The sequence below is a fragment of the Flavobacterium chungangensis genome (genome assembly GCF_042654045.1).
Lineage (GTDB): Bacteria > Bacteroidota > Bacteroidia > Flavobacteriales > Flavobacteriaceae > Flavobacterium > Flavobacterium chungangensis.
The window spans coordinates 1-57,671 of the sequence record NZ_JBHSFY010000019.1 but is presented as its reverse complement, the minus strand read 5'-3'; the positions used below and the strand labels follow the sequence as shown (position 1 = coordinate 57,671).

The window sequence follows — 57,671 nt, the reverse complement described above, 5'->3', positions numbered from 1 at the left end:
AGTTTTCCCGGATTTAAACAATCAATATTATACTCTTTAATATCATATTTTTTGATATTTCCCGTACTGTCAATCATTCCATCAACATATTCTTTGATGTAATTCAGGTATTTTTTATTGTTTGTTTTTTGATATAATTTTTCAAATCCCGACAATACAAAACCCATTTTATAATCCCATTTTGGCTTTTCATTTCCGTCAAGCTGCCAAGCATTGGGATATTTATTTAAAATAGAAAGTGCTGTTCGTTCCGACCATTTTAGATCGTACGGAATTACTGTTTCAGACTGATTTTGTGCAATTGCAAAAACATTGAAAAGCAGAAATAATAATAGGACTGTTTTTCTATACTTCATATTTATGTTTCTTTTTGCCACAGATTAATGGATTATTTGGATTATTCTTTGGTTGCTTTTTTTTTAACTGATAACTATCAGGATAAAACTTAATAAAAGGCGCTTCACTTACATCAACACACATAAAATTCTATGTTACTATTTGTTAAATTAATCTCACGCAGAGTCGGCAGATTGAGCAGATTTTTTAAAATCATTTTAATCTTTTAATCTGTGGCAAAAAACAATTTACATTTTTTTTTAAAACAGTTCCGCCTTTATACTTTCTTCCTTACTATTTTCCATCTGTTTTTACAGATATTTCGGCGTAAGTTTTGTTCTTTTTAATATCGTATTTCTGCGCGTTTATAGCAGTTAAACCCGAGAAAAATAAAATTTCTGACGTGATTTTTGCTTTTATTTCTGTATTCTAAATTATTTTAAAATTTTATCTAAAAATCCTACGCTGTACGTGATCGTTTGCGTAAACCAAGGATCGTAAAACCAAAATGAATGTGGAGAATCTGGAATCGTCTGCACTTCATTATAGATTTTATAATTGTTCAAAATCTTGATCATATCATCTCTTCCTGCATGAAATCTCGGAATACTGCTGCAGATGTATAATACGGGTGGTGTATTTTTGTCTGTATGACTTAGTGCAGAAGCATTTTTCCAATTTTCTGGTATTTCATCTGATTTTCCTCCTAACCAAAATGCTGCCATATCCCCTTCTGATGATTCTGGATGCTTGAATGCCAAAACGCCGTCAACATCTATTATGGCGTGGACTTTTGAAGAAGAACGGCTTTTAAAATTTTTATCTTCAAAAAGCGGATAATTATTTGTTGTACCAATCAAAGCTGCCATTTGCCCTCCCGAAGAACAGCCTAAAACCGCAATTTTGTTTGGATCTACATTAAATTTCGCCGCATTATCTTTAATAAATTTTATCGCATTCTTGATATCAATAACACCTTCAGGATATTTTGCTTCTAATGATAATCTGTATTCGATTGCAAAACAAGAATAGCCTTTTGCTGCAATTTCTTTTCCTATAAACTGCATTTGGCTTTTGTTTCCCGATCTCCAACCTCCGCCGTGAATCATGATCACTGCCGGATTTTTTTTCTTTTTAATATTTATGAAAGCATCAAAATGCAAAACACGATCTTGCTCTTGATTGTAAACCAGATCGAACATTTCTTTGACATCTGGATTTGCTTTTATTTCTGGAATTGTAATAAACGGATGCTTCTTAATTAACTTAGCGTAAGTGCTTTTTATGGTATACGACGTATCTACCTGGTACTGCTGACTTTGCATTAAAAGGAAATTAAAAAACAACACTAAGATTAATTTAAATTTTTGCATTTTTAATCTTTACTTTTTAGTTAAGAAAGGAGTTCGACTATAGTCAAACTCCTTTTTAACTACTTCAAAAAACATAGTTCTCAAAAAACTAACAAATTACTAATAACCAGGATTTTGAGGAAAATCTTTATTCTGATTCAAATCTAAAGCTGATTGTGGAATTGGTCTTAAAATTTTAAGTTTTCCGTCTATACCAACAAAATTTGCTTCTTTAATTTTATAATTATGAGCTGAAGCTCTTGCCACTAAAGTTCCTGTACGTTTTAAGTCAAACCAGCGTTTGTATTCTCCTAATAGTTCACGTCCTCTTTCGTCTAAGATATAGTCGATATTAAACTGAGCTGCAGTTGCATTGGCAACGCCTGCTCTTCTTCTTACTTCATTTAAACGAGCTAATCCTGTTCCTGGATTTCCTGCTTTTAAATAAGCTTCTGCTGCAACTAAGTACGTTTCTCCAAGTCTAGAAACAATAATATCTCTTGTACTTACAGGCCCTGTACTTGATGGAGTAGTTGGATCTGGATCGTCAAATTTCTTAACTGGAATAGTATAACAGTCTAAGTTTTTAATTAGCGTATGAGCTGCAGAATATTCTCCCCAAGGGTGATATACAAATGTCGAAGCTAATCTAGAAGCATTAGTTGTCATATAAGCCGCTTTATCTGCCGCTGTAAACCATTTTGGCTCGTAAAAATGTCTAATTTTTAAAGAAGATGGATTTGAACTTCTGTAGTACGGATAGTATAAAATAGTTTTTGTAACCCCATTTGTTGTTTCTGGTCCTTCTAAAATTTCGGTCATGAAAGTAGCATTCCATCTAGCATCCCCCTTTTCATATAAGCCTAAAGCATAATCTGTAGGACATAAATTGTAACTTCTTAATGGAGCTCCTGTTTCTGCTCCTCCTAAATAAGAACTGAAATAGTAAAACTGGTTGTTACCCAATTTTGTCGGATCTGTACTTGTAGAGGCTTTATCGTATTGTACAGAAAAAATCGTTTCTGCATTTAGATCATTTCCTGGTTTAAATAGCTGGTCGAATGCAATTGCTAAAGTTTGACCTGCAATTGCTGCATCGGCGTAAGCTGCTGCTTTAGAGAAATCATCTGCTTTTCCGAAAGTTTCATATCCTCTTGTTAAATACACTTTTGCCAACAAATCGTTTACTGCTCTTTTATTTACTCTTCCTGTAGTACCATAAGCCGTAGTTCCAACATTCGCCAAAGCAAAATCTAAATCTGCAATAATTTGTGTGTACACTTCCTCAGCAGTATTTCTTGTAAAAGATAAAACTGGAGTGGTAATATTATCCAAAACAATTGGCACACCACCATAAGTCTGCACTAATAAGAAATAAGCATTTGCTCTTAAATAACGTGCCTCACCAACAAGTGTATTTAAATTTGGTGTCTGTTCTGTAATTGTAGAATAATATACAGTCTTATTTACCGCTTGAATCTGCTGATAACAAGAAGTATATAAATCGGCTACGTTGTCTGACGAAGGAATTAAAAGTGTATACTGGCTTAATCCTGCTGGTTCTGGAGTTCTTCCTTCAGCATACATATCGGTTCCTGCTTCAAAAAGCCATGGGTTTCCGCCATAAATTCCTTTCAGCCAAGCATAATTTGTGTTGACCAATAACTGGAATCCAGATGCTGTTTTATATGTTGCGTCTGCCGGTACAAAAGAGCGGCTATCTTCTTCAATATAATCACTGCAAGAACTTACAGCTGCAGCGATTATTCCTATCATTACTAATATTTTTTTCATTTGAATATCTTTATTAAAATTTAACACTTAATCCTAATTGTGTAGTTACTGCCGCTGGACGGTTTACTCCAAAAGGAGAAGCTGCCCATTCTGGATCGTAACCATCAAAATCTGTAAACACAAATGGATCTAGAACATTCACATAAATTCTGAAATTAGAAATTTTTAGTTTTTTCAATAATTCAGAATCTAAAGTGTAACCTAAAGATATATTTTTGATTTTCACGTAAGAAACATCTCTATAATACCCAAAAAGAGAAGACCAATAGGCTCCTGCACCTGTTGCAACAGGTCCTGGTCTTGGGTTTGTATTATTTGCATTAGCCTCGATTCCTGTACCATTTGTTGGAATAAAGTAATCCATTGCTATTTTTTGACGTCCTCTATCGCTTACATCGGCAAAGTTTTGGTGGAAAGTACTTAAAACAGTTTGCCCTTGGCTTGTTAAGACAGAAAAATTAAAATCAAATTGTCCGACAACTAATTTAGAATATAAACTTCCTTGCCATTCTGGATTTGGATTTCCAATTACTGTTCTATCATCTTGATTAAATTTACCATCGCCGTTTAAATCTTTTGGTCTTGCTTGTCCAGGAGCCATTCCGTAAGATGCTGCCTGAGCCGCTTCGCTCTCTTGCCAAACTCCATCATAAACATAATTGTAATTTGGATTTAATGGAGCACCAAGTATCAATTTGTTTCCAATATCACTTACTTTGTCCTGATTGTAAATTGACTCTAATTTATTTACGTTTTTAGTAAAAGTAAAAGTCGTTTCCCAAGTTACTTTTCCAGACTTAATGTTTTTTGTAGTTAATAAAGCTTCTATACCTTTATTGCTAACAGATCCAACGTTTGCAAACGTATTTTTCCAACCTGTTTCTGATGGCAATTGCTGTTTGTAAATCAAATTGTCTGATAATCTATCGTAAACATCAATTGTACCCGAAATTCTATTTTTTAAGAATCCAAAATCAAGACCTAAGTTATATTCTCTTGTTTTTTCCCAAGTTAAATTTGGATTTGCCAAATTTTCTGACTGCCAACCTGGAATAACATTTGAACCTTGTGCATAGAATGTCTGTTGGTTTAAAAGTGCTTGAGATGTATAAGGAGCTACGTTATCGTTTCCTGTGTAACCAATACTAGCACGTAATTTCAAATCTGAAACAACTGAGCTGTTTGCTAAAAATGATTCTTTACTAAGTTTCCATCCTAAGGCTAATGATGGGAAACTTTCCCATTTGTTACCTTCAGATAAAACAGACGAACCATCCCATCTTGAAGAAGCAGTAATCAAATATTTGTCTTTAAAAGCATAGTTTAAACGTACTGCATAAGAGTTTAAGGTATTTTTCGCAAAAGCCGATCTTATTACATAACTCGTTTGCGCACCAGAACCCATATTATCTGTTCCAACATCAAAAGGCTGATTATTAGAATACATATAAGAGTTTTCATCTGTATTTGAATACAAACTTTGCAATAATAAAACACTTACATCGTGAATTTCATTGAAAGTATGTTTCAAATCGATTTGATTATCCCAAGTATAATTGAAGTTGTTTATGTTTTCTAAAGTTGCTGAGTTTTTTCCGTTTAAGGTTACCCCTGCATTTGTTTGTGCAGTGTAAGCTTTAGAATTTTGAGTATCCATAATTCCTGCAGCAAATGTTGTTTTGAACGAAAGCCATTTTAGTGGCTGATATTGGAAATACGCGTTTCCTACAGTTTGCCATGTTTTTTCTGTTTGAGAAGAATTTGCAATCTCCATTAAAGGGTTGACTGTAGACGTTTTGTTAATTGCCCAAGAACCATCAGGGTACGTTAATTTTCCAGGCAAGAAAAATAAAGTTCCCACTTTCTCATTTCCTTGTGCATCAACTGCCCATGGAGACATAAGCGGACTTAATCTAAATGCATCTTGCATTGCCAAATCACTTCCTAATTGGTTATCTAATCTTGCGATTGTAACGTTTACTCCTGTAGAAAATTTGTCGTTTATTTTATGATTTAACCCTAATTTAAAAGAGTATTTATCTGTAGCATCATTTTCAATAAGACCACGATCACTTTGGATTCCGAATCCTAAGTTATAACTTAAACCAGAATCTGAACGTCCAGAAATATTTAAATAATTATTTTCTGTCATTCCTGATTTAAGTACAGCATCATACCAGTCAAAATTGTAACCGCTGTTAGCACGAGAAACCAATAATGGACTTTGGTTTCCAGCTAAAGATGCTAATTGAGCTGGCGTTTGTGTAAGAGGCGTTGCACTCATGTAAGCAACTTGATGGAATTTCCACCACTCTTCTCCAGTCATCATTTTTGGCAATCTAGTCGCAATTTTATTTCCATAAGAAGTGTCAAAAGTTACACTGATTCCTGCTTTTGCGCTCGTCCCGCTTTTTGTTGTAACGATAATAACCCCGTTTGATCCTCTAGAACCGTAGATTGCAGCAGAAGAAGCATCTTTTAAAACGTCCATTCTGGCAATATCCTGCGGATTTAAGAAATCAATTCCATCCATTGGTACACCATCTACAACGTATAAAGGCGAAGAACCAACCACACTTGGGTTATTGGAGTCTGCAATTAGGGAATTATTTCCTCTAATTACTACTTTAAATCCATCTCCCGCACGTCCTGATGAAGACGAAATCTGAACCCCAGGTGTACTACCTTGAATCGCCTCTAAAGGATTGATTGTATTTCTTTCTGTGATAGTAGCAGCACTAATAGTACTAACAGATCCTGTAAGATCTGTCTTTTTTACAGATCCGTATCCTACCACAACAACTTCTGTTAATGCGTTTGATTGTTCTGCTAAACTTACATTGATTTTAGTTTTTCCAGCAACATTTACTTCTTGTGTCTGAAATCCTAAATAGCTAATTATTAAAGTAGCTCTACTGTTTGATACATTAATTTTGAAACTTCCTTCAAAATCTGTCGAAGTTCCGTTTTTAGTTCCCTTTTCATTAATGTTTACCCCTGGCAGCGACATACCTGTAGCGTCGGTAATCTTCCCTTCAATTGTTGTTGACTGTGCGTAAATAGAACTGCACAGCAAAAAATTCAGGAAAAAGAAAAATACAAAGTACTTATCTTTTTTCTCAGATAATTGTTTAATACTCATGTGGTTTAAAGTTTGGTTAATTGATAGTGTTTAATTGTTGATAGATTCTACTTTTTTCTCATTAATATAGGTATTTATAAAATTTATGTTTTTTACGTTTTTTAATAAATAAACAGAATCTACTTTCTGGATTTTTACATTTTTTAGTGTGATATTCTCCACTGGAGATGCTGCATAACCTTCTGCCCAAACACTGTATTTTCCACCGTTTTTTACAGTTACATTCTCTAAGCTTACATTTCTGATTACTGGAATAAAGTTTCCTGTTTGAGATCCGTACACATTGTAAAACATGTTTAGTTTTAAAACACATTCTTTTACAGTTCCCACTTCTAGATTTCGCACATATACATTTTCTATAACTCCTCCTCTTTTCGAATTGGTTTTGATACGAATGGCACGATCCAAATGCGGACTATCCATAACACAATTTTCGACAAAAACATTATTTACTCCTGCCGAAATTTCGCTTCCAATTACAACACCGCCGTGGCCATCGATCATTTTGCAGTTTTGTACAATAATATTTTTACTTGGTATTGCCACTCTTCTTCCGTCTCCGTCACGTCCTGCTTTAATAGCAATACAATCATCCCCTGTATTGAAAGTGCAGTTTTTTATTAAAATATTCTGCGAATATTCTGGATCGCAACCATCATTATTAGGACCATGGCTATTAACCGTTACTCCGTCAATAATCATGTTGTTTGTTTTTATAGGGTGTAAAATCCAAAAAGGCGAATTAATAATTTTTACATCTTTAATTAAAGCCGTATTACATTCAAAAAACTCGATAAAATTTGGTCTTAAATAACGTCCTTCACCAAAAATTCTTTCTGAAACTGGAATTCCTTTTTCTGCCATGTCTACCAAAACTTCACGGTTCGTTGGATCGTTTTGAGACGGAATCCCTTTCTTCCACCCATAATCTTTTCCTCCAGACCAGATCCACCAATTGGTGTTGTCTGCTTGACCGTTTAAGGTTCCTTTTCCTGTAATGGCAATATTGGTTTTGTTTTTTGCGTAAACAAGCGGTGAGAAATTCATTAATTCTGTTCCCTCCCAAGAAGTATGAACGATAGGGTAATCTTTTGGATTTAAACTGAAAAGAATCTCCGCATGATCCTCTAAATGCAGATTAACGTTATTTTCTAAATGAATAGCTCCAGTTAAATATTTTCCGTTTGGAACCAAAACTTTTCCTCCACCATTTTTTGAACATTCTTGTATTGCCTTTTGGAAAGCCAAAGTGTTTAACGTTTTTCCATCTGCAATAGCACCAAAATCATTTATGTTATATACTTTATCTGAGAAATGGGTTTGAGGAATGCTTTTTATCACTAAATCCATTCTTTTCCATGGATTCTCTGAAGAAATTGAAGAAGAATGTCTAGCGCACGATGCCATCAAAAGCCCTAAAGCAGCTAAAAAAAGAATCTTTTTAAATGTGATTGTCTTATTTGTAGTCATTTGCACAGATTTTTCTTATTTGAATATCAAAAACATCATATTTTATGTAATCGATTACACGAAAGTAGAAAAATTGTTCTAAGAGACCAAATTAATTTAGAAAAAAATTATATATTTAATTTTTATTACAAAAATTAATTACATTTAATGCAAAAAATTAGATAATTTATTATCATTGTAAAATCTAAAACGTTTGAGTTTTTCAATACGGTAATCGATAACAATTTTTATTAAGTAATGAAAAAAAATGTACTTTTGTCTAAAAATAATCCGAAAAACTTTTTTTGAATGAGTGAAAAAGTAACTATTTACGATATTGCTGAAAAATTAAACATCACGGCTGCAACTGTTTCCAGAGCGTTAAACAATAATCCCAAAATAAAGGAAGCGACGCGAGAATTGGTAATCAAAACTGCTGCTGCGATGAACTATAAGCAAAACAAACTTGCTTTAGCTTTAAAAAGCGGTCGAAGTAATAATATCGGAGTTATTGTTCCGCGTATTGACAGCAATTTTTTCGCTTCTGTAATTCGAGGAATCGAAGAAGAGCTTTATCCTCATGGCTATCAAGTTATCATTTGTCAGACGCATGAAAGCATTAAAAGAGAAAACGAAAACCTTCATACATTAGTAGATGCACAAGTAGACGGTATTATGATGTCGGTTACTGGTATTTCAGATGAGAATGATAGTGCATTCAGAAATGTATTAGAAAAAAATGTACCGCTGATCTTTTTTGATAGAAGCAAACACATTGATGGCGTAAGTTCTGTAACCATTAATGACTTTAAAGGCGGTTATTTAGCAACTAAACACTTAATAGATGAAGGTTGCAGAAATATTGCCCATTTCTCTGGAGATCAATCGTTAGACATTTTCAAAAACAGGTTTTTAGGATACAAACAAGCTTTATTGGATAACGGACTTCCTTTTAACGAAGAGTATGTTATTTTTACTAAAAGTAGCGTAGAGGCCGGTAAAGATGCTGTGGATAAACTTTTACAGTTAGAAACTCCGCCAGATGCTATTTTTTCTTCGAGTGATTTCGCTGCTTTAGGAGCAATACAGGAGTTAAAAGAACGAAATATCAGTATTCCAAGTGAGTTTTGTGTTGCAGGTTTCAGTAACGAACCTTTTACAAAATTCATGGAATTATCGATTACCTCTGTAGATCAGTCACCACTGGAAATGGGAAGAATGTCTGCTCGTGTTTTCTTAGAACAGGTAGACAAAACAGATACCATTAAAATAGAAAAGAAAGTTGTTCTTGCACCAGAATTACATATTCGCAAATCCTCTACACGAACTAATTTTTAATATTTTTTACCATATAAGTTATATAAGCCCGTTTTTGAATGGGCTTTTTTTATGAAAGCTTCGGAGAAGCGAAATATTTATAGCAAAAGATTAACCGGTTACAACATAAAGCTCCAGAGGAGCTACATATATTTAGGTTTCAAAAAAATATGTCGCTCCTCTGGAGCTTTATTCTCGATGACTATTTTTATCTATAAATATTTCGCTTCTCCGAAGTTTTCTCAAAAAAAAAGACGCACTATATTGTGCGTCTCCTATATAAACCTTTGTCACTTTGTATCTCTGTACCTTTGTACCTTTGTATCTAAAAAACTTAAAGCGACACCCCTCTTTTCCAAGGAATAAAATCGTTCTGATTTAAAATAGCAGCTTTTGTTTTAATGTTACCGCTGGCAACATCAATAATAAATTCTAACATTTCATCGGCCATTTCATCAATTGATTTTTCTCCAGTGATAATTCCACCCGTATCAATATCGATAATATCAGACATTTTGTTTGCTAATTGCGTGTTTGATGAAATCTTTACAACCGGTGCAATTGGGTTTCCTGTTGGAGTTCCTAATCCTGTTGTAAACAATACCATATTTGCTCCAGAACCCACCATTGCAGTAGTACATTCTACGTCATTTCCTGGTGTACATAACAATGTAAAGCCTGGTTCATTAATATATTCTCCATAATCAAAAACACCTGTAATTGGCGATGTTCCACCTTTTTTAGCAGCACCAGCCGATTTCATAGCATCTGTAATCAAACCGTCTTTAATGTTACCTGGAGACGGATTCATATCAAATCCTGAACCTGCATCAACAACTGTTTTTTCATACCATTTCATTAAGTCTAAGAAACGTTTCCCATCCTCATCATCTATACAACGATTTACTAATTCCTGCTCTACTCCACATAATTCAGGAAATTCAGAAAGAATTGTAGTTCCTCCCAAAGCAACTAAATGATCAGATAATACTCCCAATGTTGGGTTTGCAGAAATTCCAGAGAATCCGTCAGATCCACCACACTCTAAACCAATTCTTAGTTTAGATAATGGAGCTGGCTCTCTCTTAATTTCGTTTGCCTTTTTAATGGCTTCAAAAGTATCTTTTACTACACTGCTCAACATCGTCTCAATTGTCCCGATAGATTGCTGATCGTAAATTAAAACAGGCTTTTTACTGTTTGGATTAATGGCATCTAAAGCTTCTTTGAAAATTGAAATTTGAAGATTCTGACATCCTAAACTCAATACCGTTGCTCCTGCCACGTTTGGGTTATTTACATAACCAGCCAAAAGCTTCGCTAAACTGTGAGAATCCTGACGAATTCCACCACAACCACCTTGGTGCGTGATGAATTTAACTTCAATATTATTAAACAAGTTAGCATCGTTTGAAGCTTCTTGATTTCCTGCTCCACCCGTTTCTGATTTCACCAAAGAACGTAACAATAACTGATAATCGTTCTCTTTTGGTTTCATCAATTCTTTCTCAAAAATATCTTTTAAGATTTCGATGTTTCTGTTTTCACAAAAAACCAATGGAAAAAACAACCAAACATTTTCTGTTCCAACCTGCCCATCTTCTCTATGATAGCCCTGCCACGTTCTGTCTTTCCACTTGTCCACATTTGGAGCATTCCAGCCAATAGTTTCAGTTTTACCTGTAACTTTATCGCTTTCGTGTTTTACATTTGCAGTAGAAAGCAAACCGCCTTTTTCGATTCTAGAGCTTGCCTTTCCTACTAAAACACCATACATAATGATTCTGTCCCCTACATTAAAAGGAACCATTGCAATCTTATGTTTCATTTTCACATCAGACTCTACGGTAATTGATTGTCCTTCAAAATCAATCACTTCGCCTGCAGTAAGATCCACCAAAGCAACCGCTACATTGTCGGTTGGGTGAACTTTTATTAATTTTTTCTGCGTTGCCATAATTAACCTTTGTTCTTTGTTCTTTTTGTTTTTCTCTTATTTTGTCTGTTATGTGAAATTATTTTTTTCAATAATATTCACCAACTTAAATTTAAATCTGTGTAAATCTGCTTGAATCTGTATAAATCTGCGTGAAAAAATCGATGTCTAACAAATATTTCACGCAGATTTAAAAAGATTTTAGCAGATTAAATTAGATTTTTATCTAACGGATTTATTTTATTCTTTCTTGGAATTTTGCAAAACCAGCTTCAATTCCGTTTGAATCTATTTCTTCTAAAGCAATTGTAATTGCTCTTGTTAAACCTGGAATTTCAGTTAAATCCTGATCCCAGAAACCTTTGTTTTGTAATGTCAAACGAGCAATTTTCTCGTAATCATCAGACTTCCAAAGTCCGTTAAAGAACGTTGTAATATCTTCACCATCTTTAACTGGCAAACTTTGACCATTCCAAGTTCCTTTGTAGAAACGAATTAAGCTCGCTAATGAAAAAGTCAAATTAACAGGTAATTCTTTGTTTGCCTTATAATATCCTAATAAACTAGGCAAAACTCTTACTTTGAATTTCGATACAGAATTTAATGCAATATCAGCAAGTGCATGTTTGATAAATGGATTTTTAAATCGGTCCATTACTTCCTCAGAATAGGCCGTAATTTCATTTTTGTCCATATCAAGAGTTTCACTAATTTCACTAATAACGCTATTTACAAATTTTCCCGTAAAATCTCCGTTAACAGTTTCCATTACTAATTTATTGCCATGCAAAAGTGAAAAAGGAACCATTGCCGTATGCGCACCGTTTAAAATGCGAACTTTAATCATTTTAAAAGGACGTATATCATCAACGATTTTTACATTCAAATCTGTTTTGTGAAAAGGCAATTTTGCTTTTAGATCATCTCCACCTTCAATAGCCCAAAGGAAAAAAGGTTCAGCAGCAACAATTAAATTGTCCTCATAATCTAATTTATTATTGTATTCTTCAATTTCAGCTCTTGGATATCCAGGAACAATTCTGTCAACCAAAGTACTATGATACGTACAAGCATCTGATACCCAAGTTTTAAACGCATCCTCTAATTTCCATAAATCAACATATTGCAAAATATATTTTTTAAGCGTTTCAGAGTTATAATCAATTAATTCACAAGGAATTATTGTAACTCCTTTAGAAGCATCTCCACTAAAATGTTTAAATCTTTCATACAATAAAACCGTCAATTTTGCAGGAAATGACACTGGTGGCTGCATGTCTGGAGTATCACTTTCAATAAATTCAATTCCAGCTTCTGTAGTATTAGAAACAATAAACTGAAGTTCTTCTTCTTTGGCTAAAGCCAAATAATTTGCAAATTCAGTATATGGGTTTATAGTTTTTACAATATTATTAATTAACTGAATATCTTGTATCTTTTCACCTTTTTTGATTCCGTTCATAAACAAGGTATAAAGACCGTCCTGATCCTTAATCATATTTACCATACCGTCTTTCAAAGGCTGAACTACTGCAATACCGGCATTAAAATCAACTTCTTTATTTAATTTGTCAAAAGCATAATCAACAAAGGCTCTTAAAAAGTTACCTTCTCCAAACTGAACTACCTTAATTGGCTGTAACTTTTCTAATCCTGTATTTATTCTATTTAATTTTTTCATTTTAAATTTTCTTTAATGCGTTATAAATAACCATTTACAAACCTTATTTCTTCATTTCTGCCTTTAAAATTGTAAAAGAAGCATCACACTCGATTGAGTAAAATAAAATCTGCTGTGAGGAATGGCGGACTCCATTTTTCAAGCGTAATGCTCTATTACAATCTCTAAAAATCTAAAAAAAACTTATAAAATAAGGAGTTAGGCATGATTACCCCTTAATCTATTTTTTAATATCTTTTATAATGTCAAGAACTTGTTTCACTTTTACAGTTAGTCCGTCGAAGTCTTTGTTATCCAAAATATCTTTTGAAATTAATTGCGAACCTAAACCAACACAAGTTGCACCGGCATTTAACCATGAACTCAAACTTTCAACCGTTGGATAAACGCCTCCTGTCGGCATAATGTTTGTCCACGGACATGGGCCTTTGATCGCTTTAATAAACTCTGGCCCGTAAGTATCAGCTGGAAATAATTTTACGATTTCACAGCCTAATTCTTCTGCTCTTGCTATTTCTGTCAAAGTACCACAGCCTGGTGACCAAAGCACTTTTCTGCGATTACAAGCTATAGCTATATCTTCTCTAAAAACTGGTGTTACAATAAAATTTGCTCCTAAACTCATGTATAATGAAGCCGAAGCTGCATCTGTAATAGAACCAACTCCTAGAATCATTCCTGGTAGTTCAGCCAAAGCATATTTATTTAATGCTCCGAAAACTTCATGAGCAAAATCACCTCGGCTTGTAAATTCCATTAATCTGGAACCTCCGCCATAACAGGCTTTTAAAACTTTCTTACTCAACTCAATATCAGAATGAAAAAACAACGGAACCATACCATTTTCTTTCATTGTCTGAACTACTTCAATTCTTGAATATTTTGCCATTTTTATTTTAAAATTATCTTGATACTAATGCAGAACCATCACCATCAATCATATTTTCAACTTCTTTTAAAGTAACCAAGTTATAATCTCCTGCAATTGTATGTTTTAAACAACAAGCTGCAACTGCAAAATCTAATGCTCTTTGGTTATTATTTTGATATTCCAATAAACCATAAATTAATCCGCCCATGAAAGCATCTCCGCTTCCTACGCGGTCTACAACTGGTGTAACTTCTTTTACTTTTGCACTGTAAATTGATTTTCCATCAAATAAAATTCCGCCAATTCTTTGGTGCGAAGCACTTACAGAGTAACGTAACGTTGTTGCTGCAATCTGTAGATTCGGAATCAATTCAAACAATTTATCGTATACAGCTGGAAGTGATTTTTCGTCCTGATAATTCGGATTTACTTTCGGAATTCCTAACATGAAATATGCGGTATCGATATCTCCTAAAATCACATTGCTGTATTTTAGCATTTCTGGCATAACTTCGCTTGGCGTTTTACCGTATTGCCAAAGTTTTGATCTATAGTTTAAATCGCATGAAATTTTAATTCCTTTTTTATGAGCGACTTTAATCGCTTCTAAACAAGCTTCTGCTGCACTTTCTGAAATCGCTGGTGTAATACCGCTCCAGTGAAACCATTCAGCTCCTTCCAATACTTTTTCCCAGTCAACTTGTCCTTTTTGGATAGTTGACATAGCACTATGAGCACGATCATAAACGACATTACTTCCGCGAGTTCCTGCACCTGTTTCTAAGAAATAAATTCCTAAACGCTCTCCTCCGTAAACAATGTTTTTAGATTCGACATTCATTTTTCTGATTTCTTTTAATGCAGAAAAACCAATTTCATTTTCAGGTAATCTTGAAACAAATTCGGCATTTACACCATAATTTGCCAGAGAAACACAAACATTAAATTCTCCGCCACCATACGTAGCACCAAATGCTGTAGATTGCGAAAAACGCAAATGTCTTTCTGTCGATAAACGCAGCATGATTTCTCCAAATGCAACTACTCTACTCATATTATCTTTTTTAAATTTTACCATTAAGGCATTAAGAAAATTAAGCTTTACTTTATGTTCTCTTTGCTATTAAAGGTTAAGTTTATTAAGCCCACTCGCTTAATTATCTTTATTATTTAAGTAACTATTTATTAAACCAAAAACTTAATTTTCTTAATGTCTTAATGGTTAAAAAAAATTAAAATTTAAAATATTCTTTAGCGTTATTGTATGAAATATCAGAAACTAATTTTCCAATCCATTCCATATCGTTTGGAAGCTCTCCTCTTTTGATTTCGTCTCCCAAAAGATTACATAAAATACGTCTGAAATATTCGTGTCTTGGGAACGATAAGAAACTCCTAGAATCTGTTAGCATTCCAACAAAACAGCTAATTAAGCCCATGTTTGAAAGCGCATTCAATTGTTTTGTCATTCCATCTTTCTGATCTAAAAACCACCATCCTGAACCAAATTGTACTTTTCCGCGAACGCTTCCGTCGTTGAAGTTTCCAATCATCGTTGCCATAACTTCGTTATCAGCAGGATTTAGGTTATAGATAATCGTTTTAGTCAATTTATCTTTACTGTCTAAAGCATTTAAGAAAGCAGATAATTTTTGTGCTTGCGGATAATCTCCAATAGAATCCCATCCTGTATCTGGACCTAAGATCCTGTGCATACGCGCATTGTTGTTACGCAATGCACCTAAGTGAAATTGTTGCACCCATCCAAACTCATGATAAGTTTCTGATAAGAAAACTAAAATGGCACTATGGAATTTTAAAACTTCTTCTGGTGACAATTCGCCATTTTCTCTTTTCTTTTTGAAAATAGCATTTACTTCACTTTCAGTAAAATTCTCAAAATCAATTTGATTCAATCCGTGATCACTTAATTTACATCCGTTTGCATTAAAGAATTCGATTCTTTTTCTTAATGCAGACTGTAAATCAGCATAAGTGTTAATTGCAATACCGGACACATCCCCTAATGTGTCCAGATATGCATTATAACCATCATTAGCAATTAAGATGGCTTTGTCAGGTCTGAAAGCCGTACTCATTTTGATTCCAGTCGAATTATTCGCGAATTTTTGGTGAAATTCTAACGAATCGATTGGATCTTCTGTAGTACAAACCAATTCAGCATTTACTTTTTTAAGAAGGTTTTGTGTGCTGTACGCTTGAGAATTTATTTTTTCTGAAGTTTCGATATAGATTTTCTCTGCAGATTTCTCATTCAACAAATCATAAATATCAAAATAACGAGCCAATTCTAAATGCGTCCAGTGATACAAAGGGTTACGCATAGTATACGGAACCGTTTTTCCCCAGTTTAAGAACTTATCTTTATCTGAACCATTTCCGGTTACAAACTGCTCGTTGATTCCTAAAGTACGCATTGCACGCCATTTGTAGTGGTCACCATTAATCCAAACTTGCGTAATATTATCGAAGATTTTATCTTCGGCAATAAACTGTGGATTTAAGTGATTATGGTAATCAATAATCGGCTGATTTTTAGAGTAATTATGGTACAACTCTTCAGCATATTTATTTTCTAATAAAAAATTATCGTGTATGAATTTCTGGCTCATGTCTTTTAAAATATAATTTGAAAATTATTCTTCGTTTGAAGGTTTTCCGATTGTTGCAAGGATTCCACCGTCAACATATAAAATGTGACCGTTTACGAAATCACTCGCTTTTGATGATAAAAATATTGCTGCTCCAGCCAAATCGCTAGGATCCCCCCATTTTGCTGCCGGTGTTCTGCTGATAATAAAATCATTAAATGGATGTCCATCTACACGAATTGGTTTTGTCTGTTCTGTAGCAAAATATCCAGGACCGATTCCGTTAATCTGAACATTGTATTTTGCCCATTCTGTTGCCATGTTTTTAGTTAGCATTTTCAAGCCTCCTTTTGCAGCAGCATAAGCAGAAACGGTATTTCTACCCAACTCGCTCATCATAGAGCAAATGTTGATGATTTTTCCTTGTTTTCTTTCAATCATTCCTTTTGCAACATGCTTAGAAACGATAAACGGACTTACAAGATCAATATCTACTACTTCTCTGAAATCTGATACTTCCATATCCAAAAGCGGAATTCTCTTGATAATTCCTGCATTATTGATTAAAATATCGATTGGTCCAACTTCGCTTTCAATTTTCGCAACAGCCGCTTTAACTTCTTGTTCTTCTGTTACATTAAATTTGTAACCCACTGCATTGATGCCTTCACTTTTTAATTCTGCTACAGCATTGTCAATTTTTTCTTGAGAAGAATTTCCGTTAACCACAATTGTTGCACCCGCCTGACCTAATCCTTTTGCCATTGCCATTCCCAGTCCGTGTGTACTTCCCGTGATCAAAGCAACTTTTCCTTTTATATCAAATAAATTTGTCATCTTATCTTAAATCAGTGATTTTACAAACATCCATATCTCCGTAATCTAAGTTCTCACCAGCCATTCCCCAGATAAATGTGTAATTGCTAGTTCCTGAACCTGAGTGAATAGACCAAGGCGGAGAAATTACCGCCTGATGATTGTTCATCCAGATATGTCTTGTTTCTTGCGGCTGTCCCATAAAGTGACAAACTGCTTGATTTTCTGGAATGTCTAAATAGAAATAAACCTCCATTCTACGATCGTGAACGTGTGCCGGCATTGTATTCCAAACGCTTCCTGGTTTTAATTCCGTCATTCCCATTTGCAATTGGCAAGTGGTTACTACGCTTCCAATAATCATTTGGTTTACTGTACGGTGATTTGCCGTTTCCATTGTCCCTAATTGTAATTTATTAGCTTCAGCTAAACTTACTTTCTTAGTTGGATAAGTGGTATGCGCTGGTGCAGAGTTTAAATAGAATTTAGCAGGATTATTTTTGTCATCGCTTTTAAAAACCACCTCTTTATTTCCAGCTCCGATATACAAAGCATCTTTAAAACCTAACTCATAAGTTGTTCCTTCTACCACAACCGAACCACTTCCTCCAACATTGATGATCCCTAATTCTCTTCTTTCTAAAAAGTAAGGAGCTTTAAGCGGATCAATAGTTTCTAAAGCTAAATCGCCTTTTACAGGAACTGCAGAACCTGCAATGTATCTGTCGTAGTGTGAATAAACCAATACAACTTCATCTTCCTGCATTAAGTCATCAATTAAGAATTCTTCTCTCAATTGCTGTGTATCATACTTTTTTACTGCTTCAGGGCTTGACGCGTATCTTGAACTATATTTTGTCATAATTTTAAATTAATGTAATCGATTGCACAAAATTATATTTTTATATTTAAATAGCATAATTGAAACGAAAAAAATATTTCAATTCTATTCATTTTTCTTTATAAATCAGTGATTGGGCTATATTTAGGAACCAATGATTTCATTACAATCCAACCCGTTAAGTAACAAACAGCACAAATGGAGAAAATAATAAAATATCCAGCCTCAATTCCTTTGAATCCCATAAAAACCATATTGGTATCTTTTGCATAATCAAACAATACTCCCGATCCTTTATTAATCAATGTTGAACCCACACCGCCTGCTAAACCTCCAATTCCTGTAATGGTTGCAATGGCTTTTTTAGGAAACATATCTCCTACTGTTGTAAAAATATTTGCTGACCAAGATTGGTGAGCCGCACCTGCAATTCCGATGATAATTACCGGAACCCAGTAACTAATATATCCTAAAGGCTGTGCGATTAAAGCTAACAATGGGAAAAATGCAAAAATTAGCATCGCTCTCATTCTTCCTTCGTACGGATTCATTCCTTTTTTCTCTACAAAATAAGTTGGAAGCCATCCTCCAATAATAGACAATAATGTAATCATGTAAAGTACAAATAATGGCAACGCTGCTTCTGTAGAATCCATTCCGTAAACAGAACTTAAATACGCTGGAGTCCAGAACAAAAAGAACCACCAAACACCATCTGTCATGAATTTACCAAATGCAAAAGCCCACGTTTGTTTGTATTTAAAACATTCCATTAAAGAAACTTTTGAAGTCGTTTCTGGAACATAACCAACTAATTTACTGTCGGCAATATCATCTTGCTGAATATAAGCTAATTCTTCTGCCGTAACTTTAGAATGTTTCTCTGGCTTATCATACATAAACATCCAGAATCCCATCCAAACGAATCCTAAAGCTCCGATGATAATGAAAGACATTTCCCAACCGAAAGATTTTGCAATAAACGGAATTGTAATGGGTGCTGCTAAAGCTCCAACTGTTGCTCCTGCATTGAAAATACTAGTTGCAAAAGCTCTGTCTTTTTTAGGGAAATATTCTGCTGTAGTTTTAATTGCCGCAGGAAAGTTCCCTGCTTCTCCCACTGCTAAAACGAAACGAGCAAAAATAAATAAAGCCACACTTACATTGATTACCAATGCCGTATCGCTTATTGTGCTGATTATTTCTTTTGAACCGTGAAACCCTACAAACCATTCTCCTGTAATAATTCCAGAAGTTGCGATACCGCAGAAAGCATGAAGACAAGCTCCTACAGACCAAATTCCGATTGCCCAAAGAAATCCCTTTTTAGTATCTAACCAATCTACAAATCTTCCTGCAAACAATAATGATACTGCGTAAAAAATAGAAAATAAAGCGGTAATATTCCCGTAGTCGTTATTGGTCCAGTGAAATTCTGGCGCAATAAAATCACTCCAAGTTAAGGAAAGCACTTGTCTGTCCAAATAATTGATTGTAGTCGCAAAAAAAAGCAATGCACAAATGCTCCAGCGGTATTTTCCTGTGGTTTTTACACTTTGATTTACTGCAACAGTTTCGGTTTGATTCATAGTAAGTGGGTATTATAGTTTTTGAAATTCTTGGTTATCTTAAAAGACTATATTTACTGCTTTCTAAAAATATTAAAATCAATAAATTAACACCTTCAAAGAAAAATAATGTAATCGATTGCACAAATATAGTTTTTAATCTGTACAATCCAAATAATATTGTATAAAAAATTATTTTAGCTCCTTAAATAAATACATTATATAAAAAAAAGAATACAAAATTACACATTAAACAATATATTTGTTAAAAGCCAACAGGTGAAATTCATCCTTTTTAAGGGGTAAAATTGTCCTGAAATTTGCAATTAAAAAAGAATTATTCATCAATTTTGGGTAATTTACGCCATCAGTTGTATTTTTTTGAAGCAGAAACCGTATCGTATTACAAACCAAATAATTATAAATTAAATTGAAAACTACAAGAACACAATTTTCAAGAGGAATCACATTGAGTTTTCTTCTTTTTTCGGGGCTATTTTCTATGAATGCGCAAAATCAAGTAATCCCGTTATGGGATAAAATTCCAGATGAAGTAAAAGCAGCCAATTATAAAGAAAAACCAGAATTAAAAGATGGAAAATTACAAAGTACAAGTCAGGTTTCTGTTCCTACTTTGAGCATTTTTATTCCAAAAGCAACAAAACCAAATCAGACTGCTGTTATAATTTGTCCGGGTGGCGGCTACACGCATTTGGCTTTTGACAAAGAAGGAACAAAAGTCGCTGAATGGTTTAATAGTTTAGGGATTACGGCATTTGTCTTAAAATACAGAATGCCAACTGATTTAACGATGAAAAACAAAAACGTTGGGCCTTTGCAAGATGCTCAGGAAGCCATTCGCTACGTTAGACAAAATGCTTCAAAATGGAATATTGATCCTAATAAGGTTGGAATTTTAGGTTTTTCTGCTGGAGGACATTTGGCCTCAACGGCATCAACTCATTATGATGATAAAGTTTATGAATCTGCTTATAAAGTAAGCGCACGTCCCGATTTTTCATTGTTGATTTATCCTGTGATTTCTATGGAAAATGAAATTACGCATAAAGGTTCTCAAACCAATCTGCTTGGAGAAAATCCATCAAAAGAGTTAATCGATTCTTTTTCGAACGAAAAGAAAGTAACTTCTCAAACGCCACCTACTTTCTTAATTCATGCTACAGATGATACGGTTGTTATACCAGAAAACAGTATTAATTACTATTTGGCATTAAAGAAAAATGGCGTTTCAGCAGAGTTGCATATCTATGAAAAAGGCGGTCACGGATTTGGATTAGGCGTTGTCGACACTAGCAAATTCTGGACTAGAGATTGTGCTGAATGGCTCAAATCAAACGGATATAATTAAAAAACAGAAAGGCAAAACTTTTACAAGTTTTGCCTTTTATCAAAAAAAAAAAAAAACAAAAAAGGAATTATAAAAACCGATTTAATATGTTTAAGCAGTAATCTCTTGTTCTGCTGTATTTTTCAATTTAGGAGCGGGAATTGCTTTACTTGCCACTTTTGGTTTTGCAGCAGGTTTCTTTTTGCCAAATTTCTGTTTTCCCCACCAGATAATAAATCCTGTAATAGGTAAGCTGGCAGAAATTAAACTGGCCAAAAATGCAATAATTTTACCCGTAAGTCCAAGAACGCTTCCTACGTGAATATCGTAATTCATACGTCGGATTTTGTCTGGAATATTCGCTTCGATATACTTTCCTGAAAAAGGAGTTTTTATCGAAATTTCCTTCAGGCTTTGCTGATCAAAACTATATCGATCCATGTTGTAAAAAGTGTGTTTCTGTTTGTAAACAAAAGCACCAATCGGATCTGCAGGTTTCCCTGGAATACTAATCATGATTCCAGCTGCCTGAGGATTTTCTTTTCTTAAATTCAATAAAACTTTATCCGCTGTTGTGATATTAAACTCTTTTACATTGGTTGTATCAGATTTTGGAGATTCGCGGTTTTCAACCAGTGGTTTTCCTCCAGAAGTTACCCAATACAAAGATTTACTCCACCATCCAAAACTCCACACTAAGCCTGTTACGGCAATAAAAAACAGGAAAATACAGCTGTAAAAACCAAATACATTATGCATGTCATAATTGACACGTTTAAAGCTGGCATCCCATTTAATTTTAAAACTTTTATCTATAATGGACTTAGTCCATTTGGTTGGCCACCATAAAACGATGCCCGAAATTAATAATACAACGAAAATTAAAACTGCAACTCCAACGATCGGTCTTCCAATATCGTAAGGAAGCCACAAAGCACGGTGTCCGTTTAAAATCCATCTGAAAAAATCTGGTGAGTCTCCTCTAGAAAAAGTCTTCACATTTAACACTTCACCCGTATATGGATTCATATAAACGCTTATAAAAGTTCCTTGTCTTCTTCCTCCTTTACCCTTCTTTTCCTTTCCTTTTCCTTTTTCACCAGGTTTTCCTTGAGGTTTCAGTTCCGATTTTGCCTTTTCTTTATTTTGGGCTAGATCTTTTCTTCTTTCTTCTCTTTTTTGTTCTCCTTTTTCACCACGACCTCCTCTTTCACCTTCTTCTTTTTTCTCAACAAAATAACCCACAATCGCAGCTTCATCTTTTGCACCAAAAGTTACACTGGTAGCTTTTTTATCTTTCATTCTTTTATCTGCAATCGAAACCAATTGCGATGGCAGTAAAAATGCTTCTTTCTGAGGCTTTACAAAGCGCCAGTCTTCAATAAAATCTTTTATTTCATTTTCGAAAACATAAATACAACCCGTAAGACTGACAATAACTACAATGATTCCAGATGCCAAACCCAGCCACAAGTGCAGCCAAGCCATGATGCGCTTAAAAAGCGACTTTTTACTTTTTTTCTTATTATTTGGTTTTGAAGAAGAAAACATAATTGGATAGATAAATAGGATAAATAAAAAAACCGCAAGTCCTCATAAAAAAGGACTTACGGCAAAAAAATATTAGTATTTTAATTTTTGGATTGCAGTAATTTGTCCGCCTTCAACTTTCATACCTTTTGTTGCAACAGCACTTGTACCGTTGATTGAGTAAATCCAGTTTCCGTCAGGAGTATTAATACCTACAATTGCAGAGCTTCCATCTTCTGAAGTAATATTGTAACGGCTAGTTACAGAAGTTAATGTTTCTGGAGCACCTGTTACCCAAGTAAATGTTTGGTTGTAAACATCTGCAATTGCCATTTTAACTGCACCGTTGTTTTTTCCAACATTTCCGTACATTAACAATAAGAATTTACCTTTTGAAATGTAGCTTGTAGAAGAAATTTTATATCCTCCAGATTTTTCTTGAACATTAAAGAAGTACGATTGATCAAACTCTGTAGTTCCTTTTTTGATTCTCACAACCGCAGACGGTTTTGTAGAAGTCATTACAGCATTGCTTGTAGCAATCGCTCCAGAGAAACCGTAAGCATCTCCATTTTCATCTTGGAATAATCCGTTTGTAAAATAAGCACCTAAATAACTTGTACGGTTATCTTTGATTACTTTTTCTAACTTCAATTCTGGGTAGTTGTAAACAGCAACCCAAGTACTATCTGGATTTGCAGTTCCGAAGTTGTCTACACCGTCTCCTTTAATACTCATATAAGGCATATACACTTTATCTCCCACTTGAGTTGCCCAAGTAAAGAAAGCTCTTTCTCCATTTTTAGCCAACACTTTAGTGTCTTGTTGCGCTTCACCTGTAATAAGTGATTTTGTAGCATCAATTTTGTACATAGAAGCAATAGAAGCACCACTTCTTGGAACTTTAATCGTTAAAATATCTTGGTTTACAGCAGCAAATACGTGTACCGTTTCTGCTTGAAAATCAGATTTTTTAACTAGTTTTCCTTCAGAGTTTAGGTTATAAGTGGTAACAGCTCCTGGATTTCCTTGTCCGTAAAGTAAACTAAAGAAATTGTTTTGTGCTGTAATGTAATAACGATATGTTCCGTCTTGCTCCAATCCGTTTCCTGTAGTTGTGATAACTCCAGCAGATACATCGTCTGCAGTTAATAAATAATCTGCAATTCCTGCTGCACCAGTTGTTGCAGTAATAATATATTTCGTTTTTCCTGTATCGTTTCCTCCGCCAGTTTCACCTCCTGATTTATCAGAATCACTGCTGCAAGAAAATGCTGTAAAAGCTAAAACAGCTGATAATAAAGCTAATGTTGTACTTTTTTTCATTGTATTATGGTGTTTGTATTAAATTTAATTATTTGATTTACTGAAGTAATATCTCAACTTGATGTAAAAAGCTCTACTTGGTTTTTGTAAGGAGAAATTATCGTAAAGCTTATTGTCTAAAAGGTTTTTACATTCTAAAGCAATATTGTATTTTCCGTTTGCCATAGTATAGACTGCATTTAAATCATGGCTAAACTGTTGCGGAATTTCCAATTTACTGTCTTTGCTTCCCATACTTGGCCAAGACAAATAGTACGTATGCACATAAAGCAAGTTGTAACCAACAGAAAGATTGTTTCCTTTTTTCCAAACATTATTAAAGAACATTGTCGCATCTGCATTACCAAATAAATAAGGCATATTCGGAATCCTGTCATTATAAAAAGGAGATACGTAGTTCTGATTAGGCTCGTACATTGTTTTGTTTCTAATGTTCTGGTATGTAGCATTGAAACCAGCCGTAAAACGATTCGAGTATGAATATCTTACCTCACCATCAATACCGTAATTCGTCACTTTTCCCTGATTGACATTGGTTGTCATGGTTTGATTATTATTCAATGTCGGACGAATAAAGTCTACTGCATTTCTATGCAAAAGATTTACATCAAATGATAAAGCATTCTTTTCGCTAAAACTCGTCTGATAACTTGCTCCTACATTATAATTGTTGCTCGATTCTGGTTTCAAAGCAAGATTTCCTTCTAAATTATCATTGACATTACCAAAGATTTCCTCTGGACTTGGCAATCTATATGTCTTTTCATAAGAAGCTTTAATCTGCAGGTTACGTTTTAAATAATAACTAGTAGCCGCTCCATAACCCGTGGTAGAAGTATGATCTACATATTTCTGATAAGCAATATCTCCCGTCGCTCCCGAAGGATTGTAACTTCTTGAATAAGTAGTTTTTAATGAATAATCTTTTAAGAATACAGAAGTACTCCACTTGTCATTATAATCCAATTTATACCCCAATCCTAAAACATTTTTCTGCGTTTTTTTAGGCTGTTTATAAACCAATGATTCAGGAACCAACTCGTCACTTTCTTTACGATCGAACGTATTAAACGTATTATTGACCATAAAAGAGTGTCTGTCATTAAGTGTATAAGTTGCATTGGCAGTTGCTATACCATTGTTGTTATAGAACTTACGAAGCGTTCGGCTTCTTTCTCCTCCCGCACCTTCATATTGTTTGTAATCGCCAAACCAATTGTATCTTCTAAAAACAGTATCAATATTCTGTTCGTATCCAAAATTGTAATTACCTGTTACATTTACATTCAGGCCTTTAGTAAATAAATCTTTAACCTGATATTTTAAAGTTGGCATTACAATGCTTCCTTTTCTGTAAATCTTTCCAAAAACACTTACCATTCTTGCACCAGTCTGAATATCTGCTTGATTTTCTCCACCAGTAAAACCAATCATTAATTTATCGGCATATTTTTTACCCGTTACCCCAACATTTACAATTACGGTTTCGTTACGGTATTTATCGTGAAAACGTCTCACTCTTTGATTGGGAAAATAAGCTCCCGTATTTAAATCGGCTACATCTACATTTACCCAGTAATTATTATCTGAATAGTTCTGAAAAGCATTAATTTCTGTTGTAAAACCGCTTTTTGCCGTATAACCCGCATTGATGCTTGAACGATGCGTATTAAAAGATCCGAATGAATAAGAAGCATCTACAAAAGTTCTTGGTTTACTATTCGTTACAATATTTATTGCACCACCCAAAGCATCTCCTCCTAGCCAAATGGGCACAACACCTTTGTAAACCTCTACACGATCGGCAAGATTGATCGGAATATTATTCATTTGAAAAGAAGAACCGAAATTATCCATCGGAACTCCATCAATAAAAACTTTAATCTGATTTCCTGAGAATCCGTTTATAGAAAGCTCCGATCTAGAACCTACTCCGCCCGCTTCACGGTTACGCACCCCAGAAACACGATCCAAAGCATGCGATAAATCTAAAGTTGAGTTGTGTAGTTTTCTAGCATCAATGGCAGTTACACTATAGGATTGTTTATTTACTTTATCCGTTTGAGATCTTCCTAACACGGTTACACTTTCTAACTCTTGCAATTCGCCTTCCATTTTAATTGAAACATCCAAATTGCCTGAAACTTCAATCTGTTTTTTCTGAACTGCAAATCCCATTGCGGAGATTTTTAATGTATGTTTTCCTGATGGTACATTTTTTAAAATATAGTTTCCATTTTCATCTGAAATAACACTTAAACCTGTTTTCTCGATGATAACTGTTGCAAACGGAATTGTTTCTCCAGAATTTTCAACAACTTTTCCAGACACTGTGAAACCCTGATTTTGCTGGGAAAATGATAAGAACGTGGTTAGAAAAAATAAACTGGCAAATAAAAATTTTTGAGTTGACATATCTTTAATTAGACTAATTATAAATAACTTTGCTGCAAAAGTACCATCAACGTCTCCAAAAAAGATAGGGAAAAACGGATTATTATTTTGTAAAAACGGATTATATTTTGAAAATCAAAGCCACTCTTCTAACTTCTCAAACGCCCATCATTAAAATTCAAATTGGAGATAAATATTATCCGAAAAGTATTTTAACCGAAGAAAATGTTCATATTGAAAATGACCATTCGGAAAAAATAATTAGTCGCCATTTCATCACCGAAGGATTGGTGCTATTAGATACGCAATTGTACTTCTCCAATTCTAAAACTATTCTTTTTGAAATTGACGAAGAATCAATTGTTATGAATTTCATTTATAGCAGTAACATAGAAGCGCATATCGATCAATTGGAAAGCGAAAAGTATTCTAAAGAAAATACTCATAATATATTTTACACCAATAATTTTAAAGGATCATTTAAGATTCCGGCTCACAAAGATGTAAACTTTCTTTCGATTATTCTTTCCAAAGATTTTTATTATAACATCATAAACGAAGATTGGCAGCTGCATGAAAAATTTTCAAAAAAAATCCTTCAGAAGCAATCCGGTTATTTAATCTCAAAATATCTTCCGTTTACACCAGCAATTCAGTGGGTAACATCCGAAATAAAAAATTGCACGAGAGAAGGTCTTTTAAAAAGAATTTATATCGAAAGTAAAATTAAAGAGCTCCTTATTCATCAACTCGAAACATTAATTATCAAACCTTTACCAGCAGAAAATATCAACGAAGAAGATTACGGCAAACTTTTAGAAGCAAAAAAAATACTAGAAAACGATTATCGAAACACACCTACTCTACCCGAACTTTCGAGACTTATTTCGCTAAACGAATTCAAACTAAAAAAGGGTTTTAAAGCTTGTTTTGGAACAACTGTAAAAAGCTATATCATCAAACTTAGAATGGAGCACGCCAAAGAATTATTTCAAGGCAAAGCCTCTACAGTAAGCGAAGCGGCGTATAAATGTGGTTATAAAGACGTTTCTCATTTCTCCGCTGCGTTTAAAAACTATTACGGATTTTCTCCCCAGAAATTTAAAATCAATACCGATATCCTTCAGTTTTGGTTTCTCGCCTTTTCATTTATATGCTAAAAATTAAGGGTTTTAAAATTCAGTCCGTCGACTTCCTCTTAAAACCCTTAAAATAAGACATTAATGTATAATCTACTTTTATACAAGTACCCACGATCAAATGAATATGTCAAAATTTAATTCAAAAAAAATGTTTCTCCAAAAAACATGAATTAGTTAAAATCTAAAAAATGATATTCTAAAAAAGGTAAAAAACAGCATTTGTTTTTAAATTTCAACATGCCAAAAGTAGAGCCCTTAAAAGAGAATACCTTACGGTTTTCCTCATTGCATGAAAAAATTAACAATATTATTTACAATTAAAAACCTTAAGTGATTGTACTGCAAAATATTGTCAAAATATACTTTAACTAAATTTTAGCATAATAAAATATCCAATTCATACATAAAACCTTAAAAAGAGCTAAAAAAAAATATTCTTGTCCTAGATTAAGTCTTTCTTTCCAAAACCCTACCTACATTTGTATGTAATTCTTTAATTAGACAATTAAAATCTCAGAACCTTAGTATCTTACAACCTCAAAAAATGAAACAACTGCAATTTTTATTACTCGGAAAAAACGAAGCTATTTTGGCTATTTTACTTCGTCTCGTTAATGCAGATGAAAACTGGAACGCAGTAGCTTTTAATAATGAAAAAGAAGCACAAGAATACTTTGAAAATAATACTATTGACATTGTTCTTTTGAGTTCTGCAATTGAAGATCATGTCGAAAAAGAATTTACTTCTTTCTGCTTAAAAAATCAGCCGAATGTTGAAGTCATTGAACATTTTGGCGGCGGAAGCGGTTTATTGAAATCTGAAATTCTGCATAGATTGCATTTGAAAGGAAAGCTTTAAATTTGTGATTCAAAGCCTCAAAAATGGAAAAAACATATTCTGTCGTATTTTATTCTAAAGCATTAGTCGAACCAGTTAAAAAATTGAAAGACTTTTTGAAAAGCAAAATCGATTGGTATAATAGCTGTAATTCTGAAGCACATATTACCATTTGTGAATTTACGATCGATGAATCCCAACTCGATTCTATCAAACAAAAGCTTTCTAAAATTTCTGACACTTTTACACCTTTTGAAGTGTATTTAAATCACTTTGACTCTTTTCCGAATGCTGGCGCTTTTTTTATTGGAGTAAATGAAGATTCAGAAAAAAATCTTGTTCCGATTATGAAAAAGATTCATGAAACTTTGAAGTTTTTAAAACTCAAAAAAAGCGACAAACCGCACCTATCAATCGGACGAAGATTAACTCCCGAAAATCTTAAAATTGCTTCTGAGCTTTTTACCACAATTGATCTTCAATTTGAATGCAATGAAATTGTTTTAAGGGAATTAGAACCGCATAAACAATTTTTCGTAATCGATGCTTTTCCTTTTGGAAGTAATCCAGAACCTGAGTTTGTGCAAGGGAGTTTGTTTTAATTGTTCTGCCACGAAGGCACTAAGGCACAAAGATTTTTTTAATAATTTTCTCAAGTGCAAAAAAATGCAATTAATGGTTTCAACCATTAGAACGCAATACAAATCAAATCCCACAACAACATAAAAAACTTTGCGACTTAGCGACTTTGTGGCAAAAATTCGCATAACATTTTTTCGTATATTTGAATTTCGCAATTCACCTATATGAAATCCCTAGATTCCTTTTACCAAGATATTACCGAAGGCTCAACTGTTGATCCCAATTCTTTATTGCCAAATGACATTCAGAAAGAAATCGGGCACTTTAATGTTTTCGACATTAAAGAACTTCTGGAACGTATGAAAGGAAAGCCTGGAATGCCTTATGACCGCAGAGCGTATTACAAAATAAGTTTGATTAGAGGCCACAACAAAGCGGAATATGCAGATAAAGTAATCGAAATCGAAAAACAGGGATTGCTATTTGCAACTCCAAAAATTCCGTACAATTATTTACCGCAAGACACCAATCAAGGCGGACAGTTTTGCGTTTTTACCAGTGAGTTTTTATCTAAAAACAAAAGCGGAATTGATCTGGATGAACTCCCTATTTTTGCTTCAGACGGATATCCGATTTTTCAGCTTTCAGATGAAGAAGTTTCAGAAGTTGAATTGATTTTCAACAAAATACAAAAAGAAATCAACTCAGATTATATTTACAAATATGATTTAATTCGAAATTATGTGGCGGAGTTAATTCACTTCGGACAAAAATTACAACCTATTACAGCTTTATATTCTAAGCACAATTCGGCAGCAAGAGTTTCTTCTTTATTTGCTGAATTATTAGAAAGACAATTCCCTATTGAGTCTCCAAATCAGCGATTAGAATTGAGAACAGCGAAAGATTTTGCGGAAAGATTATCTGTTCATGTGAATCATTTAAATAAGGTTTTAAAAGAAAACACCGGAAAAACCACGACAGAATTAATCAGTTCCAGATTAACAAACGAAGCCAAAATACTTTTAAAACAAACCGATTGGAACATCTCGGAAATTGCTTATTCCCTTGGTTTTGAAGAATTAGCGCATTTCTCTAATTTCTTTAAAAAACAAACTTCTTATACGCCGCTGGCTTTTAGATCGTAGATTATTTTGGATTTTAGAATTATTTTAGATTGCAGAGTTTAGATTTTAGATTACCACAAAGCTTGTCCTCCTGAGCGAAGTCGAAGGATCTCATGCTAAATCCATACAGTACGCCCTACTTTGCGTGTCCTTCGACTTCGCTCAGGAGGACATAAAATGAGATTAAAAGTAATGCTTTTTTTATTGCAATTGATATTGATATTTATATTTTAACTGTAATTGCTATTGATATTGTAATTATAATTGATATTGATATTTTTAATTCTGATTTGAATTTCGCAAACATCCATTTGATATTTACAACTCTCCAACTCTACTTCGCTCCTACCTTTGTCTCATCAAATTAAAAGAACGAAAAGATGAATTTATCAGACAACAAAATTTTAATTACTGGCGGTGCAAGCGGTATCGGACTTGGACTTGCCGAACGATTTATTCAGGAAAACAATACCGTGATTATTTGCGGCAGAAGAGAATCGGTTTTAAATGACGTAAAAGCAAAATTTCCTGCAATTATTACTAAAGTATGCGACTTATCTATAGAACAAGAACGAATCGCGCTTTACGAATGGATTGCAACAAATCATCCTGACTTAAACGTTTTAATCAATAATGCGGGAATTCAAAAATGGGTTTCGGTTACTGATGTTGATTTTTACGAAAGTATGAAAGCAGAAATCAGCACCAATATTGAAGCGCCTTTGCATTTAACGTCCTTATTTATTCAGTTGCCGTCGCTAAAAACAGTGATGAATGTAACCTCAGGTTTAGCCTTTTCTCCTTTTGCAAAAGTTCCCGTTTATTCGGCTACAAAAGCGTTTTTCCGTTCGTTTACACTTTCGCTTCGTCATTTATTAAAAGAAAAAAATATTGAAGTAGTAGAAATTATTCCACCAGCATTAAATACCGATTTAGGCGGAATTGGTCTTCACGATGCACATCCAAGCGTAAGCAGTTTTATCGAATCTATCTTCAAACAACTAAAAGAACACAGGCAAGAACTGACTTTCGGCACAAGCGAAACCAGATTAAACGCAAGCGCAGAAGAGTTGAGAAATCATTTTAATCTGATGCATCCATAGTTTAAATTTAAACACATAGAAACATAGATTTTTGGAGTGAATAAAGGCCTTTCGCTTTTAATAAAACACATAGCTATGTGTTAGAAACTAGTTTCTTTTTGTAATCTTTTAAAGAGAAATAAAATCTATGTTTCTATGTGTTTAAAAAATATTCGAGCTGTAAAGGTCTTCGACTACGCTCAGACTGACAAACGAAAGTAAAATACAATAAATAAAAATAATCATTGTCCTCCTGAGCGAAGTCGAAGGACATTGGTACCGTAAAGGTCTTCGACTCCGCTCAGACTGACAACAAAAAATAGCAAGTAATTCACAATTAACCATTCACAATTAACAATTAAAAAAAATGGCAGTAAATACAAAAATAGCTCTAGTTACAGGCGGTAGCAGAGGTTTAGGAAAAAACATGGCAATTGCAATTGCAAAAAAAGGACTTGATGTAATTATCACGTACAACAGCAAAAAAGACGAAGCTGATTTAGTTGTAAAAGAAATTGAAGAGTTAGGTCAAAAAGCAGCCGCATTACAATTAAACGTAGCTGAATCTGGAACTTTTGATTCTTTCTTTAAAGAAGTAGAAGCAACTTTAAAAAGCACTTTTAAAACAGACAAATTTGACTTTTTAGTAAACAATGCAGGAATTGGAATTCACAATTCTTTCGTTGGCACAACCGAAGCTGAGTTTGATCAATTGACTAATATTCAGTTTAAAGGACCATTTTTCCTAACTCAAAAAGGATTAAACCTAATGAACGACGGTGGCGGAATTGTAAACATTTCGACAGGTTTAGCAAGATTTTCATTTCCTGGATATGCGGCTTATGCATCTATGAAAGGCGCAATGGAGACTTTAACAAAATATCAAGCAAAAGAATTAGGTTCAAGAAAGATTAGAGCTAATATAGTTGCTCCAGGTGCTATAGAAACTGATTTTGGAGGTGGTGTTGTTCGCGACAATGAACAAATGAATCAGCAAATCGCTTCTGTAACAGCTTTAGGAAGAGTTGGATTGCCAGATGATATTGGCGGTGTTGTAGCCTTTTTATGTACCGAAGATGCACGCTGGGTAAATGCTCAAAGAATTGAAGTTTCTGGTGGAATGATGTTGTAAGAGGTTTCAAGTTTCAAGTTTAACCGCAAAGAACGCTAGGGATTACGCAAGGTTCGCAAAGTTTATAGACAAAGCTTTGCGAACTTTGCATTTATATAACATAAAGCTTAGAAAAAACCTTGCGCTCTTTGCGGTTAAAAAACACAAAGAATATCAACTTGAAACTTTAAACCTGAAACAAAAAAACATAAAACAAAACCCGATAAGTAACCAAAAACTCATCGGGTTTGTCATTTCAAATAATATTTGAATTAGTAAAGCGTTTTAGTTTTTTTCTACGGAGACATTAAAACCTCCCTCTGCGTCAAAAACAATATCATAAAATTTAGTATCTTTTTCTACACCGACTTCGTAGGTTGTTTTTTTCTTATCGTCTACCACCATTGCAATTTCTAGAATCGCTTTTGCTTTATAATTCTTTTTTAAATACGACTGTGCTTTTATCGGAAGCTGTTTAAACGGGATCTGCAATTCATACGCTTTCATGTTTCCGAGATTATCGTAAATCGCTACCGCTTTGGTTCTATCATCTACATTGTATCGTGCTTCATACCTGATCTCATCTGCGTCGTCACCAACATATTCTTCCGACCAGACTGGTACTTTTCCTGGATATTCCCTTTCAAAAGCAAATCGTATTTTTTCTGGAGGTGTGACCACTTTTTTCATATTGGTTCCCTCCTGCGCAATTAAAAAAGTACTGCATAAAAAAGTAAAAGACAAAAGCACGTTTTTCATAGTTTCATTTTTTAAATTAAACTTTAATAACGTATTAAATTTACTACTTTTTCTATTACGATAACATGAAGAAATTAACATTTTTTATTAGCAGAAAAAACTCCTTTAAAATCAAGCATTCAATTACAATTCAAGCTTTTTTAATCGGTCTGTTAGTTCTCTTTTATAAGTAATTCCGATTGGGATTCGCTCGTTTTTAATGACCACGAAATCTTTTTCGGTTGCATCAATTTTATCCAGCGCCACGATATACGATTTATGAATACGCATAAAACTCTTTTCTGGCAGGCATTTTTCAAACTCTGTTGTGGTGATAGAAGCCAGATACGTTCTCTTGATGGTATGAAGTTTTACGTAATTACCAAAACTCTGTGCGTATAAAAGCTGGTCCAATTCAATATCCATTAAATAGCCATCTACCTTTACACTTACAGAATTTACAGTCTCTTCTGTCTTTTGTTTGGCACTTTCGGTAGCAAAAAAACGGTCAATTGCTTTTAGAAATCTAGGAAAATAGATTGGTTTTAATAAGTAATCAATTACGCCGTAATCGTAGCTTTCCAATGCAAATTCAGAATAAGCTGTAGTTAAAATAGTTTTAGGATGCGTTGGAAGAATTTTAAGCAATTCCATTCCCGAAATCTCAGGCATATTGATGTCTAGAAACATTAAATCGACTGAATTTTCTCTAAGGTAATTCATCGCTTCAATGCCGTTATAGCCTTGAAAAACCAATTCTAACTGCGGGTTCTGCTTAATGTAATTAGCCAGAACATAATGTGCAGCGGGTTCATCATCAATTATAATACATCTTTTTGTTTCTCTCATCCTACAAACTTTTTTAGCTGTATTTCTAAATCAACAATGTAAGTCTTTTTATCGTCCTGAATGTCTAATTTATAGTCTTTTCCATAAATTAAATTCAAACGTTCGATGGTGTTTTTTAAACCAATTTTAGTCGAAATCACATCATTTTTCTTCGGAATTGAATTGGTAACATGAAGATGCAATAATCCATTTTCAACTTTAATAGCAATTTTTACAAAGCAGTTTTCAATCGCGCAAGTTCCGTGTTTAAAAGCATTTTCGATAAACGCGATTAAAAGCATTGGCGAAATTTTATACGTATAATCTTTGTCTACCGTACTGTCAAAAGTAATATCACAGCGATAACCGACACGTTCTTTTTCCAACTGAACATAACTGTTTATAAATTCGAGCTCGTCTTCTAAAGAAACACATTGTTTACTATTACTTTCTAATTGATAACGCATTAACTGCGAAACTTTCATAATTAAATCGGGTGTTCTGTCTGGAAATTCCAAACTGATCCCATAAAGCGTATTAAATGTATTGAACAAAAAATGCGGATTTAATTGTCCTTTCAATGAATTTAATTGCATTTGATTGAACAATAAAGCCGCATCGGTTTGTTTTCTATGAATACGATAAAACTTAAAAACAATAATCGGACTCAGAATGCAGACCAAAGTTCCTAAAACACTCGCCAATTGGTACGCATAACTTCTCTGATGAGAGTTTTGGTACAAATGGCATTTGGCAAACATATCCATTCTTGTAATTTCATATAATATGACAGAAAATACAAAAACTCCAAATAGCGTTAAAATAATATAGGTAAAAGGTTTATTTGCTTTGAATAAAATAGGAAGCAGAAAAAAGCGATTAAACTGGGCATGCATGTACAAAACGCAATAGAAAAATATACCCATTGCAATAGAAACGAAAGAACTAAATAACATCCAATCATTTTTTAGGGTATATATTGTAAAGGAGAAAAGGACAACGGCAACCTCCTGCCACCATTTGTTATCCAGTATGTTATCAATTTTTTTGTTCATTCTTAATTTTGAAATAGTTTACAAAGTACGAACAATTATTTAATTATTTTTTTCAAAAAATGACCAATTCAATTCGTCATTTACTAGTGCAGTACATCACTTAACCTGACTTTTATCAGTATAAGAGAAATAAATTTGTTGCTTCAAAAACATTTCTATTCACACCTTGAGTTTATGTATTTCAAAAAAATTACCTTATTATTTTTATTGATTTTTGCCTCAATCGGTTATGCTCAAACCCTGTCTTTAAAAGAAGCAATAAAGATAGGTCTTGAAAACTACGGTTCTATCCGAGCAAAAAACAATTACACCAATGCATCAAAAGAGACTCTAAAACAATCTCGCCGTGATTACCTGCCAAACTTGAATTTATCGGCACAACAGGATTACGGAACCGTAAACGGACAAAACGGACCGCTTTATGGATTTGGAGGTTTAGGAGTTGCTTCATCGGGACTTCCGTTACCAGAACAAAACTGGAACTCGGCTTTTGGCGCACTTTATTTAGTCAACATGAACTGGGATTTTTTCACTTTCGGAAAAACACAGGAAAAAATCAATTTATCTAAAATTGATGTTCAGGCTAAAGAAAAAGATTTACAGCAGGAAAAATTCCAACAGGAAATCAAAATTTCGGCTGCTTATCTCAATCTATTGGCGAGCCAGAGATTAGTGATTTCGCAGCAAAAGAACTTAGATCGTGCAGAAGTTTTCAAAAAGACTGCTGCAGCGAGAGTTAAAAACGGATTATTAGCCGGAGTCGATTCTACTTTGGCTACAGCCGAGGTTTCTAAAGCCAAAATCGCTTTAAACCTTGCTAGAAACTTCGTTAAAGAACAAAACAACAAATTAGTTGATTTAATGGGCGTTGCGCCTCAGGATTTCGTTACAGATACTTTATTTGTAACTCAGATTCCGAAGGAATTAGTAACAAAAGAAGCTTCTACAGATAGTCTTCACCCTTTATTACAATTCTATAAAACGAAAATCGATTACAGCAACCAGCAGGTTAAATTGTATAAGAGATTTTATTATCCAACCATGAGTGCTTTTGGGGTTTTACAAACCAGAGCTTCAGGATTTGACAATACTTATGCTACAGACCAAAATGCCTTTAGCAGAAACTATTGGGATGGCGTAAATCCTGATCGTACCAATTATTTGGTCGGTGTTGGAATTACATGGAATTTAACCACTCCTTTTAGATCAAGCAAACAAGTTAGCGCTCAGAAATTTGTTTCTCAGGCTTTGCAGGAAGAATACAATCAGGCCGATAGAGAATTGAAATCGCAATTGAATTTTGCCGAAGATAAAATCAAAATTACTTTGGAAAATTATGCCGAAGCACCAATTCAGGTTGATGCTGCAAAAAGAGCTTATGTTCAAAAATCGACTTTATACAAAAACGGTTTAACTGATTTGACTGATTTAACACAAACCATGTATGTTTTAAATCGCGCTGAAATCGATCGAGATATTGTCAATAACAATGTGTGGCAATCGTACTTATTGAAAGTCGCTGCAACAGGAAATTTTGACTTATTTATAAATGAATTTTAATTATAAATCCTAATGAATTTAATACGTTTTGCACTCCGCAAACCCATTTCCATTTTAGTATTGGTTGCGGGTCTATTTTTCTTCGGAATCGGTGCCATCAAAGACATTAAGGTAGACATTCTGCCAAAAATGAATTTGCCGGTTATCTATATTGCGCACCCGTTTGGAGGTTATACGCCAGATCAAATGGAGGCTTATTTTGCCAAAAACTACGTAAACGTTTTACCTTTCTCGAACGGTATCAAATCGGTAGAAACCAAAAATATTCAGGGGTTAATGATTATGAAATTAACCTATTATGAAGGAACCAACATGGCTCAGGCAGCTGCCGAGTTAAGTGCGCTTTCCAACAGAATCCAAGCGGCTTTTCCTCCGGGAACTCAGCCTCCATTTATCATTCGTTTTGATGCTTCTTCACTTCCAATTGGACAATTGGTTTTGAGCAGTAAAATACGTTCAAACAACGAATTACAGGATTTAGCCAACGTTTATGTTCGTGCTTCGTTTACTGCAATTCCAGGTTTATTATCTCCAGCTCCTTTTGGAGGAAGCCCAAGAACTATTGAGGTAAACGTTGATCCCGATTTATTGCGTTCTCATAATATGACGCCAGACCAGATTGTTGATGCGATTCGTTTAAACAACCAAACGGCTCCATCTGGAAACGTGCGTATGGGCGACAAAAACTATATTACACCAACAAATAATACCATTAAAGAAGTTAAAGATTTTGAACAGATTCCGTTATTCAAAGGCGGTGTTCAGAACTTAAAATTAGGCGATGTTGCTTCTGTAAAAGATGGTGCCGATATTACGGCAGGTTATGCTTTGGTAAACGGAAAACGTTCGGTTTACATTAGTATTGCAAAAGCGGGAGACGCTTCGACTTGGGATGTGGTTCAGAAATTGAAAAAAGAACTTCCTAAAATTCAAAGTACACTTCCTGAAGATGTAAACATTACGTACGAATTTGACCAATCGGTTTATGTAATCAACTCGGTTAAAAGTTTGATTACCGAGGGAATTATCGGTGCAGTTTTAACCGGATTAATGGTTTTACTATTCTTGGGCGACCGTCGTGCAGCTTTAATCGTAATTATGACGATTCCGATTTCGATTATTTCTGGAGTTTTATTCCTGAAATTATTCGGACAGACGATTAACTTAATGTCCCTTTCAGGATTAGCTCTTGCAATTGGTATTTTGGTGGATGAAAGTACGGTAACGATCGAAAATATTCACCAGCATCTCGACATGGGAAAACCCAAGGCACTCGCCATTTGGGATGCATGTCAGGAAATTGCTTTACCTAAATTATTGATCTTACTTTGCATTCTAGCCGTATTTGCGCCTGCATTTACCATGGTCGGAATTCCGGGAGCATTGTTCTTGCCTTTGGCTTTGGCGATTGGATTCTCAATGGTAATTTCATTCTTGCTTTCGCAGACTTTTGTTCCTGTAATGGCCAACTGGATGATGAAAGGTCATGAAAAACACGCACACGAACCAAACATTACAGACGACGAAGCAGAGTTTAACGCCTGCGGATTAACGCCTGAATCGGAGCAAAATTTAATTGGCCAGAAAAAAGATTTGGTTGAAAGAGAAGATTTCAACAACGACGGAAAAGTTACTGGTTTCGAAAAATTCAGAAATCGTTTCATGCGAACTTTAGATCGCTTGTTTGTTCATAAAAAAGCAACGACTATTATTTATCTAACAGGATCCATTATTCTGGCGATTGTATTTCTTACTTTTATCGGAAAAGACGTTTTCCCGAGAACCAATTCAAGTCAGTTTCAGTTGAGAATGCGTGCCATTGACGGAACGCGTTTGGAAAGAACAGAAGAACAAGCCAGAATTGTTTTAAAAGAATTGGAGAAAATGGTCGGAAAAGATCATATCGGAATCACATCTGTATATGTTGGCCAGCACCCTTCTCTATTCTCGATCAACCCGATTTATTTATTCATGGCAGGTTCTCACGAAGCGGTTTTCCAAGTAAGTTTAAAAGACTATCATGAAGATATGGACGATTTTAAAGATGAGTTTAGAGCAAGACTTAAAAAAGTATTGCCAGACACTAAACTTTCTTTTGAGCCAATCGAATTGACAGATAAAGTTTTAAGCCAAGGTTCTCCTACTCCAATTGAAATTCGAGTTGCCGGAAAAGACAAAAAGAAAAACGAATTATACGCGACTCAAATTGTAGACAAATTAAAAGCAATTTCGTATTTCAGAGACGTGCAAATCGGACAGCCAATTCACTATCCAGCAATGAATATTGATATTGACAGAACCCGTGCTGCCGAATTAGGAGTTGATATGAATGATATTTCGCGTTCATTGGTGGCTTCAACCTCATCTTCTCGTTATACCGAAAAAAATAACTGGGTCGATGAAAAAGCAGGATTATCGTATTCTGTTCAGGTTCAAGTGCCTTTAAATAAAATGAAAAGCAAAACCGATATTGGAGAAATTCCGGTATTGAAAAATTCGCTTCGTCCTGTTTTAAGTGACGTTGCTAAAATTACACCGGGCTTTGTAAGCGGTGAAAATGATAACTTAGGGGCTATGCCATACATTACCGTTACAGCAAACATCTATAAAACCGATTTGGGGACGGCTTCTAAAGATGTGAGCAAAACAATCAGTTCATTAGGCGAATTACCTCGTGGTTTATTTGTTACGCCAATTGGACTAAGTACTGTATTGACCGAAACATTAAGTAGTTTACAAACAGGATTATTGGTTGCCGTTTTCGTAATCTTCTTAATGTTGGCCGCTAATTTCCAATCGTTTAAAGTTTCGCTGGTTATTTTAACAACAGTTCCTGCCGTAGTTTTAGGATCTTTATTAATGCTGACAATTACAGGTTCAACGTTGAATTTACAATCGTATATGGGAATCATCATGTCGGTTGGAGTTTCTATTGCCAACGCCGTACTTTTGGTCACGAATGCTGAACAGCTTCGAAAAATAAACGGAAATGCCTTAGAATCTGCACGTGAAGCAGCTGCGTTGCGTCTTCGTCCGATTATCATGACTTCGGTTGCGATGATTGCGGGAATGTTGCCAATGGCAATTGGACACGGCGAAGGAGGCGATCAGGTTTCTCCGTTAGGAAGAGCGGTTATTGGCGGATTATTATTTTCTACTTTTGCCGTATTATTAATCCTTCCGCAGATATTTGCGTGGGCACAAGAAAAAACATCGACACAATCTGTTTCTTTAGATCCTGAAGACGAAGAAAGTATCCATTATATCTCATCAATAAGTAAGTCGAAAGTTGGAAAGTCATAACTCGTTGAGTGTAATTATTTTTTTAACACATAGAAACATAGATTTTAGTTTTAAATAAAAAAGGTAAAAGAAAAAACTAGTTTTCACACATAGCTATGTTTATTTTAAAAAGTGAAACGCCTTTTGTGCACAAAGAAAAGCTATGTACCTATGTGTTAAAAACAATTACTCCCAAAGAGTTAAAAACATATTCATTATATAAAACCAAAAAATGAACACTAAAATTATAAAATATAGCCCGCTGTTTCTAGCAGCAGTATTTTTCCTGAATAGCTGTAATTCTAAAAAAGAAGAAACGGTAAAAGCGGAAATCGAACCTAAAGTAGAAACTTTCGCATTAGCGAAAGAAAAACTAACAACAGAATTGCGTTTACCAGCCGAATTAACCGGTTTCCAACAAGTTGATTTGTACGCAAAAGTGAGCAGTTTCGTAAAATTATTGAAAGTTGATATTGGTACGAAAGTAAAAAAAGGACAACTTTTGATTGTGTTAGAAGCACCAGAAATCAGTTCGCAATTGGCAGCAGCCGAATCGAGATTGAAATCGATGGAAGCGATTTACGCAACCAGCAAAAGCACTTACAACCGTTTGTACGAAACAAGCAAGGTTGAAGGAACGATTTCTAAAAACGATTTAGAAATGGCAAGCGGTAAAAAGAACTCTGATTACGCACAACTTCAAGCGGCAATTGCGGCTCATAAAGAAATTGCGATTATGAGAGGTTATCTTGAAATTCGCGCTCCTTTTGATGGTGTTGTAGCAGCTAGAAATGTGAATTTAGGAACATTTGTTGGTCCAGCAGGAAAAGGTTCAGATTTGCCTTTATTAACCATTCAGGAGCAAAGTAAATTGCGTTTGGCGGTTTCGGTTCCAGAATTGTACACAGGATATTTACACCCAGGCGACGAAATGAGTTTTAATGTAAAATCGTTGCCAGAAACGTTTACAGCAAAAATTACCAGAATGTCTGGCGCTTTAGATTTAAAATTACGTTCTGAAAGAGTTGAAATGGACGTTCATAACACCAAAGGAAACTTATTACCAGGAATGGTTGCCGAAGTTTTATTACCGCTTAACGCGAAAGACAGCACATTTGTAGTACCAAAATCTGCCGTAGTAAGTTCTGCAGAAGGAATTTATGTGGTAAAAGTAGTAAACCACAAAGCCACAAGAGTTGACATTAAAAAAGGAAGAGAAATCGAAGATAAAATCGAAATTTTCGGCGATTTGACTCCAAACGATAAACTGGTAAAAATTGCCAGCGAAGAAACTAAGGAAGGCGATGTCATAAACGAATAACCTGCGTTTAGTCTTCAATTTAGTGATTACCAAAAACTGTACGCATTCTTAGGAATGCAAATTTAAAAATTTGCCTAAAAGGGCAGTTCTTCTTTAATTGGAGGGACTGTCCTTTTTTTATGTTTAAACTTTTTCTCTTTAAATTCAGGTATAAATACTTGTTTTAATTTTAAATGAATAATATACATTCGTTTTTTCTATAAAATTTCTTAAAACAAGAAAAATGAATTACATACTAAACCAGATAAATAAAAAAATTGATTTACTTAATTCTTTAGATAAGAAACAGGATTTAAAGACACATCTTCAATCTAAATTAGAGTTTTATTTAATTTTTATTCTTGGATATTTATGGAATAAAAACATAGATAAAGTTTCAGAGGAAAAAAAAGAAGAAATATTAAAAAGTATTCTTAAACCATCTATCGGAAGTATAGTTTCCATTTCTAGGCATTTAGACATTGAAACTGAAATATTTGGAAACAGGAAACTAAATAAGCTTAGAGACTCAATCGAAAAATATCCTAATCTTCGAAATGAACAATTAGGTCATGGTTATACTTTTGAAGACGAAATAGAGACAATTATTCTAACATTTAAATACTTATTAGAATTATTTGATAATTCCGAATCTGAAATTTTAGCCGATCATGATCTTATATTAGTAACTTCGAATGATAATGGTTTCTATAAAGGAATAAATTTTAAATCTAATGGATCAGATTATACATTATGGACATGCCCAAAAGAAGTGCACGACTTCCAAAAAGGAGCATTGTACATAAAGTATAATAACAATACATACTTTAAATTATCACCATTCATTATTGTTGAAAATGAAAATGATTTTTATACTTTCTCTTCAATTGAAGAAAAACTAACAGGTAGAACAAAATATAATCAACTTTTAAGGACAGGAAAAATTATATTAGAATTTCCTGAATTAACCACTATAAACATAATAGAAGATTCTCTAAAAATTAAAAGCTCAAACGGCACTATAATTAACAAATATTCAAAAAATCATAAAAAATACATTGATGTTGGTGTAAGTAACCAAATAGATAAATTTTTAACAAAAAATAATTCTTCAGTATTTGCTACTCTTTGGGGACATGGAGGAATTGGTAAAACTTCTGCAATACAGAATGTATGCGAAATATTAATTAATACCGAGTATAAAAAATTTGATTATATAATATTTTTATCTGCAAAAGACAGATACTATAATTACTATCAAGGAATTATAGAAGAAATAAAAGGGAACTTCAATTCATTTAATGAAATAGTTGAATTCATAAATAAAATTTTATTTGACATCGATAATAGTTTAGATGAAGAACAAATAATAAACTTTCAAGGTAAGGTATTAATTGTTATTGATGATTTTGAAACTTTCAGTAAAGAAGAGAAAAATAAAATTACTTCTTTTATCGAGAAACTGAATATTAATTATCATAAAGTAATTCTAACAACGCGCTCTGCCACACTAATAACTGGAATTGAAATCGAAACAAATGAACTTTCGGAAAATAAAACAATTGATTTTTTAATAGAGGCAACGGCAAATGAATTTCCCGACATAAATTTTGAAAAAGAGATTAAAATATTTCGAAAATATTCTCGCCAAATCTATGAAATTACTTCAGGACGACCATTATTCATATTACAATTTTTAATTCTTTATGTTCAAAAAGGTTCAATTCTAGAAACTTTACTAATTGATATTAAATCACTTGATCAAGCGAAAAGTTTTCTTTATGACAGAATTTATGATTATCTTTCAAATGATGCAAAAAATATGTTTTTAGGTATTAATTTACTTGTAACTAATGATGACTTGACTGGATTAATAGACAATTTAAAATTTATACTGAATAAAGAAGATAATGATTCTACCTTTGATAATTCAATGAATGAGCTGATTAAATTAAGAATAATTGAAAGATTAGACGAAGATTTTTTCAAAGTTTTCTCTCCAGAGATACTTAGGCTCATGAGAGCATATTATGAAAAAAAAGGTAAAGAATATGATGGTGACATAACAAATAGATATAATTTAATTAAAAGTGGTGAAAAATTAGAAACTGAATATGCACTATTGAAAATTGCAGATTCTAAAAGACTTGAAGCATCTGAAAGTGAAGTTGAAAATCAATACAGAAGAATAATTAAAAGAGAAACCGCTAAATTAGATGTTCGGCTAAAGGCATTATTTAATTATGCAAACTACCTTTTTTCTCAAAAAGGCAGGGTAGATAAAGCAATTAAATTATTTTCAGATTACTGGCATTGGTTTAAGTTTAATCCTGATTTTATAATAAACAATTCAAAATTTCATTGGGCAGAAGGTTCAAGCACATTTAGGTATAAGGCAGTTGATATACTAGAAAATTATATTTCATCAAAACCTAAAATTTCTGAAGAAACATATTTTGAAATATTAGGTACTCAAATGACATATTCTACCATTTTGTTAATTTCTGAAAGAAATGAGATAAAAGATAAAAAACGATTCAAAGAAATTAAAGAGCAGCAATATCGTTGGCTATATAATGATCAAAGAACTCGTTTTAATAAATTATTTAATTATCCAGGTAGCAAGCTGTATGGATTGGTTAAGGATAAGGATTTGATGGAATTAAGTCCTAAATGCAGAAACTTTGTGCTAGATGGTTTAACTCATTTTACTGAAGTTGCAATAAGACTAAACAAACATGAGCTTGCAAAAGAGGTATGCAACAAAATTATCACAGAATTACCCACTGATTACCATAAACCTTTTGAGTATAAATTAAACAAGATAGGAATAATAACAAAAGAAGAATCAAGTGAGGATGAAGATGACATATTAGACTATGTTAATATTAAAGGGAAAGAAACAATTATGGCAATAAAATTGAAACAAGCATTTGAAAATAAAATAAGTATAGATTGAAACTTGTAATTACATTATTTTACTTATAACTAAAACCTAGTACTGTACAGCATTGCAGAACCCAAAAAACGATAATAAAAAAAAAACTCGATCCTAAAAAAATCGAGGTTTTTACATTTAAACTTCTACTCCTCACTCAAATAAGGATTCAAAATCTCCGCCAATTCATTGAGCCAATAATAATTGTCTTCAAAATTGGTTAGTCCAATTTGAAGGGTTTCGTGTTGTCGCATTACGCCGAGTGCTAAAATGCAATTTACTTGTCTTAAGATTTTAGCCATATCTTCGGGATCTATAATATGGTTAAAAAAATCAATTAGCCTTGTTTGGGCTTCTTTGGAAAGGGTGTTGTTTTTCATAAAGTGAAGAATTTAAGAAAAAACCCTCATACCTTAGCAGTCTTACGCTTCTTCACGGCGTCAAAGTCCTTTCGGAGCTTTACTACATAGCACGAGGGCAAATTTTATGTTGTCTTAATGTGAAGATTTAAGAACTTCAAATGTAAGAAAACTTTTTAAAAAGAAAGATTTTTCTTTCAAACAAAATTTATTATTTACGAAAGTATAACTATATCAAAAGTATAAAATCATAATCAAAAATTGATACATTTGAAAAAGCCAATTTGGAACCAAAAAGAATGATGTTTAGACTGTATTTTATTTTTTTATTACTGATTTCGTTTAAACTAATCGGACAAACTTCTTCCGAAAAAGAATTTAGTATAAAATATACTATTGGGAAATATAACTTTGAAAAGATTGGAGAATACGAAAAACAAGAAGTTTTTAAATTTATAGAAAAAGATTCTTTCTTTGTTTTAACTTCTTTTTATTCCATCAAAAATAAATATAAATACAATGCTGAAACGAAGAGAAACAATCGAAAAATTTCAGACACGATTACTAAATCATCACATAGAAAATTTGATAAAATTGTAGTCGAAAATCTAATCAAAGCATTAAATCAAAACGAAAACAACTTTACTTCTGATTTTATAGAATCTCATCTTTTAGCAAAAATTACCAAAAAAGAGATTTTAAAAATTGCAAAAAAACAAGATCGGCTTTATTGGTTTGATGACGATGCTGGTAAACAAAACTTAGCAGAAATCCAGAGTTACAAAAAGTTTGATCAATATATTAAAGAAACCAATCCAGCGGTTAATACTGTAATGGTCTTTTCTGATGCCTGGAATTTTGCAGAAATATCTAGTGGCGAATCAAATTATAAAATGAATTTTCATTCAGCTTTAGGTCAGCCCATACTAATCAACAATTTGAAACAAATAATAAATTTAAATGTCAATCTATTGTTGCTGCAACTGTTACCAGAAAATTCGCTTTTAGCAAAACAAGTAGAATTGCAGAACATAAAAACTAACTATATTGAATGGTTTATTGAGAATATAAACTAAGTCGCCAATATTAGTCGAGCTACTTGTGGAGATTTCTCGTTCCTCGAAATGACAAACAGGACGAATTCATGGAGTTTTGTCATTTCGACCGAAGGGAGAAATCACACTAGGAACTCCACAAAGTATTTCGACAATCTTTGTCGATATACGCATGTGATTTCTCCTTTCAGTCGAAATGACAAACTAAACGAAATGACAAACTGTGCGCATTGACATACTTTACGAATTGACACAATCTTGTCATTTAGACCGAAGGGAGAAATCGCACTAGAAACTCCACAAAGTGAGTCGACAAACTTTGTCGATATGCGCGTGTGATTTCTCGTTCCTCGAAATGACAAATAAGAATTAAAAACATGTATATTCGTACAAAAAAATACAATGTTTAATCCGCAACTTGGCTTTCATACTTATTACATCTACATCATAACAAATGAACATCGAACATCTTTTTACATTGGTGTAACCAATAATTTAAAACAAAGATTGGCAAAACATAAAGAAAACATAGACTTGAATATAAACAGTTTTGCAGCAAAATATAATATTCAATTTTTAGTTTATTACGAAAAATTCACTTGGATACAGGAAGCAATCGCCCGAGAAAAAGAATTAAAAAAATGGCGAAGAGATAAGAAAATTGAATTGATAAGAAGTTTTAATGAAACTTTTGAATTTCTTAATTTTCATTTTGAATAAAAACATATATCTCATAATGTTTGTTAGTTCTGAAATTGTCATTTCGACGTAAGGAGAAATCACACAAGAAATTCTACAAAGTATTTCGCCAATCTTTGTCGATGTACGAGTGTGATTTCTCCCTTCGGTCGAAATGACAAACTAGACCAATAGAAAAACTATACGTAAAAGAACATGAAAAATTTGTTAGGCTGAGCGAAGTCGAAGCCCCGCAATCTAAATCGTCAATCTTTATCGATATGCCCGTGTGATTCTTCGTTCCTCAGGATGACAAACTGCATGTAAACATTTGTCTGGATGAACGAAGCAAAAGCACCACAGTATTTATCAAAAAAAATGCAAGACCAAAATTGATCTTGCATTTTTTATAATTTGATAAATCTAAATAGAAATTTCTTTTTTAGACTCTCTGGCGCTCGTGTATTCCTTCTTTAATTTCTTCCACCATTTTTTTATTAAAAGCGGGCAAATCATTTGGGTTTCGGCTGGTTACTAATCCATTGTCTACGACAACTTCTGAGTCTTCCCATTGTGCTCCGGCATTTTTCAAATCGTTTTTAATAGAGAAGAATGACGTTACTTTTCGACCTTGTAAAACATCAGCATCTACCAGAATTTGAGGTCCGTGACAAATAGCGGCTACTGGTTTTTTACTTTCAAAAAAAGAACGTACAAAATTTACTGCAGCTTCTTCTCTTCTCAATAAATCAGGATTTATAACTCCACCTGGAATTACCAAAGCATCGTAATCGACTTCATTTGCTTGATCTAATACGACATCAACATTATATTCTTTGCTCCAATTTCCATCTTTCCAAGATTTGATGGTTCCAGATTTTAAACTGACGATATCTGCATTCCAACCCTGCTCTTCCAGATAGGCTTTTGGTGATGCTAATTCTGATTCTTCAAAACCGTTTGTGGCTAATATGGCGATATTCTTTTTCATAATTTCAAATATTTAAAATGTTATTAATTTTGATTTAAGTTAAAATTAGTTATTTCAAACAGCCAGCAGAAATACACGCTGTTAAAGCTTTCTTTAATAAAAGTTAATTAATTGAAAATCAATTTTTTATTAAAAATTAAACTGAAATTATATAAGATTGATGTCGATTTGGTTTAGTATTTTATACCGTGTTTTTGTCATTTCGACGTAAGGAGAAATCACACTAGAAACTCCGCAAAGTATCTCCAATCTTTGTCAACAAACGAGTGTGATTTCTCCCTTCGGTCGAAATGACAAATAATACGTTTATAATAAAAAAACTTCAATAACTTATATGACCTTATATGGTTCAAAAAAATAATTGCTATTTTTGGTAATCCTTATTTTTTGAAAACAACTTATCAGAAGATTAAACATTTCCGTTTTAGTCAAAACAGCAACCATTATAATCTACCATTTATGAATGTTTTACTCATTGAAGATGATAAACGCATTAGCGAATTTATAGTAAAAGGTTTGGAGGAAAACAACTTTACTGTGCATTTGGCCGAAACGGGCGAGATTGCCAGAGACCTCATTCAGCAGGATATTTGGGATATTATTTTAATGGACATTATGCTTCCAGGAATCGACGGGATTCAGTTGGTGAAACTAATGCGTTTCAAAAAAAATCATACGCCCGTTTTAATGTTAAGCGCTTTGAGCGATACGGATGATAAAGTAACGGCTTTAGATTCTGGTGCCGATGATTATTTGGTAAAACCGTTTCATTTTAAAGAATTAATTTCGAGAGTTAATGCGCTTACGCGAAGAACAAAATTTAATTATGACAAAGAAGAAACCTTATATACTCTGGGAAGTTTGACTATAAATCCAGCGGAACATAAGGTTACCGAAAATGATAAACTAATCGATTTATCGCCAAGAGAATATAAACTGCTGTTGTATTTATTAGAAAATCGAAACAAAGTAATTCCGAGAACACAGATTTTAAATGCCGTTTGGGGCATTAATTACGATAACAACACCAATGTTGTCGATGTTTATATTTCTTATTTAAGAAACAAAATTGAGCAAAACCATAAATTTATCCATACCATAAAAGGAACAGGATATATGCTTAAAGAAGAATCATGAAAATACGCAATAGATTTACTTTAATATCGTCTCTTACCTTTAGCGTTGTCTTTGTCATTGCTTCCTTTATCACGTATTTTTCATTCTATAGTTATTCGGAAAAGATTGTATATAACGAACTTCAAAAAACATGCTTATTGACGGGGATTTTCTATCTCGAAAAAGACGAATTGCCCGAAAATCAGCATTTGTTAATTGGTCAGCAATTCAGGGAAAATTCGCTGGAAATCATTACGCGCGTGTACAACAATAAAAATCAGATTGTATATGGCGACAAAACGATCGACAATAATATCAATGCCGAAAGACTGGATTATATTCGGAAAAACAGAAAGCTTAGTTTCAAATCTAAACATCATTTTTATTTCGGAAGTTATTACCATGACAACCAAGGAGATTTTGTGGTTTTCGTAAAGAAAAATGACGTCGAATTTAAAACCATGACCGACAGATTGCAAATCATTATGATAATGGTTTTAATCATCGGTTTAATTACCATTTATATTGTAAGTCGTGTGCTTTCTAATCTCGCCTACAGTCCTATAAAAAACATTATCGATCAGGTAAACGAAATTCAGGCTTCGTCGCTGGATCGCCAGATTGTTTCTCCAAATTCCAAAGATGATATTCAGGAGTTGGTAGAAACGTACAACAATTTGTTTACGCGTTTATCGGATACTTTTATCATTCAGAAGAACTTCATTAATTATGTTTCGCATGAATTTAAAACGCCTTTAACGGCCATTTCTGGAAACTTAGAAGTATTTGCTCAAAAAGACAGATCAAGTGCCGAATACAAAGAAATGTCTGAGAAAGTATTAGAAAATGTCTATCAGATCGAAGATACCATGAATACTTTGATGATGCTTTCGGGCTTGCGAAACAATACAGAACTCAACGAAATTTTCAGAGTTGATGAATTGGTTTGGGATATTAATGATCAATTGCCTGCTATTTACGATTTAAAAAATACTCCAATACAAATTGTTCTCGAAGTGGTAAATGACAAACTGCTTTCGATAAAAGGAAATAGCAACGAAATCAAAATCGCTTTATATAATATTATAGAAAATGCCGTAAAATATTCTAACGGAAATCCTATAAAAATAAGTCTGCTAGAACAGAATAATCAGCTCAAAATTGTTATTGAAGACCGCGGAACTGGAATTAGCCAAGACGACTTAACTTTCATAAAACAAACCTTTTACAGAGGCAAAAATGTAAAAGATATAAAAGGAAGCGGTGTCGGACTTTCGCTGGCCAATATTATCTTCAAACAAAACAATATCGATTTTAATATTGCATCCAAAAAAGACGAAGGAACAACGGTAACACTACTATTTCCGAGACTCTAATCGTTTTCTAATGTTGCTCTAACCGTCTTATAACACACATCAAATTAAGGGCTAATATGTCGCCAATAACTTTGCGACATCATTAAAACTACTTAATTTGAAACGTTTACTTTTAACCTTACTCGTTATTGTATCGCACAAAAGTGTGGCGCAGATTACTGCCATAAACGATACAATTGTGCTGTCCAGAACACAGGCCGAGGCTTTGTTTTTGGAAAAGAATATTTCTCTTATTTCCGAAAAACTGAACATCGATATTGCCGATGCACAAGTTATTCAGGCAAAATTATGGCCCAATCCTACGCTTACTGTGGGCGAAATCAATCTTTGGAACAATGCTACAGCACAGCAATTGCCCCCTTTATGGGGAAATTTCGGAAAAACTTCGCAAGTCAATGCCGAACTGGAACAGCTTGTTCAGACAGCTGGAAAGCGAAAAAAATTGATTGAGATGGAAAAAGTGGGTGTTGACATCGCCAAAGAATATTTCAAAACTTTTTTACGTAATCTGAAAATCGAATTCAGAAGCAATCTTACTGAACTGCAATACAATCAAGCACAAGAAGCTATTTATAAAAAACAGCTTTCGTCAATGCAAACTTTACTAAAAGCTTACGGAAATCAGGTAAAACAAGGCAATGTGGGCAAAGGCGAATACTTCAGGCTAAAAGCAACTGAACTTCAATTCTTAAAAGAAATAGCCGATTTGCAAAAGGAAAATAATTCGTTGCAAAAAGAACTTAAGGTTTTAATGAATCTTCCGCCAACAAATTATATCAAACTTACCGATGAAGGTTTTGTTCCTGATAATAAAAATATCGAAAACATAAACTTAGGCAATCTGATGGCTTCGGCTGTAGAAAACCGCCCTGATATGAAAGTGCTTAAACTCGGAAATGAGTATAACGACAACAAGTACAAATATGAAAAAGCGATGCGAACACCAGATGTTACACTTGGTGTAAGTTATGACCGTGGAGCGAGTTTAATGAATGATTTTGTGGGCGTTGGTTTTTCGCTTGATCTTCCGTTTTTTAATCGAAACCAAGGAAATATAAAAGCCGCAAAACTAGCTTTTGATCAGGGAAAATTATTGGCAGAAGAAAAAACAATCAGCATACAATCTGAAGTATTGCAGTCTTATGAAGATTTATTGGTTACCAAAAAATTATACGACAGCGTCGAGGCTGACTACGAAGGAGATTTGGACAAACTTTTAGAAGCGTATCGTAAAAACTTCCTTCAAAAAAATACCAGCATGCTCGAGTATCTTGATTTTGTTGATGCTTATTTAGACAACAAAACCATACTGCTGAATTCTAAAATGGACTTGAACAAAAATCTGGAAGAACTGCGCTATATCTCAGGTCAGGAGATCAACTAAATCTAATTTTCAAAAACAAAAACAAATGAAGAAATATATTGTACTCCCAATATTGGGGCTAATGCTCGTTTACGGATGTGGCAAAAAAGAAGAAGTTAAAGAAACGAAAGAAGAAAAGTTTTGCATCGATAAAGATTTAAAAGAAAAAATCACCATCGAACCCATTCAAAAACGTTCTGTGAGCGAATCTATAAACCTTACGGGAAACATTACTTACAATGGCGATCACGTTGTTCAGTTTAACAGCCTTGTAGAAGGAATTATAACCAAAACCACTTTCTCATTAGGCGATTATGTTCGAAAAGGACAGGTTTTGGCAGAAATAAAAAGTACAGAATTAAACAGCATGCAGTCTGAAAGCAAATCGCTTCAATCCCAAATAACTGTAGCACAACGCAATTTACAAGCTGCAAAATCGATGTTTGATGATGGAATTTCGTCACAAAAAGATTTACTGCAAGCGCAAAGCGAACTCGATGTTTTAAAGTCTTCGCTTGAAAATGTAAGAGCCAATCTAGCGATGTTTAGCGCGAGCAGCGAAAGATCTGTTTTTTTAATTAAAGCGCCTACTGAAGGTTACATCGTAGACAAAAATATAAGTCCGGGAATGCAGATTACAGACAGCAGTGAACCGCTTTTTACCATTTCTGACTTAAAAGAAATCTGGGTTTTGGTAAATGTATATACGAGTAATTTAAAAAATGTATCCGAAAATATGGCTGTAGATGTTACAACACCAGCGTATCCGGGAGAAATTTTTAAAGGAAAAATAAAAATGATGTCCAAAGTTTTTGATGCCGACGAACATGTTTTGAAAGCCAGAATTGTAATGGAAAACAAAAACCTAAAACTTAAACCCGGAATGACTGCAGATATCATAATCGATAAAAGTCTGGGTGGCGAAATGCTGGAAGCTGTTCCTGCAAAAGCCGTAATTTTTGACAACAACCGTGACCATATTTTAATTTATAAAAACGATTGTACGATAGAAACTAGAGAAATTAATCCGGTTATTAAAAATAACAACTGGGTATATTTTAAAGACGGAGTTAAAGAAGGCGAAATGGTGATTACCAAAAATCAGCTTTTAATTCACGAAAGATTAAAAAACTAATTATCCTCAAAACGGATAAACACAATACAAGACATGAAAAAATTTGTACAAGGATTAGTTGCTTTCTCGCTAAAAAACTCCCTGATAGTTTTTTTCCTGACCGCAATATTACTAGTCGCCGGTATAGTGAGTTATATTCACACACCAATTGAAGCCTTTCCCGATGTAACCAATACAAGGGCAAGAATCATTACACAATGGCCAGGAAGAAGCGCCGAAGAAGTGGAGAAATTCATCACGCTTCCGATTTCCAAACAAATGAATACCATTCCGAAAAAAGCCGAAGTCCGTTCTATTTCGCTTTTTGGATTATCGGTTGTAACGGTATTATTTGATGATGGCGTAGAGGATTTTTACGCACAGCAATACGCCTCAAACCGTATGGGCGGACTTGATCTTCCCGAAGGAGCCGATGCAGAAATCGATCCGCCTTCTGGCGCAACGGGCGAGATATTCCGATATGTTATTAAAAGTGATTTGCCTATAAAAGAAATTCAGGCCATTCAGGATTGGGTTATTGAAAGAGAATTGGTTGCCGTTCCCGGAGTTGCTGATGTGGTAAGTTTTGGTGGTGAAGAAAAAATGTTCGAAATCAAAATTAATCCAACACAGTTAGAAAATTACAATCTTTCGGCTTTAGATGTTTACGAAGCGGTTTCAAAAAGTAATATTAATGTGGGCGGAGATGTTATTCAACGTGGCGATCAGGCTTATGTTGTTCGAGGTGTCGGCTTAGTTAATAAAGTCGAAGATATTGGCAATATTTTAATCGAAACCAAAGGCGGGGCTCCCGTTTTAGTAAAACACGTAGCCGAAGTTTCGATCTCGGCAAAACCAAGATTAGGACAAGTCGGTTTAGATGAAAATGATGATGTTGTAGAAGGAATTGTCGTGATGCTTCGTGGAGAAAATCCGGGTGAAGTAATTAAAAAACTTAAAGAACGTTTGACTGAACTGAACGAAAGAGTTTTACCCGATAATGTCAAAATTGTTCCGTTTATCGATCGTACCGAATTGGTCAATACAACCGTAAAAACGGTTACTAAAAACCTTGTTGAGGGTATTTTACTGGTATCGTTAATCGTGTTTATTTTCCTTTACAACTGGAGAACTTCGTTGATTGTGGCTTCTGTAATTCCGCTTTCGTTTTTGTTTGCTATTGTTATGTTAAGAATTCAGGGATTGCCTGCCAATTTAATTTCGATGGGAGCCTTAGATTTTGGATTACTGCTCGAAGGAACGCTCGTTATTGTCGAACAAGTCTTTGTCTCGCTCGAAAAGAAAGCACATAAAGTGGGTATGGAACGCTTTAACAGTATGAGTAAAATGGGATTAATCAAGAAAAGTGTCGGCAGTGTGGCGACTTATATTTTCTTTGCCTTAATCATTTTGATTGTAGCGCTGATGCCCATTTTCTCTTTCACGAAAGTAGAAGGAAAAATGTTCTCTCCCCTAGCCTTTACCTTAAGTTATGCGCTATTAGGATCATTGCTTTTATCGCTTACCTACGTTCCTGCAATGTGTAAAGTCATGCTGACCAAAAACATTGTCGAGAAAGAAAATATGATTTCGCGTTTCTTTAGAGAAAACCTTTTTAAATTGTTTCAATGGAGCACCAAACATCGTAAAGCTACTTTCTATGCCTTTTTAGCTTTATTAGCAGTTTGCTGTGCAAAGTTTGCTTTTTACGGATCAGAGTTTATTCCGAAACTGAATGAAGGCGCTATTTATGTAAGAGCAACATTGCCAAACAGCATCAACCTTGACGAATCGGTTAGATTGACGAAAGAAATGAAAGCCAAGATTAGAAAGTTTGAAGAAGTAAAATTTGTGCTTTCTCAAACCGGAAGACCAAACGATGGAACAGACCCGACTGGATTTTTTAATATCGAATTTCATATCGAACTTAAACATAAAGACGAATGGAAACACAATATAAGTAAAGAAGAATTAATTGCCGAAATCAAAAAAGTACTCGATGTATATCCTGGAATTGCTTTTGGTTTCAGTCAGCCTATTCAGGATAATGTCGAAGAATATGTTGCCGGAGTCAAAAGTCCGCTGGCGATTAAGATTTTTGGAAGTGATCTTTTTCAATTGGAAGAAATGGCTGCAAAAGTCGCCAATTCAATCAAAGACGTAAAAGGAATTGAAGATATTAATGTCTACAAAAACATTGGTTTACCCGAATTAAGAATTCAGCTTGACGACGAAAAAATGGCTCGTTACGCGGTTACTACTGCCGATGCGCAAGCCGTAATTAGAATGACCATTGGCGGACAAGCGGCAACCAAATTTTATGACGACGAAAAAATCTTTGATATCACTTTGCGTTTTGAAAAAGAATATCGTGATTCTAAAGAAAAAATCGAGGGTATTCTTATTCCGACCCTAAATGGTAAAAAAGTGCCTTTAAAAGAAATTGCAACCGTAGATTATAAAACGGGTCCAACCTTTATTTATCGCGAAGGAAACAGCCGTTATATTGCCGTTGGATTTAGTATTGAAGGACGAGATCTTGGAAGCACAATTGACGAAGCGCAGAAAAAAGTAGCTGCAGAAGTCAAACTTCCTAAAGAAAATGTGATGAAATGGGCAGGAGAATTTGAAAGCAAAGAAAGAGCAACCAAACAATTGGCAATGATTATTCCTGTGGTTTTGGTCTTAATTTTATGTCTGTTGTATTTCAATTTTGGAAATTTCAAAGACACTATGATTGCTGTAACCGCAATGCCTTATGCTTTTATCGGCGGATTCCTGTCGCTTTGGGTAACAGGAACTGTTTTCGGAATTTCGGCCGGAATTGGGTTTATTATTCTCTTTGGAGTGAGCGCGATTGACAGTATTGTCCTTATCGGAATGATTCGGGAAAATATGCGAAACGGAATGCATTTAAGAGATGCTATTTCGGAAGGAATTCACAGTAGAATTCGTCCTATTGTTATGATTGCCCTTATGGGATCTTTAGGATTGCTTCCAGCTGCTTTATCTACCGGAATGGGTTCTGAAGTGCAAAAACCATTAGCCATTATGATTGTGGGCGGATTAATAACCTGTATGTTTTTATCGCTTACGGTTTTACCACAAGTTTTCTATTGGTTTTACCGCAAAAAAGATACAGGCAACACAGCATCTTAATCTTACTTCTATATAAATTGAAAAAGCACCTTTAGGCATTTGGTTTAAAGGTGCTTTTATTGAAATAAAACGAATTGTAAAAATACCTTATAATAATAGAATTAAAACTTTTACAGGCAGGTTGTCTCAAAAATACATTCTTCAAAACACCAATTAAGTGATTTAAAACCATACTATTCTTTTTTAAATTTTCTTTTTATGAAACAGAAAGTTGAACATCAAAAAACTAACAGAATATCACAAGCAGAGTTACTGCATCATGTCAGACTTAGTATTAATCCTAAATTTCAGGATTGGGTTTTGTTTAAAAACGGAACGTATATCATTTTTGAACATGTTGATGAAGTTTCCAATTTAGAGAGCAAAGCCCTAAAACTCATAAAAGAGTTTGGTCCCGTCTATACAGAACGATCCCAAGATTTTGATGTCACCGATTTAAAAAACACAGAAGGCTGGATCGTTTCTGGACATGGATACGGAATGTATACGTATGTAAGCCCGCAAGAAATAAGATCTAAAAAGCCAGATACAACAACAATTGGTTTGTATGGTCGCGAAAAAAGAGATTTAGACGGCAGAAATCCTGTTATTATTCATATTAATAGACAAAATTTTTAGCAAAGATTCTATGAAAGATGATGTTGTAAGTGAATGACCTTTGTTTCGTTTTCTTTCTGGCAGATTACAAATTACTTAATACATTCTTAGGAATAGCACATTCTAAAATTTTGCAATTTACTCAAGGACAGCACCAAATTGGTCGTTGTCCTTTTTTATTTGCTTTTTTGAAAACTAATCTTTTTATTCAAAACTTTTAACTTTTAAAAAAACTTTTTAGAATATTATTAGTAAAATGTGTACTTTTAATTTTACTGTTTCAAAGACAAATCAAATTCCAACTCCTATGCCGCTAACAAAAAAAATCACAGAATTAACGTCCAAAAAATACAGCACCAATATTACTATTATGGGTGACTATGAGGGCAGCAACAATACTTCGATTCTTGACAATGACAACGGGACAATCTTAGTTGTTTCAGATAGAGACCAGTTCTATTTTAGAGACCAGCAACGTAATCTCTGGCTGTCAGTCCTTGATTCATTTCACATAGATGGAAAACAACATCATCCAGAGCTTGGTGATTCTTATACACTTAATCACGGAGTACAATACAATTTTACAACAAAAGAGACAATTGTAGAGATGGCTTCCAATTATTTTAAAGGGCATGCAGATTAATGTTAGGCTCTAAATGCCAATTTAATTAAGACAAAAAGCATCTGAAATATAGAAACAGCGCAAATTAATTGGTTAATTCAAAATACAAGAAACCAAACTATCTTAAATCCTTTTTAATGACCAAATATTTCAAATCTGTTCTCCCTGCATTACTAATCCCGTGTTCGGCATTTGGCGGACAATAGAAACTGGTATTTGGCCCCGCTGTAACGGTTTTTCCGTCGAAAAAGAATTCAGCAGTTCCTTCTAAGATATAGAAAAATTCTTCTTCAGGATGATGATGTGGCGCGTGCGTCGATTTTCCAGGTTCAACAATGCTCATTTTTAAAGTATTTTCCTGAGTGAAATCTTTATTGGCAAACCAATATTGGTAACCAACCTTCGTTTTGGTGGCTTTATTTATGTCAAAATGATTCACGCAGTTTTCTATTGTGTATTGTGGTGCTGTGGTTTCTTTTTTGATTTCCTGAGAAAAAGTCTGCTGGAAAAATAAAACTGCAATTGTGATTTTTAGGATAGTTAGCGTTTTCATTTCTTTTTGTTGTAATGTTACGAAAAAATGCAATTCACAGTAATAAAGAAATAAATAAATTATAGAGATTAACATGGAAATTAGACTTTTGTCTTAACTTTGTTGATTAACTTTAGTAAATAATATCATGCAAGCAATTAACATCACAGCGTATACAGAAGACGCTTCTCAAATTGAAGCTGTAAAAGCTTTTATGAAATCACTAAAGATCAAATTTGAGATAGCGAATGTAAAACCATATGACTTATCTGAAGAACAACAGAATATATTAAATGATCAAGTTATTTCAGATAAAAATCTTTACACTGATGCTGAATCTGTTTATACCGATTTAAAAAAGAAGTATGAATTATAAGATTATAGTTTCTCCAATTGCATTAAAAAATATTGAGGAAGCAGTAGAATATTATATTTTAAAAGTTAGCAAAAAAGTTGCCCTGAATTTTCTTAATGATTATAAAAAGGCTTATAAAGCCTTTGCACTGCCCCCAAAAAGTTAGACGCTATTTGGGGGCATTTTTATGGAAAGAAAAGTCAAGCACAGCTATGAATTCAAACTTGAGTGTGCAGAATTAGTAGTTGTTAAACATTATTCATTTGCATTAGCATCTAGCGAGAAAGGAACCAGCAAATCTAATATACGCAAATGGGTCAGTTTTTACAGAGAATATGGAAGGGCAGGTTTAATGTCACGAAAAAATCAGGTTTATCCGATTGGTTTTAAATTAAAGGTTTTAAAGTCAATTTGCAGGGATTCATTATCTTTAAGAGAAGCTCGTTTGCGATTTAACA

46 protein-coding genes (1 of these 46 running past the window's edge) are annotated in these 57,671 nt (G+C 33.9%); 24 read left to right on the top strand and 22 right to left on the bottom strand.

Annotation, left to right across the window (positions count from 1 at the left end; all coding sequences use genetic code 11):
• The 5 genes from ACFO3N_RS22995 to ACFO3N_RS22975 all read right to left on the bottom strand — a co-directional run.
• Nucleotides 1-356, bottom strand: the start of a protein-coding gene (locus ACFO3N_RS22995) for a glycoside hydrolase family 88/105 protein (protein ID WP_379801214.1). Its footprint begins 835 nt before the window's first position; 356 of the gene's 1,191 nt are visible here — the first part of the coding sequence; its start codon is at nt 354-356; the stop codon falls past the left edge of the window.
• A 414-nt stretch (nt 357-770) separates the two neighbouring features.
• A complete protein-coding gene (locus tag ACFO3N_RS22990; RefSeq protein WP_379801211.1) occupies nt 771-1,709 on the bottom strand; it encodes an alpha/beta hydrolase fold domain-containing protein in 939 nt (312 codons plus the stop codon).
• A gap of 99 nt (nt 1,710-1,808) precedes the next feature.
• Entirely contained in the window at nt 1,809-3,482 is a 1,674-nt protein-coding gene (locus ACFO3N_RS22985; RefSeq protein WP_379801208.1) for a RagB/SusD family nutrient uptake outer membrane protein, read from the bottom strand.
• A gap of 13 nt (nt 3,483-3,495) precedes the next feature.
• Nucleotides 3,496-6,624, bottom strand: coding sequence for a SusC/RagA family TonB-linked outer membrane protein (locus ACFO3N_RS22980; protein ID WP_379801205.1), 3,129 nt, complete (start codon nt 6,622-6,624; stop codon nt 3,496-3,498).
• 30 nt (nt 6,625-6,654) lie between these two features.
• Nucleotides 6,655-8,094: a glycoside hydrolase family 28 protein gene (locus tag ACFO3N_RS22975; RefSeq protein ID WP_379801203.1), complete on the bottom strand. Its 1,440-nt coding sequence runs from the start codon at nt 8,092-8,094 to the stop codon at nt 6,655-6,657.
• 288 nt (nt 8,095-8,382) lie between these two features.
• Here ACFO3N_RS22975 and ACFO3N_RS22970 point away from each other — a divergent pair, with 288 nt between their 5' ends.
• Nucleotides 8,383-9,411 carry a LacI family DNA-binding transcriptional regulator gene (locus ACFO3N_RS22970; protein WP_250836452.1) on the top strand — a complete coding sequence of 343 codons (1,029 nt, stop codon included), beginning with the start codon at nt 8,383-8,385 and terminating at the stop codon, nt 9,409-9,411.
• 313 nt (nt 9,412-9,724) lie between these two features.
• Here ACFO3N_RS22970 and ACFO3N_RS22965 read toward each other — a convergent pair whose 3' ends face one another.
• The 8 genes from ACFO3N_RS22965 to ACFO3N_RS22930 all read right to left on the bottom strand — a co-directional run bounded on the left by ACFO3N_RS22965 (nt 9,725) and on the right by ACFO3N_RS22930 (nt 19,736).
• Nucleotides 9,725-11,347, bottom strand: a complete 1,623-nt coding sequence (locus tag ACFO3N_RS22965) for a UxaA family hydrolase (protein ID WP_379801201.1) — start codon at nt 11,345-11,347, stop codon at nt 9,725-9,727.
• Nucleotides 11,348-11,561: 214 nt separating this feature from the next.
• Complete coding sequence (locus tag ACFO3N_RS22960) at nt 11,562-13,007, bottom strand: tagaturonate reductase (protein ID WP_379801199.1); 1,446 nt, start codon at nt 13,005-13,007, stop codon at nt 11,562-11,564.
• A gap of 220 nt (nt 13,008-13,227) precedes the next feature.
• Nucleotides 13,228-13,896 (bottom strand): bifunctional 4-hydroxy-2-oxoglutarate aldolase/2-dehydro-3-deoxy-phosphogluconate aldolase, encoded by a 669-nt coding sequence (locus ACFO3N_RS22955; protein WP_379801197.1) that lies wholly within the window; start codon nt 13,894-13,896, stop codon nt 13,228-13,230.
• A 13-nt stretch (nt 13,897-13,909) separates the two neighbouring features.
• Nucleotides 13,910-14,932 (bottom strand): PfkB family carbohydrate kinase, encoded by a 1,023-nt coding sequence (locus ACFO3N_RS22950; protein ID WP_379801195.1) that lies wholly within the window; start codon nt 14,930-14,932, stop codon nt 13,910-13,912.
• Between the two features lie 178 nt (nt 14,933-15,110).
• Entirely contained in the window at nt 15,111-16,511 is a 1,401-nt protein-coding gene (uxaC, locus tag ACFO3N_RS22945) for a glucuronate isomerase (protein WP_202004520.1), read from the bottom strand.
• Nucleotides 16,512-16,535: 24 nt separating this feature from the next.
• Nucleotides 16,536-17,327 (bottom strand): gluconate 5-dehydrogenase, encoded by a 792-nt coding sequence (locus ACFO3N_RS22940; protein WP_379801192.1) that lies wholly within the window; start codon nt 17,325-17,327, stop codon nt 16,536-16,538.
• Nucleotide 17,328: 1 nt separating this feature from the next.
• Nucleotides 17,329-18,168 carry a 5-dehydro-4-deoxy-D-glucuronate isomerase gene (kduI, locus tag ACFO3N_RS22935; protein ID WP_250836458.1) on the bottom strand — a complete coding sequence of 280 codons (840 nt, stop codon included), beginning with the start codon at nt 18,166-18,168 and terminating at the stop codon, nt 17,329-17,331.
• 98 nt (nt 18,169-18,266) lie between these two features.
• Nucleotides 18,267-19,736, bottom strand: a complete 1,470-nt coding sequence (locus ACFO3N_RS22930) for an MFS transporter (RefSeq protein ID WP_379801189.1) — start codon at nt 19,734-19,736, stop codon at nt 18,267-18,269.
• A gap of 409 nt (nt 19,737-20,145) precedes the next feature.
• Between ACFO3N_RS22930 and ACFO3N_RS22925 the strand changes: the two genes are divergently transcribed.
• Entirely contained in the window at nt 20,146-21,084 is a 939-nt protein-coding gene (locus ACFO3N_RS22925) for an alpha/beta hydrolase (RefSeq protein WP_379801187.1), read from the top strand.
• A gap of 90 nt (nt 21,085-21,174) precedes the next feature.
• Here the strand turns inward: ACFO3N_RS22925 and ACFO3N_RS22920 are convergent, their stop codons facing one another.
• The 3 genes from ACFO3N_RS22920 to ACFO3N_RS22910 form a co-directional block, all read right to left on the bottom strand.
• Nucleotides 21,175-22,551, bottom strand: coding sequence for a PepSY-associated TM helix domain-containing protein (locus ACFO3N_RS22920; RefSeq protein WP_379801185.1), 1,377 nt, complete (start codon nt 22,549-22,551; stop codon nt 21,175-21,177).
• 135 nt (nt 22,552-22,686) lie between these two features.
• Complete coding sequence (locus tag ACFO3N_RS22915; protein WP_379801183.1) at nt 22,687-23,919, bottom strand: DUF4374 domain-containing protein; 1,233 nt, start codon at nt 23,917-23,919, stop codon at nt 22,687-22,689.
• Nucleotides 23,920-23,943: 24 nt separating this feature from the next.
• Nucleotides 23,944-26,250: a TonB-dependent receptor gene (locus ACFO3N_RS22910; protein ID WP_379801182.1), complete on the bottom strand. Its 2,307-nt coding sequence runs from the start codon at nt 26,248-26,250 to the stop codon at nt 23,944-23,946.
• Between the two features lie 191 nt (nt 26,251-26,441).
• Here ACFO3N_RS22910 and ACFO3N_RS22905 point away from each other — a divergent pair, with 191 nt between their 5' ends.
• From ACFO3N_RS22905 to ACFO3N_RS22880, 6 genes are all read left to right on the top strand, one after another.
• Complete coding sequence (locus tag ACFO3N_RS22905) at nt 26,442-27,473, top strand: helix-turn-helix domain-containing protein (protein ID WP_379801180.1); 1,032 nt, start codon at nt 26,442-26,444, stop codon at nt 27,471-27,473.
• 526 nt (nt 27,474-27,999) lie between these two features.
• Nucleotides 28,000-28,314, top strand: coding sequence for a hypothetical protein (locus tag ACFO3N_RS22900; protein WP_379801178.1), 315 nt, complete (start codon nt 28,000-28,002; stop codon nt 28,312-28,314).
• A 23-nt stretch (nt 28,315-28,337) separates the two neighbouring features.
• Nucleotides 28,338-28,895 carry a 2'-5' RNA ligase family protein gene (locus tag ACFO3N_RS22895; RefSeq protein ID WP_379801176.1) on the top strand — a complete coding sequence of 186 codons (558 nt, stop codon included), beginning with the start codon at nt 28,338-28,340 and terminating at the stop codon, nt 28,893-28,895.
• Between the two features lie 204 nt (nt 28,896-29,099).
• Complete coding sequence (locus ACFO3N_RS22890) at nt 29,100-30,023, top strand: helix-turn-helix domain-containing protein (RefSeq protein ID WP_379801174.1); 924 nt, start codon at nt 29,100-29,102, stop codon at nt 30,021-30,023.
• A 359-nt stretch (nt 30,024-30,382) separates the two neighbouring features.
• Entirely contained in the window at nt 30,383-31,105 is a 723-nt protein-coding gene (locus ACFO3N_RS22885) for an SDR family oxidoreductase (RefSeq protein WP_379801173.1), read from the top strand.
• 346 nt (nt 31,106-31,451) lie between these two features.
• A complete protein-coding gene (locus tag ACFO3N_RS22880; protein ID WP_379801172.1) occupies nt 31,452-32,216 on the top strand; it encodes an SDR family NAD(P)-dependent oxidoreductase in 765 nt (254 codons plus the stop codon).
• A gap of 264 nt (nt 32,217-32,480) precedes the next feature.
• On the opposite strand, the gene ACFO3N_RS22875 is transcribed toward ACFO3N_RS22880, so the two are convergent.
• The 3 genes from ACFO3N_RS22875 to ACFO3N_RS22865 form a co-directional block, all read right to left on the bottom strand.
• A complete protein-coding gene (locus ACFO3N_RS22875; protein WP_379801170.1) occupies nt 32,481-32,954 on the bottom strand; it encodes a hypothetical protein in 474 nt (157 codons plus the stop codon).
• Between the two features lie 123 nt (nt 32,955-33,077).
• Entirely contained in the window at nt 33,078-33,782 is a 705-nt protein-coding gene (locus ACFO3N_RS22870; protein WP_379801169.1) for a LytR/AlgR family response regulator transcription factor, read from the bottom strand.
• Nucleotides 33,779-34,816: a sensor histidine kinase gene (locus ACFO3N_RS22865; RefSeq protein ID WP_379801167.1), complete on the bottom strand. Its 1,038-nt coding sequence runs from the start codon at nt 34,814-34,816 to the stop codon at nt 33,779-33,781. Before ACFO3N_RS22865 ends, ACFO3N_RS22870 begins: the two co-directional genes overlap by 4 nt.
• Before the next feature lie 174 nt (nt 34,817-34,990).
• Here ACFO3N_RS22865 and ACFO3N_RS22860 point away from each other — a divergent pair, with 174 nt between their 5' ends.
• The 4 genes from ACFO3N_RS22860 to ACFO3N_RS22845 all read left to right on the top strand — a co-directional run bounded on the left by ACFO3N_RS22860 (nt 34,991) and on the right by ACFO3N_RS22845 (nt 43,917).
• Complete coding sequence (locus ACFO3N_RS22860) at nt 34,991-36,376, top strand: TolC family protein (protein ID WP_379801166.1); 1,386 nt, start codon at nt 34,991-34,993, stop codon at nt 36,374-36,376.
• A 12-nt stretch (nt 36,377-36,388) separates the two neighbouring features.
• The gene (locus tag ACFO3N_RS22855; RefSeq protein ID WP_379801165.1) at nt 36,389-39,679 is read left to right on the top strand and encodes an efflux RND transporter permease subunit; all 3,291 of its coding nucleotides are present in this window, start codon (nt 36,389-36,391) and stop codon (nt 39,677-39,679) included.
• Between the two features lie 211 nt (nt 39,680-39,890).
• Entirely contained in the window at nt 39,891-40,979 is a 1,089-nt protein-coding gene (locus tag ACFO3N_RS22850; RefSeq protein WP_379801164.1) for an efflux RND transporter periplasmic adaptor subunit, read from the top strand.
• A gap of 223 nt (nt 40,980-41,202) precedes the next feature.
• The gene (locus tag ACFO3N_RS22845) at nt 41,203-43,917 is read left to right on the top strand and encodes an NB-ARC domain-containing protein (protein ID WP_379801162.1); all 2,715 of its coding nucleotides are present in this window, start codon (nt 41,203-41,205) and stop codon (nt 43,915-43,917) included.
• A 125-nt stretch (nt 43,918-44,042) separates the two neighbouring features.
• On the opposite strand, the gene ACFO3N_RS22840 is transcribed toward ACFO3N_RS22845, so the two are convergent.
• The gene (locus tag ACFO3N_RS22840; protein ID WP_379801160.1) at nt 44,043-44,276 is read right to left on the bottom strand and encodes a hypothetical protein; all 234 of its coding nucleotides are present in this window, start codon (nt 44,274-44,276) and stop codon (nt 44,043-44,045) included.
• A gap of 278 nt (nt 44,277-44,554) precedes the next feature.
• Between ACFO3N_RS22840 and ACFO3N_RS22835 the strand changes: the two genes are divergently transcribed.
• Nucleotides 44,555-45,331, top strand: coding sequence for a hypothetical protein (locus ACFO3N_RS22835; protein WP_379801158.1), 777 nt, complete (start codon nt 44,555-44,557; stop codon nt 45,329-45,331).
• Nucleotides 45,332-45,712: 381 nt separating this feature from the next.
• On the top strand, nt 45,713-46,030 hold the full coding sequence (locus ACFO3N_RS22830; RefSeq protein WP_229349670.1) for a GIY-YIG nuclease family protein: 318 nt from the start codon (nt 45,713-45,715) through the stop codon (nt 46,028-46,030).
• A 400-nt stretch (nt 46,031-46,430) separates the two neighbouring features.
• Here ACFO3N_RS22830 and ACFO3N_RS22825 read toward each other — a convergent pair whose 3' ends face one another.
• Complete coding sequence (locus ACFO3N_RS22825; RefSeq protein ID WP_379801156.1) at nt 46,431-46,979, bottom strand: type 1 glutamine amidotransferase domain-containing protein; 549 nt, start codon at nt 46,977-46,979, stop codon at nt 46,431-46,433.
• Between the two features lie 459 nt (nt 46,980-47,438).
• Between ACFO3N_RS22825 and ACFO3N_RS22820 the strand changes: the two genes are divergently transcribed.
• The 7 genes from ACFO3N_RS22820 to ACFO3N_RS22790 all read left to right on the top strand — a co-directional run bounded on the left by ACFO3N_RS22820 (nt 47,439) and on the right by ACFO3N_RS22790 (nt 56,347).
• Entirely contained in the window at nt 47,439-48,116 is a 678-nt protein-coding gene (locus ACFO3N_RS22820; RefSeq protein WP_379801154.1) for a response regulator transcription factor, read from the top strand.
• Nucleotides 48,113-49,471 (top strand): sensor histidine kinase, encoded by a 1,359-nt coding sequence (locus ACFO3N_RS22815; RefSeq protein WP_379801153.1) that lies wholly within the window; start codon nt 48,113-48,115, stop codon nt 49,469-49,471. Before ACFO3N_RS22820 ends, ACFO3N_RS22815 begins: the two co-directional genes overlap by 4 nt.
• A gap of 97 nt (nt 49,472-49,568) precedes the next feature.
• Nucleotides 49,569-50,855, top strand: coding sequence for a TolC family protein (locus ACFO3N_RS22810; RefSeq protein WP_379801151.1), 1,287 nt, complete (start codon nt 49,569-49,571; stop codon nt 50,853-50,855).
• 25 nt (nt 50,856-50,880) lie between these two features.
• Nucleotides 50,881-51,969, top strand: a complete 1,089-nt coding sequence (locus ACFO3N_RS22805) for an efflux RND transporter periplasmic adaptor subunit (protein WP_379801149.1) — start codon at nt 50,881-50,883, stop codon at nt 51,967-51,969.
• A 33-nt stretch (nt 51,970-52,002) separates the two neighbouring features.
• Nucleotides 52,003-55,107: an efflux RND transporter permease subunit gene (locus ACFO3N_RS22800; protein WP_379801147.1), complete on the top strand. Its 3,105-nt coding sequence runs from the start codon at nt 52,003-52,005 to the stop codon at nt 55,105-55,107.
• Nucleotides 55,108-55,305: 198 nt separating this feature from the next.
• Nucleotides 55,306-55,725: a hypothetical protein gene (locus tag ACFO3N_RS22795; RefSeq protein ID WP_379801144.1), complete on the top strand. Its 420-nt coding sequence runs from the start codon at nt 55,306-55,308 to the stop codon at nt 55,723-55,725.
• Nucleotides 55,726-56,011: 286 nt separating this feature from the next.
• Nucleotides 56,012-56,347 carry a hypothetical protein gene (locus ACFO3N_RS22790; RefSeq protein WP_379801142.1) on the top strand — a complete coding sequence of 112 codons (336 nt, stop codon included), beginning with the start codon at nt 56,012-56,014 and terminating at the stop codon, nt 56,345-56,347.
• A gap of 97 nt (nt 56,348-56,444) precedes the next feature.
• Here ACFO3N_RS22790 and ACFO3N_RS22785 read toward each other — a convergent pair whose 3' ends face one another.
• Complete coding sequence (locus ACFO3N_RS22785; RefSeq protein WP_379801140.1) at nt 56,445-56,879, bottom strand: cupin domain-containing protein; 435 nt, start codon at nt 56,877-56,879, stop codon at nt 56,445-56,447.
• Nucleotides 56,880-57,006: 127 nt separating this feature from the next.
• Between ACFO3N_RS22785 and ACFO3N_RS22780 the strand changes: the two genes are divergently transcribed.
• The 3 genes from ACFO3N_RS22780 to ACFO3N_RS22770 all read left to right on the top strand — a co-directional run.
• Nucleotides 57,007-57,234, top strand: coding sequence for a DUF2683 family protein (locus ACFO3N_RS22780; protein WP_379801139.1), 228 nt, complete (start codon nt 57,007-57,009; stop codon nt 57,232-57,234).
• On the top strand, nt 57,224-57,379 hold the full coding sequence (locus tag ACFO3N_RS22775) for a hypothetical protein (protein WP_379801137.1): 156 nt from the start codon (nt 57,224-57,226) through the stop codon (nt 57,377-57,379). Before ACFO3N_RS22780 ends, ACFO3N_RS22775 begins: the two co-directional genes overlap by 11 nt.
• A gap of 21 nt (nt 57,380-57,400) precedes the next feature.
• Nucleotides 57,401-57,671 (top strand): transposase (locus ACFO3N_RS22770; RefSeq protein WP_465254290.1); only part of this gene is annotated, 271 nt, incomplete at its 3' end.

Coding starts and splice junctions, on each gene's coding strand:
- ACFO3N_RS22990 (WP_379801211.1), bottom strand. CDS start 1,709: ATGCAAAAATTTAAATTAATCTTAGTGTTGTTTTTTAATTTCCTTTTA.
- ACFO3N_RS22985 (WP_379801208.1), bottom strand. CDS start 3,482: ATGAAAAAAATATTAGTAATGATAGGAATAATCGCTGCAGCTGTAAGT.
- ACFO3N_RS22980 (WP_379801205.1), bottom strand. CDS start 6,624: ATGAGTATTAAACAATTATCTGAGAAAAAAGATAAGTACTTTGTATTT.
- ACFO3N_RS22975 (WP_379801203.1), bottom strand. CDS start 8,094: ATGACTACAAATAAGACAATCACATTTAAAAAGATTCTTTTTTTAGCT.
- ACFO3N_RS22970 (WP_250836452.1), top strand. CDS start 8,383: ATGAGTGAAAAAGTAACTATTTACGATATTGCTGAAAAATTAAACATC.
- ACFO3N_RS22965 (WP_379801201.1), bottom strand. CDS start 11,347: ATGGCAACGCAGAAAAAATTAATAAAAGTTCACCCAACCGACAATGTA.
- ACFO3N_RS22960 (WP_379801199.1), bottom strand. CDS start 13,007: ATGAAAAAATTAAATAGAATAAATACAGGATTAGAAAAGTTACAGCCA.
- ACFO3N_RS22955 (WP_379801197.1), bottom strand. CDS start 13,896: ATGGCAAAATATTCAAGAATTGAAGTAGTTCAGACAATGAAAGAAAAT.
- ACFO3N_RS22950 (WP_379801195.1), bottom strand. CDS start 14,932: ATGAGTAGAGTAGTTGCATTTGGAGAAATCATGCTGCGTTTATCGACA.
- uxaC (WP_202004520.1), bottom strand. CDS start 16,511: ATGAGCCAGAAATTCATACACGATAATTTTTTATTAGAAAATAAATAT.
- ACFO3N_RS22940 (WP_379801192.1), bottom strand. CDS start 17,327: ATGACAAATTTATTTGATATAAAAGGAAAAGTTGCTTTGATCACGGGA.
- kduI (WP_250836458.1), bottom strand. CDS start 18,168: ATGACAAAATATAGTTCAAGATACGCGTCAAGCCCTGAAGCAGTAAAA.
- ACFO3N_RS22930 (WP_379801189.1), bottom strand. CDS start 19,736: ATGAATCAAACCGAAACTGTTGCAGTAAATCAAAGTGTAAAAACCACA.
- ACFO3N_RS22920 (WP_379801185.1), bottom strand. CDS start 22,551: ATGGCTTGGCTGCACTTGTGGCTGGGTTTGGCATCTGGAATCATTGTA.
- ACFO3N_RS22915 (WP_379801183.1), bottom strand. CDS start 23,919: ATGAAAAAAAGTACAACATTAGCTTTATTATCAGCTGTTTTAGCTTTT.
- ACFO3N_RS22900 (WP_379801178.1), top strand. CDS start 28,000: ATGAAACAACTGCAATTTTTATTACTCGGAAAAAACGAAGCTATTTTG.
- ACFO3N_RS22895 (WP_379801176.1), top strand. CDS start 28,338: ATGGAAAAAACATATTCTGTCGTATTTTATTCTAAAGCATTAGTCGAA.
- ACFO3N_RS22890 (WP_379801174.1), top strand. CDS start 29,100: ATGAAATCCCTAGATTCCTTTTACCAAGATATTACCGAAGGCTCAACT.
- ACFO3N_RS22885 (WP_379801173.1), top strand. CDS start 30,383: ATGAATTTATCAGACAACAAAATTTTAATTACTGGCGGTGCAAGCGGT.
- ACFO3N_RS22880 (WP_379801172.1), top strand. CDS start 31,452: ATGGCAGTAAATACAAAAATAGCTCTAGTTACAGGCGGTAGCAGAGGT.
- ACFO3N_RS22875 (WP_379801170.1), bottom strand. CDS start 32,954: ATGAAAAACGTGCTTTTGTCTTTTACTTTTTTATGCAGTACTTTTTTA.
- ACFO3N_RS22870 (WP_379801169.1), bottom strand. CDS start 33,782: ATGAGAGAAACAAAAAGATGTATTATAATTGATGATGAACCCGCTGCA.
- ACFO3N_RS22865 (WP_379801167.1), bottom strand. CDS start 34,816: ATGAACAAAAAAATTGATAACATACTGGATAACAAATGGTGGCAGGAG.
- ACFO3N_RS22860 (WP_379801166.1), top strand. CDS start 34,991: ATGTATTTCAAAAAAATTACCTTATTATTTTTATTGATTTTTGCCTCA.
- ACFO3N_RS22855 (WP_379801165.1), top strand. CDS start 36,389: ATGAATTTAATACGTTTTGCACTCCGCAAACCCATTTCCATTTTAGTA.
- ACFO3N_RS22850 (WP_379801164.1), top strand. CDS start 39,891: ATGAACACTAAAATTATAAAATATAGCCCGCTGTTTCTAGCAGCAGTA.
- ACFO3N_RS22845 (WP_379801162.1), top strand. CDS start 41,203: ATGAATTACATACTAAACCAGATAAATAAAAAAATTGATTTACTTAAT.
- ACFO3N_RS22840 (WP_379801160.1), bottom strand. CDS start 44,276: ATGAAAAACAACACCCTTTCCAAAGAAGCCCAAACAAGGCTAATTGAT.
- ACFO3N_RS22835 (WP_379801158.1), top strand. CDS start 44,555: ATGATGTTTAGACTGTATTTTATTTTTTTATTACTGATTTCGTTTAAA.
- ACFO3N_RS22830 (WP_229349670.1), top strand. CDS start 45,713: ATGTTTAATCCGCAACTTGGCTTTCATACTTATTACATCTACATCATA.
- ACFO3N_RS22825 (WP_379801156.1), bottom strand. CDS start 46,979: ATGAAAAAGAATATCGCCATATTAGCCACAAACGGTTTTGAAGAATCA.
- ACFO3N_RS22820 (WP_379801154.1), top strand. CDS start 47,439: ATGAATGTTTTACTCATTGAAGATGATAAACGCATTAGCGAATTTATA.
- ACFO3N_RS22815 (WP_379801153.1), top strand. CDS start 48,113: ATGAAAATACGCAATAGATTTACTTTAATATCGTCTCTTACCTTTAGC.
- ACFO3N_RS22805 (WP_379801149.1), top strand. CDS start 50,881: ATGAAGAAATATATTGTACTCCCAATATTGGGGCTAATGCTCGTTTAC.
- ACFO3N_RS22800 (WP_379801147.1), top strand. CDS start 52,003: ATGAAAAAATTTGTACAAGGATTAGTTGCTTTCTCGCTAAAAAACTCC.
- ACFO3N_RS22795 (WP_379801144.1), top strand. CDS start 55,306: ATGAAACAGAAAGTTGAACATCAAAAAACTAACAGAATATCACAAGCA.
- ACFO3N_RS22790 (WP_379801142.1), top strand. CDS start 56,012: ATGCCGCTAACAAAAAAAATCACAGAATTAACGTCCAAAAAATACAGC.
- ACFO3N_RS22785 (WP_379801140.1), bottom strand. CDS start 56,879: ATGAAAACGCTAACTATCCTAAAAATCACAATTGCAGTTTTATTTTTC.
- ACFO3N_RS22780 (WP_379801139.1), top strand. CDS start 57,007: ATGCAAGCAATTAACATCACAGCGTATACAGAAGACGCTTCTCAAATT.
- ACFO3N_RS22775 (WP_379801137.1), top strand. CDS start 57,224: ATGAATTATAAGATTATAGTTTCTCCAATTGCATTAAAAAATATTGAG.